Origin of the sequence: Halomonas litopenaei, assembly GCF_017303055.1 — a bacterium.
Taxonomy (GTDB): domain Bacteria; phylum Pseudomonadota; class Gammaproteobacteria; order Pseudomonadales; family Halomonadaceae; genus Halomonas; species Halomonas litopenaei_A.
In genome coordinates this window covers 230,213-287,883 of the sequence record NZ_JAEKJT010000005.1, presented here as the reverse complement: position 1 = coordinate 287,883, position 57,671 = coordinate 230,213, and the positions used below count along the sequence as shown (strand labels likewise).

At 60.6% G+C, this 57,671-nt stretch carries 49 protein-coding genes and 1 other RNA gene (2 of these 50 running past the window's edge); 24 read left to right on the top strand and 26 right to left on the bottom strand.

The genetic code is table 11. The features are described 5' to 3' along the window. The 8 genes from gshB to JF545_RS11410 form a co-directional block, all read right to left on the bottom strand. Window positions 1–369, bottom strand: partial view of a glutathione synthase gene (gshB, locus tag JF545_RS11445; RefSeq protein ID WP_206942152.1) — the beginning only. 606 nt of this gene lie to the left of the window's left edge; 369 of the gene's 975 nt are visible here — the first part of the coding sequence; its start codon is at window positions 367–369; the stop codon falls past the left edge of the window. Window positions 370–433: 64 nt separating this feature from the next. Beyond that, window positions 434–1,186: a CvfB family protein gene (locus tag JF545_RS11440; protein ID WP_206942151.1), complete on the bottom strand. Its 753-nt coding sequence runs from the start codon at window positions 1,184–1,186 to the stop codon at window positions 434–436. Between the two features lie 109 nt (window positions 1,187–1,295). Next, window positions 1,296–1,640 carry a hypothetical protein gene (locus JF545_RS11435; RefSeq protein ID WP_206942150.1) on the bottom strand — a complete coding sequence of 115 codons (345 nt, stop codon included), beginning with the start codon at window positions 1,638–1,640 and terminating at the stop codon, window positions 1,296–1,298. Window positions 1,641–1,786: 146 nt separating this feature from the next. Continuing rightward, window positions 1,787–3,367, bottom strand: coding sequence for an aldehyde dehydrogenase (NADP(+)) (locus JF545_RS11430; protein WP_206942149.1), 1,581 nt, complete (start codon window positions 3,365–3,367; stop codon window positions 1,787–1,789). A 22-nt stretch (window positions 3,368–3,389) separates the two neighbouring features. Beyond that, window positions 3,390–4,379: an AraD1 family protein gene (gene araD1, locus JF545_RS11425; protein WP_206942148.1), complete on the bottom strand. Its 990-nt coding sequence runs from the start codon at window positions 4,377–4,379 to the stop codon at window positions 3,390–3,392. A gap of 14 nt (window positions 4,380–4,393) precedes the next feature. Beyond that, window positions 4,394–5,656, bottom strand: coding sequence for a TRAP transporter large permease (locus JF545_RS11420; RefSeq protein ID WP_206942147.1), 1,263 nt, complete (start codon window positions 5,654–5,656; stop codon window positions 4,394–4,396). Between the two features lie 7 nt (window positions 5,657–5,663). Then, the gene (locus tag JF545_RS11415) at window positions 5,664–6,167 is read right to left on the bottom strand and encodes a TRAP transporter small permease (RefSeq protein ID WP_206942146.1); all 504 of its coding nucleotides are present in this window, start codon (window positions 6,165–6,167) and stop codon (window positions 5,664–5,666) included. A gap of 72 nt (window positions 6,168–6,239) precedes the next feature. Continuing rightward, complete coding sequence (locus tag JF545_RS11410; protein WP_206942143.1) at window positions 6,240–7,256, bottom strand: TRAP transporter substrate-binding protein; 1,017 nt, start codon at window positions 7,254–7,256, stop codon at window positions 6,240–6,242. 187 nt (window positions 7,257–7,443) lie between these two features. Here JF545_RS11410 and JF545_RS11405 point away from each other — a divergent pair, with 187 nt between their 5' ends. From JF545_RS11405 to JF545_RS11380, 6 genes are all read left to right on the top strand, one after another. Next, complete coding sequence (locus JF545_RS11405; RefSeq protein WP_206942141.1) at window positions 7,444–8,973, top strand: UxaA family hydrolase; 1,530 nt, start codon at window positions 7,444–7,446, stop codon at window positions 8,971–8,973. Between the two features lie 447 nt (window positions 8,974–9,420). Continuing rightward, window positions 9,421–10,389, top strand: a complete 969-nt coding sequence (locus JF545_RS11400) for a GntR family transcriptional regulator (protein ID WP_206942140.1) — start codon at window positions 9,421–9,423, stop codon at window positions 10,387–10,389. A gap of 574 nt (window positions 10,390–10,963) precedes the next feature. After that, window positions 10,964–11,944: a tripartite tricarboxylate transporter substrate binding protein gene (locus JF545_RS11395; RefSeq protein ID WP_206942139.1), complete on the top strand. Its 981-nt coding sequence runs from the start codon at window positions 10,964–10,966 to the stop codon at window positions 11,942–11,944. 10 nt (window positions 11,945–11,954) lie between these two features. Continuing rightward, window positions 11,955–12,425, top strand: a complete 471-nt coding sequence (locus JF545_RS11390; RefSeq protein WP_206942138.1) for a tripartite tricarboxylate transporter TctB family protein — start codon at window positions 11,955–11,957, stop codon at window positions 12,423–12,425. A gap of 3 nt (window positions 12,426–12,428) precedes the next feature. Beyond that, on the top strand, window positions 12,429–13,943 hold the full coding sequence (locus JF545_RS11385; protein ID WP_206942137.1) for a tripartite tricarboxylate transporter permease: 1,515 nt from the start codon (window positions 12,429–12,431) through the stop codon (window positions 13,941–13,943). Continuing rightward, the gene (locus tag JF545_RS11380) at window positions 13,940–14,992 is read left to right on the top strand and encodes an Ldh family oxidoreductase (protein WP_206942136.1); all 1,053 of its coding nucleotides are present in this window, start codon (window positions 13,940–13,942) and stop codon (window positions 14,990–14,992) included. Before JF545_RS11385 ends, JF545_RS11380 begins: the two co-directional genes overlap by 4 nt. Window positions 14,993–15,163: 171 nt before the next feature. Here JF545_RS11380 and JF545_RS11375 read toward each other — a convergent pair whose 3' ends face one another. Genes JF545_RS11375 through JF545_RS11365 form a run of 3 tightly spaced genes read right to left on the bottom strand, consistent with a single transcriptional unit; the run spans window position 15,164 to window position 16,904 of the window. Beyond that, on the bottom strand, window positions 15,164–15,904 hold the full coding sequence (locus tag JF545_RS11375) for a 16S rRNA (uracil(1498)-N(3))-methyltransferase (protein ID WP_206942135.1): 741 nt from the start codon (window positions 15,902–15,904) through the stop codon (window positions 15,164–15,166). After that, entirely contained in the window at window positions 15,904–16,437 is a 534-nt protein-coding gene (gene secB / locus JF545_RS11370; RefSeq protein ID WP_206942134.1) for a protein-export chaperone SecB, read from the bottom strand. The genes JF545_RS11375 and secB overlap by 1 nt, the downstream gene beginning before the upstream one ends. Window positions 16,438–16,481: 44 nt before the next feature. Continuing rightward, entirely contained in the window at window positions 16,482–16,904 is a 423-nt protein-coding gene (locus JF545_RS11365) for a rhodanese-like domain-containing protein (protein WP_206942132.1), read from the bottom strand. Window positions 16,905–17,340: 436 nt separating this feature from the next. Here JF545_RS11365 and gpmI point away from each other — a divergent pair, with 436 nt between their 5' ends. The 3 genes from gpmI (at window position 17,341) to JF545_RS11350 (ending at window position 21,576) form a co-directional block, all read left to right on the top strand. Next, window positions 17,341–18,912, top strand: a complete 1,572-nt coding sequence (gpmI, locus tag JF545_RS11360; protein WP_206942131.1) for a 2,3-bisphosphoglycerate-independent phosphoglycerate mutase — start codon at window positions 17,341–17,343, stop codon at window positions 18,910–18,912. A 56-nt stretch (window positions 18,913–18,968) separates the two neighbouring features. Then, window positions 18,969–20,195 carry a murein hydrolase activator EnvC family protein gene (locus tag JF545_RS11355; RefSeq protein WP_347401330.1) on the top strand — a complete coding sequence of 409 codons (1,227 nt, stop codon included), beginning with the start codon at window positions 18,969–18,971 and terminating at the stop codon, window positions 20,193–20,195. Between the two features lie 70 nt (window positions 20,196–20,265). Further along, complete coding sequence (locus JF545_RS11350; RefSeq protein WP_206942130.1) at window positions 20,266–21,576, top strand: S41 family peptidase; 1,311 nt, start codon at window positions 20,266–20,268, stop codon at window positions 21,574–21,576. A gap of 108 nt (window positions 21,577–21,684) precedes the next feature. On the opposite strand, the gene JF545_RS11345 is transcribed toward JF545_RS11350, so the two are convergent. The 3 genes from JF545_RS11345 to JF545_RS11335 all read right to left on the bottom strand — a co-directional run bounded on the left by JF545_RS11345 (window position 21,685) and on the right by JF545_RS11335 (window position 25,914). Continuing rightward, complete coding sequence (locus JF545_RS11345; protein ID WP_242520839.1) at window positions 21,685–22,872, bottom strand: UbiH/UbiF/VisC/COQ6 family ubiquinone biosynthesis hydroxylase; 1,188 nt, start codon at window positions 22,870–22,872, stop codon at window positions 21,685–21,687. A gap of 298 nt (window positions 22,873–23,170) precedes the next feature. Continuing rightward, window positions 23,171–24,538, bottom strand: coding sequence for a 2-octaprenyl-6-methoxyphenyl hydroxylase (gene ubiH / locus JF545_RS11340; RefSeq protein ID WP_242520798.1), 1,368 nt, complete (start codon window positions 24,536–24,538; stop codon window positions 23,171–23,173). A gap of 791 nt (window positions 24,539–25,329) precedes the next feature. Continuing rightward, complete coding sequence (locus JF545_RS11335; protein ID WP_206942128.1) at window positions 25,330–25,914, bottom strand: UPF0149 family protein; 585 nt, start codon at window positions 25,912–25,914, stop codon at window positions 25,330–25,332. Between the two features lie 221 nt (window positions 25,915–26,135). Here JF545_RS11335 and JF545_RS11330 point away from each other — a divergent pair, with 221 nt between their 5' ends. From JF545_RS11330 to JF545_RS11320, 3 genes are all read left to right on the top strand, one after another. Then, on the top strand, window positions 26,136–26,447 hold the full coding sequence (locus tag JF545_RS11330) for a cell division protein ZapA (RefSeq protein ID WP_206942127.1): 312 nt from the start codon (window positions 26,136–26,138) through the stop codon (window positions 26,445–26,447). A gap of 127 nt (window positions 26,448–26,574) precedes the next feature. Next, window positions 26,575–26,759: non-coding RNA, 6S RNA (gene ssrS, locus JF545_RS11325), on the top strand. Between the two features lie 6 nt (window positions 26,760–26,765). Continuing rightward, window positions 26,766–27,419: a 5-formyltetrahydrofolate cyclo-ligase gene (locus JF545_RS11320; RefSeq protein ID WP_206942126.1), complete on the top strand. Its 654-nt coding sequence runs from the start codon at window positions 26,766–26,768 to the stop codon at window positions 27,417–27,419. Window positions 27,420–28,161: 742 nt separating this feature from the next. Here JF545_RS11320 and ilvA read toward each other — a convergent pair. Next, window positions 28,162–29,676 carry a threonine ammonia-lyase, biosynthetic gene (gene ilvA / locus JF545_RS11315; RefSeq protein WP_206942125.1) on the bottom strand — a complete coding sequence of 505 codons (1,515 nt, stop codon included), beginning with the start codon at window positions 29,674–29,676 and terminating at the stop codon, window positions 28,162–28,164. A 155-nt stretch (window positions 29,677–29,831) separates the two neighbouring features. On the opposite strand from ilvA, the gene rpiA reads away from it, so the two are divergent. After that, window positions 29,832–30,506, top strand: coding sequence for a ribose-5-phosphate isomerase RpiA (gene rpiA / locus JF545_RS11310; RefSeq protein ID WP_206942123.1), 675 nt, complete (start codon window positions 29,832–29,834; stop codon window positions 30,504–30,506). On the opposite strand, the gene waaA is transcribed toward rpiA, so the two are convergent. The 3 genes from waaA to JF545_RS11295 are packed head-to-tail and all read right to left on the bottom strand — an operon-like array spanning window position 30,484 to window position 34,347. Next, entirely contained in the window at window positions 30,484–31,815 is a 1,332-nt protein-coding gene (gene waaA, locus JF545_RS11305; protein ID WP_206942121.1) for a lipid IV(A) 3-deoxy-D-manno-octulosonic acid transferase, read from the bottom strand. The genes rpiA and waaA overlap by 23 nt on opposite strands. Before the next feature lie 2 nt (window positions 31,816–31,817). Then, complete coding sequence (gene hldE, locus JF545_RS11300) at window positions 31,818–33,248, bottom strand: bifunctional D-glycero-beta-D-manno-heptose-7-phosphate kinase/D-glycero-beta-D-manno-heptose 1-phosphate adenylyltransferase HldE (RefSeq protein WP_206942119.1); 1,431 nt, start codon at window positions 33,246–33,248, stop codon at window positions 31,818–31,820. After that, window positions 33,238–34,347 (bottom strand): glycosyltransferase family 9 protein, encoded by a 1,110-nt coding sequence (locus tag JF545_RS11295; RefSeq protein WP_206942117.1) that lies wholly within the window; start codon window positions 34,345–34,347, stop codon window positions 33,238–33,240. Before JF545_RS11295 ends, hldE begins: the two co-directional genes overlap by 11 nt. Window positions 34,348–34,441: 94 nt before the next feature. Between JF545_RS11295 and JF545_RS11290 the strand changes: the two genes are divergently transcribed. Further along, entirely contained in the window at window positions 34,442–35,086 is a 645-nt protein-coding gene (locus tag JF545_RS11290) for a 3-deoxy-D-manno-octulosonic acid kinase (RefSeq protein ID WP_315900647.1), read from the top strand. Here JF545_RS11290 and JF545_RS11285 read toward each other — a convergent pair. Further along, window positions 35,083–36,216, bottom strand: a complete 1,134-nt coding sequence (locus tag JF545_RS11285; protein WP_242520797.1) for a glycosyltransferase family 4 protein — start codon at window positions 36,214–36,216, stop codon at window positions 35,083–35,085. The genes JF545_RS11290 and JF545_RS11285 overlap by 4 nt on opposite strands. A 37-nt stretch (window positions 36,217–36,253) precedes the next feature. Here JF545_RS11285 and JF545_RS11280 point away from each other — a divergent pair, with 37 nt between their 5' ends. From JF545_RS11280 to JF545_RS11270, 3 genes are all read left to right on the top strand, one after another. Continuing rightward, window positions 36,254–37,351, top strand: a complete 1,098-nt coding sequence (locus JF545_RS11280; RefSeq protein WP_206942113.1) for a glycosyltransferase family 9 protein — start codon at window positions 36,254–36,256, stop codon at window positions 37,349–37,351. Window positions 37,352–37,551: 200 nt separating this feature from the next. Next, window positions 37,552–38,364, top strand: coding sequence for a glycosyltransferase family 2 protein (locus JF545_RS11275; protein WP_206942111.1), 813 nt, complete (start codon window positions 37,552–37,554; stop codon window positions 38,362–38,364). A gap of 99 nt (window positions 38,365–38,463) precedes the next feature. Continuing rightward, window positions 38,464–40,098 (top strand): sulfatase-like hydrolase/transferase, encoded by a 1,635-nt coding sequence (locus tag JF545_RS11270; protein ID WP_206942109.1) that lies wholly within the window; start codon window positions 38,464–38,466, stop codon window positions 40,096–40,098. A 20-nt stretch (window positions 40,099–40,118) separates the two neighbouring features. On the opposite strand, the gene waaF is transcribed toward JF545_RS11270, so the two are convergent. Together waaF and rfaD are read right to left on the bottom strand one after the other, a co-directional pair. Then, window positions 40,119–41,207 (bottom strand): lipopolysaccharide heptosyltransferase II, encoded by a 1,089-nt coding sequence (gene waaF / locus JF545_RS11265; protein WP_206942107.1) that lies wholly within the window; start codon window positions 41,205–41,207, stop codon window positions 40,119–40,121. Next, window positions 41,200–42,156, bottom strand: coding sequence for an ADP-glyceromanno-heptose 6-epimerase (rfaD, locus tag JF545_RS11260; RefSeq protein ID WP_206942106.1), 957 nt, complete (start codon window positions 42,154–42,156; stop codon window positions 41,200–41,202). Before rfaD ends, waaF begins: the two co-directional genes overlap by 8 nt. A 92-nt stretch (window positions 42,157–42,248) precedes the next feature. Between rfaD and glyQ the strand changes: the two genes are divergently transcribed. Together glyQ and glyS are read left to right on the top strand one after the other, a co-directional pair. Next, a complete protein-coding gene (gene glyQ / locus JF545_RS11255; protein ID WP_206942105.1) occupies window positions 42,249–43,211 on the top strand; it encodes a glycine--tRNA ligase subunit alpha in 963 nt (320 codons plus the stop codon). Window positions 43,212–43,213: 2 nt separating this feature from the next. After that, window positions 43,214–45,280, top strand: coding sequence for a glycine--tRNA ligase subunit beta (gene glyS, locus JF545_RS11250; protein ID WP_206942104.1), 2,067 nt, complete (start codon window positions 43,214–43,216; stop codon window positions 45,278–45,280). A gap of 313 nt (window positions 45,281–45,593) precedes the next feature. Here the strand turns inward: glyS and JF545_RS11245 are convergent, their stop codons facing one another. After that, on the bottom strand, window positions 45,594–46,571 hold the full coding sequence (locus JF545_RS11245) for a zinc-binding dehydrogenase (protein ID WP_206942103.1): 978 nt from the start codon (window positions 46,569–46,571) through the stop codon (window positions 45,594–45,596). Between the two features lie 272 nt (window positions 46,572–46,843). Here JF545_RS11245 and JF545_RS11240 point away from each other — a divergent pair, with 272 nt between their 5' ends. Together JF545_RS11240 and gmhB are read left to right on the top strand one after the other, a co-directional pair. Further along, on the top strand, window positions 46,844–47,770 hold the full coding sequence (locus tag JF545_RS11240; RefSeq protein ID WP_206942102.1) for a LysR family transcriptional regulator: 927 nt from the start codon (window positions 46,844–46,846) through the stop codon (window positions 47,768–47,770). A 119-nt stretch (window positions 47,771–47,889) separates the two neighbouring features. Then, a complete protein-coding gene (gene gmhB / locus JF545_RS11235; protein WP_206942101.1) occupies window positions 47,890–48,462 on the top strand; it encodes a D-glycero-beta-D-manno-heptose 1,7-bisphosphate 7-phosphatase in 573 nt (190 codons plus the stop codon). An 841-nt stretch (window positions 48,463–49,303) separates the two neighbouring features. On the opposite strand, the gene gyrB is transcribed toward gmhB, so the two are convergent. The 4 genes from gyrB to dnaA form a co-directional block, all read right to left on the bottom strand. Then, on the bottom strand, window positions 49,304–51,724 hold the full coding sequence (gene gyrB, locus JF545_RS11230; RefSeq protein ID WP_206942100.1) for a DNA topoisomerase (ATP-hydrolyzing) subunit B: 2,421 nt from the start codon (window positions 51,722–51,724) through the stop codon (window positions 49,304–49,306). 11 nt (window positions 51,725–51,735) lie between these two features. Continuing rightward, the gene (recF, locus tag JF545_RS11225; protein WP_206942099.1) at window positions 51,736–52,851 is read right to left on the bottom strand and encodes a DNA replication/repair protein RecF; all 1,116 of its coding nucleotides are present in this window, start codon (window positions 52,849–52,851) and stop codon (window positions 51,736–51,738) included. 28 nt (window positions 52,852–52,879) lie between these two features. Beyond that, the gene (gene dnaN / locus JF545_RS11220; protein WP_206942097.1) at window positions 52,880–53,983 is read right to left on the bottom strand and encodes a DNA polymerase III subunit beta; all 1,104 of its coding nucleotides are present in this window, start codon (window positions 53,981–53,983) and stop codon (window positions 52,880–52,882) included. A gap of 194 nt (window positions 53,984–54,177) precedes the next feature. Beyond that, window positions 54,178–55,650: a chromosomal replication initiator protein DnaA gene (dnaA, locus tag JF545_RS11215; RefSeq protein WP_222484262.1), complete on the bottom strand. Its 1,473-nt coding sequence runs from the start codon at window positions 55,648–55,650 to the stop codon at window positions 54,178–54,180. Window positions 55,651–56,197: 547 nt separating this feature from the next. Here dnaA and rpmH point away from each other — a divergent pair. The 3 genes from rpmH to yidC all read left to right on the top strand — a co-directional run. Next, window positions 56,198–56,332: a 50S ribosomal protein L34 gene (rpmH, locus tag JF545_RS11210; protein WP_008959105.1), complete on the top strand. Its 135-nt coding sequence runs from the start codon at window positions 56,198–56,200 to the stop codon at window positions 56,330–56,332. Between the two features lie 11 nt (window positions 56,333–56,343). Then, window positions 56,344–56,769, top strand: coding sequence for a ribonuclease P protein component (gene rnpA / locus JF545_RS11205; protein ID WP_206942095.1), 426 nt, complete (start codon window positions 56,344–56,346; stop codon window positions 56,767–56,769). A 200-nt stretch (window positions 56,770–56,969) separates the two neighbouring features. Further along, window positions 56,970–57,671, top strand: the 5' portion of a protein-coding gene (gene yidC, locus JF545_RS11200; RefSeq protein ID WP_206942094.1) for a membrane protein insertase YidC. 975 nt of this gene lie beyond the right edge of the window; 702 of the gene's 1,677 nt are visible here — the first part of the coding sequence; its start codon is at window positions 56,970–56,972; its stop codon lies beyond the right edge, outside the window.

Genomic DNA, 57,671 nt, shown 5'->3' with positions numbered 1-57,671 from the left:
CAGCGGCCGAGTGGGGTTGACCACCAGCACGCCTTCGCGCTCGGCGAAGGCCAGCAGGTGCACGGCGTTGAGGAAGTGGCTATCCACCGGCGGATCCTTGCGCATCAGGATCACGTCAAGCTCGGCCAGGGGGAGTGACTCGGCCTCGCCCAGGTCGTACCAGTGGGTCGGATCACGGTGTACCTGGAGCGGGCGCTGCCGGGCATACGCCCGTCCTTCCCGCAGAAACAGGTCTTCCTGCTCCATGTAGGACAGGCTCCAGCCACGATCCTGAGCGGACCATAGCATGGCGAGGCTGGTGTCTTTCTTGTAGGTCAGCTGGTCGATGGGGTCCATCACCACGCCGACGCGAAGGGGGCGATTGGTCATTCGGGCGTCGTCCGCTAGCGGTTGATGACGTCAAGTATGCCCGACACCCCCGGCGCCACCAAGGTCAGTCACTGTCGGCAACCGAGCCCGATTCCCTGGGCGCCAGCCGCACGCCGCTGTCCTCGATGACGATCAGTCGGCGCTTGTAGAGCCTGCCGATCGCCTGCTTGTAGGCATTCTTGCTGACGCCCAGGCGTGCCTTGATCTCTGCAGCCTGGCTCTTGTCGGACAGGGGCAGATATCCCCCGGCATCTCGCAACGCCTTCAGTACCTGCTCCCCCACCACGTCCAGGCGGGCCTCGCCGGGAGGCAGCAACGACAGATCCAGCCGTCCATCCTCGCGCACGCGCTTGATGTAGCCCGTCAAGCGCTGGCCGCGACGCAGAGGGCGGCTGATCTCATCATGGTACAGAAGACCCCAGCAGCGGTGATCGACCACCGCCTTGACCCCGAGCTCGGTGGTATCGGCAATGATCAGCACCACCTGGTCACCGGTGCGGTGCTCGTCGCTATGATCGCTGAGGTAGCGCTCAAGCCGCTGAGAGGCCACCGGGCGACCGCTGTGGTCCTCGCTGACCTTGACCAGCACACGGCGCCCGACCGCGGGCGTCAGGCGCTGTTCGCTGCGGGGCAACAGCAGGTCACGCTCGTGCCCCCAATCGAGAAAGGCACCGAAGTCGGTGACCTGCACCACTCGCAGGTCGGCCACCTCACCCACCATCACCTTCGGCGCGCCGTGGCCCTGGCGGGTCCGTGAGGAGGAAGAACGGCTATTGCTGGAGCGCGGGGGCGCCCCGCGATGGCGGGAATCGGACATGGGGAAGGGTTCCGCAAAAGTGTGCAGCGCCTATTATGGCGACTACCGCGGGCACATGATACCGCCCGCGGCAGACCCTACGATCAGGCAACGTCAGCAATGACGCCCTTCAGTTCGGCCAGCGGGGACCCCGACGCCCCAGGCGCCGGCTGTTGGCCGACGTCTTGCGCCCCAGCGGCCGGATGGCTGCGGTCCATACCTGATCAGGGCTGTGGCCTTTCATCACGGCCCGCTGTGCGGCCAGGGCCGACTGGGTGAACGCCGTCATCTTCTCCGTGACCATGCGCACATCCTCGTTGGGCGCCACCGCCCACAGACCTCGCATACCCAGCAAGCGCATGCCCATGACCCACTGCGCTTCGACCATCATCTGGGTCATTTGCATGCCCATCAACCAATAGCCAAGGGGGGATCCCCACTGAGCGGACGACATTCCGGCAGGACGTCTTGCCATGGCGCGACTCCTTCATCATCGGGCAGAAGTACCCTTTGCAGGGTGGTTGGGTAGACGCTCTCCCTTACAAACTACCCGGTCCGGGCGCCCAGCGCTCCCCTTAATGACGGTGATGGACCTCATCTACAGCGACTGATGAGACAAGCTCAGTTCTCGCGCTTGCCATCCACCAGGCGGCTAACACCCAGGGGGTTGCCGTCCTTGAGCGCTTGCGGCAATAGGGCATCCGGCAGGTTCTGATAGCACACCGGGCGCAGGAAGCGGTGGATGGCCGCGCTGCCGACCGAGGTGGTGCGCGCGTCAGAGGTGGCCGGATAGGGGCCACCGTGGACCATAGCGTGGCATACCTCGACCCCGGTGGGCCAGCCGTTGGCCATCACCCGGCCGGCACGGCGCTCGAGGATGGGCAGCAAACCACGGGCCGCGTCGATGTCGCCGTCGTCCATCTGCAGGGTCGCGGTCAGCTGGCCCTCGAGGCCCTCGGCCAGTGCCTTGACCTCATCCAGGTCGACACACTCGACAACCAGTGAGGTCGAACCGAATACCTCGGCCTGCAGCGCCTCATCATTGAGAAAGTCGCTGGCCTTGGCCACGAACAGGCCGGCCTGACACTGGTTGGGTCCTTCACCCTCGGGGCCACGCGCCACTTCACGGGCCTTGTCGCTGCCGACCAGATTGTTGACGCCCTGGGTGTAAGCGTCATGAATACCCGGTGTCAGCATGGTCTGAGCGGAGGCACCCTTGACTGCTTCGGCGGCGGCCTCGACGAAGCCGTCCAGAGCCTCACCCTTGATCGCGATCACCAGCCCCGGGTTGGTGCAGAACTGGCCGGCCCCCATGGTCAGCGAGCCGATGAAGGCCTCACCCAGCGCCTTGCCACGGGCCTTGAGCGCCTCGGGCAGCAGGAACACCGGATTGATCGAGCTCATCTCGGCGTAGACGGGAATCGGCTCGGGGCGCGCCTGGGCGGTCTGCATCAGGGCGGTGCCACCGCTGCGAGAACCGGTGAAGCCCACCGCCTTGATCCGCGCATCGCTGACCAGGCCCTGGCCGACCTCGCGACCGGAGCCGAACAGCAGCGAGAACACGCCTTCCGGCAGTTCACAGCGGGCCACCGCCTTCTGCACCGCGCGGCCAACCAGTTCGGAGGTGCCGGGGTGGGCCGAGTGGGCCTTGACGATGACCGGGCAGCCGGCGGCCAGGGCCGAGGCGGTATCGCCGCCGGCCACCGAGAACGCCAGCGGGAAGTTGGAGGCGCCGAACACCGCCACCGGACCCAGGGCGATATGGCGCTGGCGCAGGTCGACCCGCGGCATCGGTTCACGGTTCGGCAAGGCGGGGTCGTGGCGCACGTCGAGCCATTCGCCGGCACGCACGACGGAGGCGAACAGCCTGAGCTGGCCGCAGGTGCGTCCGCGCTCGCCGGTCAGACGTGCCTGGGGCAGGCCGGACTCGGCCATGGCCCGCTCGATCAGGGCGTCACCGAGCGCCTCGATCTCGTCGGCGATGGTCTCGAGAAAGGTCGCCCGGGCCTCGAGGCCGGTCTCGCGGTAGCGATCGAAGGCCGCCCAGGCCAGTTCGCAGGCGCGCTCGACCTCGGCCCTGGAACCCGCCTTGTAGCCAGGTTCGAGGGTCTCGCCGGTCGCCGGATTGACGGCGTGGATGGACTCGCCCCTGGCCTCGACGGCCTGGCTGCCGATCAGCTGCTTGCCTTCCAATGAATACATAAAAACTCCTTGCAAACTTGCCTTAAAGCGACTCGATTACCGGTGCTGAAGCTGACACACGCTTCAGCACATTGCTCAGCGGGCGCGTGGTGATATCACACTCGATACGCATTTCATCACCATCTTCAAGGGCAATATCATCACCGAAACTCAGTACAGCGGCGCCAAAAAAGTGAATGTGCAACTGGTTCGGCTGACAAAAAGTTGCATACTTGAAATGGTGGTATTCAAGGTTACTCACCGAGTGACACATGTGCTTTTCACCGCTCATGAAGGGGCGATGCCAAAGCGGTTCGCCATCCCGATGCAAGGACACATTCCCCTTGATCTCATCGGGGAGTTCGCCAACGAATATCTCGGGACCGATGCTGCAATCGCGCAGTTTTGAATGCGCCAGATACAGATAGTTCTGTTTTTCCGTCACATGATCGGAAAATTCGTTGGCCAGGGAAAAGCCGACTCTGAAGATGCGGCCTTGGTCGTTGACGATGTAGATCCCGGCAAGCTCGGCTTCTTCCCCACCATCCAGGGCGAAGTCCGGCATCGTGATCTCTGCAAAAGGAGCACGAAGCGTATGACCCGTGCCCTTGTAGAACCATTCAGGCTGCGCGCCGACCTCGCCTGCGGCAGGCTTCCCTCTAGCGACGCCCAGGTCAAACATGCGCTGAGTGTCGGTGGGCTGTGCCGTCTTCGCCTCGACGTTCTCGCCTTCGTGCATCTGGCTACGCGGAGCGGCGCTGCCAAGATGGGTCAGGCCGGTCCCGGTCAACAGCAGGTTGGCAGGCTCGGGGTGGGTGATCGGTGCGCGAAGACGGCCATCAGCAATAGCCTTGTCGTAGGACAGGGTGGCATCCGTGCGAAATTCGGGCAGCACCGCTTCCAGCTTACGCTGCTGGTTCGCCGCATGGAGCGCAATGGTGTAGAGAGGCTGTGCCAGCAGCTCAAGTTCATCGCCGTTGACGATGGCCGCAACGATCTCATTACTATCGTTTACCACTTGTACAATATGCATAAAAATCCGCCTTGTTAATTAATAAACGCAAGGGACAAACCAGGAATATAAGTAATCACCAGCAGCGCAAGCAGCAGCACCAGGAAGAAGGGAAGCGAGGACCTCAGGAATTGCAAGGTATTCAGCCTGGCGATGTTACAGCTCACGAACATCAGCACCCCGAGAGGCGGAGTGATCTGTCCGATCAAGAGATTGAACAGCATGATGACGCCGAAATGAACGAGACTGATATCCAGAGCATTCAACAGCGGAATCAAGATCGGAACGAGCACAATGATTACGGCAATGGTTTCCATGAACATGCCGACAACCAGCAACGCAAGGTTAAGCAGCAACAGCACCATCAACGGATCTTCCGTCAGCCCAGTAATCCATGTAACCACTTCCTGTGGTGCCTGCAGAATGCTCAGCGACCATGCCAAGGGAGCCGAGGCAGCGATAATAATCAGAATGGAAGCAGCTTCACGCGATGTCGAGACAAGCAGCCCGCCCATATCCTTCCAGCTTAAAGTCTTGTAGACAAACTTACCGACGAAGAAAGAATATGCGACAGCGACGGCGGCAACTTCGGTAACCGTAAAGATCCCCATGCGAAAGCCGACGATGATCAGCACGGGCATAAGCAGCGCCCATACCGACTTCTTGAAGTAACTGGCCACACGAGAACGCTGGAATCCTTCATCCTTCGGATATTGCTTAACGATGCTGATACCGGTGATGAGAAGGGTCAGCAGCAGAGCGATCAGCAGACCTGGCAAGATACCTGCAATGAACAGATCGCCGATGGAGATATTGGCCTGCCAACCGTACACCACCATCAGGATTGAAGGCGGAATGATGGGCGACAAGGTGGCAGAAGAGGCGGTCAGTGCAACCGAGAATCCCCGATCGTAGCCATTGCGCTCCATCTGCGGGACCATGACCCGCGTGGTGGCTGCACAGTCGGCAAGAGAAGACCCGGAAATGCCCGCCATCAAGACGCTGGAGAGAACGTTGACGTGGGCGAGACCGCCTCTCAGGTGACCTACCAGCGACCGTGTAAAGTCAAAAAGCCGTTCGCTGATGCCACTCTTGTTCATGATCCCGCCGGCGAGCATGAACAGCGGTATTGCCAACAGAGGAAAGGACTCGACCCCGGAAGAAACCCGCTGCGCCAGAACATTCAGCGGAATGTCGAGAGAAAGAATGGACACGACAGAGGCGCCGAGCATCGCCAAGGCGATCGGCATACCCAAGAGAATCAGGGAAAAAAGTATAGCGAGTATAATAATCAACATTTCACACCTATACATTTTCCATGTCGGTTTCGAATGCATTGAAAGAGCATTCGATCACGGTGTTCACCATTAAATGAAAAACGCTAAATACAAAGAATATCGGCATAGCATAAGCGAACCAGGCAAGCGAGATCCCCAGAATAGGCGACGTACTACTGGCAACCGTCTGGCAGTACTCGTATCCGAGGAACGCCATGGCTCCAAGAATCACGATGGAAAGGAGTAGAACCAGCGTATGTACAACACTCCTGACGCTTCTCGGCATCGCAGACACCACTGAATCGACGGTAATATGCTGCTTTTCAGCAAAAGCCACACTGGTTCCAACAAATGTCAGCCAGACGATCAATAGCTTCGACACACTCTCGCTCCAGACAAAGGGAGCCCCCAGAATGTATCGAAATGCCACCCCCAGTGTGAGAAGCAGCGCCATCACACCAAGGATCACACCGATGGACACCTTCTCGGTCGCAAGCAGACCGCTGTTCACTTTCACGAGAAAACTAGTCATGTATCACCATAGGCCAAACGCCGCCTTGCCCAGCACGATAGCTCTGCGAGGCAAGGCGTTAGGTAGCCGTAGTTAGTTGCGATAGGTTTCAATCGCGGACATGACGCGACGATAGTCTTCTTCACCCCAGCGATCGACCAGGTTCTCCCTGGCTTGTACTGCGGCTTCCTCGAAGGAGGCACGGTCGATATCTTCGATCACATTGATCTCACCGCCAGCACGAAGCTCTTCTAGCATCGAGTCCTCACGCCCGGTCTGCAGCTCGTAGTTCTCCTGGGCAAGCTCCTGCACCACCTCACGGAGAATATCCTGATGGCTTTCCGACAATGACTCGAACTTCTGCGCGTTCATCAGGACAACCTGGCTCTGCAGCATGTGCCGGCTCATGACCAGTTGATCCTGAACCTCATAGAACTTGCGGGAATAGATGGTGGGAATCGGATTTTCCTGACCATCGACAGTCCCCTGCTGGAGCGCCAGATAGACCTCGCTGAACGGAATCGGGGTGGGTGAGGCATCAAAGGCTTTTACCATCTCGACCCATGCCGGCGACTCGGGCACGCGCACTTTGAGACCCTTCATATCCTCGACGCTATGCACCTCATCACCGTTGAAGGTGAGGTTGCGCCAGCCCCAGTACCAAGTCTTTGCCAGAGGTACCAGATTATGCTGCTCCTTCAGCTCGTCGAAGATCGGCTGATAGGCCTCCCCTTCGAGGATATGCCTTGCTTCTTCCCAGCTCTGGAAGATAAACGGCGCGTTTGAAATCTCCATGGCGGGAAGAAGAGTACTGGCTCCAGAGTATCCTGGTACAACAATGTCGATGGAACCATTCTTGGACTGCTGGAGTAGCTGTACTTCAGAGCCCAACTGCTCACTCGGGAAGACTTGAACCTTCAGCTCGCCATCGGTCCTTTGTTCTACCCGCTCGCCCAGCTCACCAAGCAATTCATAGCTAGCTTCACCAGGATTAAAAGTGTGGCCAAGTCGCAGCGTGGTGGCGGCGTGCGCGGTACCAGCGGCAAACACCAAGGCACCTGTTGAAAGCGTAAAGGTTGCAGCGGTCAATAATGCTTTTGTTTGTCTCATCGAGTCACCTGTTGTCGCTGTTTTTTATCGTCCCTGGTGAGGGCGTCCGGGCAGCATGCGGAGCCAAAGCTAAAGCAAATGCATATTGCGCGCAATGATCATTTTGTGAGACTATAGTCTAATCGTCACGTTTGCCAAAGCTGATAGGCTTTCCGCCAGTTTGTGATTTCTCTTCTAGAGGCCGTCCATGCAGCTAATTAACAACACGCCTGCTGTCATTCGTTTGCATCCCCAGGACAATGTAGGCGTCGCCACTCGTTCCCTGCCGAAAGGCATGCCGATTGACGACGATTCAAACCTGTCCTTGCAGAATATTGACGCGGGTCACAAGGTTGCTTTGAAGGCAATCGCTGCTGGCGACAGCATCACCAAGTATGGCCAGGTCATCGGCAACGCCAGCCATGATATTGCGCAAGGTGAGCATGTGCATACGCACAATGTTTCGATGCTAGAACGGACCACTTCTCTGGACGGATTCTCGCCGGCAGTGATGACCAACGCTGACGAGAGTAAGCGGCATTTCAATGGTTATCTGCGCTCGGATGGCCAGACAGGAACCAGGAACTATATCGGGATCCTCTCCACGGTAAACTGCTCTGCAACGGTCGCAAAAATGGCCGCAGAACAGCTTAACTCGTCCGGAGACCTCGAAGCCCTGGGCTATGACGGGGTCGTTCCGGTAACACATGGCTCCGGCTGTGCCATGAATACTGAAACAGAAGGCTTCGCCTTTCTGGAGCGCGTCATTGCAGGCTATGCAAGACACCCAAACTTCGCCTTCGTCCTGATCATTGGTCTCGGCTGCGAGACGAATCAGGTCAAGCAACTGGTGGAGAAATCGGGATTGACCGATACATCCCGTCTCTACTACTTCAATATCCAAGATGTTGGCGGCACCAGGGCAAGCATCAAGTTGGCACGCGACAAGATCCTGGATATGGCCCAGAGCCACCCAAGAGCCGAGCGCCAACCCAGTCCTCTCAGCAACCTTACCGTCGCGCTTCAGTGCGGCGGTTCAGACGGCTACTCGGGCATTACCGCGAACCCGGCCCTTGGGCATGCCGCAGACCTCATCGTCAAGCACGGCGGGAGCGTGATCCTCAGCGAAACACCCGAGATCTATGGCGCCGAGCACCTGCTTCTGGATCGAGCCATCAGCAAGGACGTGGCGAGCAAGCTGCTGGATCGCATTGCCTGGTGGAAGCATTACACAGAGATCAATGGCGCCGAGTTGAATAACAACCCATCTCCCGGGAACAAGGCTGGTGGTCTGTCAACGATCCTGGAAAAATCGCTGGGTGCCGTCGCCAAGGGCGGGTCGACCAGTCTCAACGACGTACTCGAGTATGCACAACCGCGCACGCAGCCAGGGTTCAATTTCATGGACAGCCCAGGCTACGACCCGGTATCGGTGACAGGACAGATCGCATCCGGGTCCAATATGGTGTGCTTCACGACGGGACGGGGTTCGGTGTCAGGCTACAAGCCCGCACCATCCATCAAACTCGCGACCAATACCGCCATGTATGAACGCATGGCCGAAGACATGGATATCAACTGTGGTGTTATCGCTGATGGCATGGCGAGTGTCGAAGAGGTCGGCGAGATGATCTTTGAGCGTATTATCGCGGTCGCATCCGGCGAATCCAGCGCTAGCGAAACCCTGGGGTATGGCAACAATGAGTTCGTCCCGTGGATGGTGGGCGCCGTGACCTAGCTCGCATCCTTGACTGTAACGGCTATGGGCCACAGACACCCGCGCAACCAAAGCTTACCGCGGGTGTCCCTTGCGTCACGCACCGCTACGCAGCAGCACGGGGATGCACCTCGAGTCGATGCTGTCTTATGTGCTAGCCGGGTAGGGTATTTCGGGTCCCAGCTGGCCCAAGGCTAAATGCGTCGAGTACCGCCTGTCCGAAGAGGAAACGACCAGCCTGCAAGACCCGGTGCTGAGTCATCAACCTTACTTCGCTTTGCTTCAGCGCCTTTGCCGCTAGCGGTAGTCAAGCCGGAGTACAATGATGTGAGCCAAGCGATTAGAGTTTCTTGAAGGACAATCCCTTTATTGACGCTATCGCCATCTCATCGTGGCAGGCGCCAGGCGGATAGACCACTACAACAAGAGCTGAAAAGAATATTTGCGACACGCTATTGGAGAGTCGAGATGGGTACGCTAAAGGATCAGCTCTACCACATATTAACCGAGAGCATGGAAAGCGGTAGCCTCGAAAAGGGGCTCGTTCTGCTCGAAAGCAATATTTCCGAGCTTTTCAAGATTAGTCGCTCCCCTGTGCGACAGACGCTGGAGCGGCTTCACAAAGAAGGAAAGATCAGCCGCTTTGATGGCAGAGGATACCTAGTGGGGAGTCAGCCTGCCGACGTCATCAGACGCCCACTTACCGAAAAGGACTTCGCACAGTCCAGTGGAAAGATGGCGGTTCGGCGGACTGACTCCTGGCGAAAATTTGCTGAAGAGATCGAACGCGATATCGTTCTCTGCTCCATGGTGGGTCGAATGGAGCTAAATGAACTAAAACTGGCAAAATTTCTCGATGTTAGCCGAACCACGACACAAAAAATTCTACTTCACCTTCAGTCGCTGGGTGTCGTCGACAACAACAAGTACAGTAGCTGGACGGTAGTACCACTGGATGATGTCCGTCTTCATCAGCTATACGAGGCTCGACAACAGCTTGAGCCTTTCATGATCGCCCAGGCCTGCGCAAGACTGCCTGATGCCGATATCAAACGCTACATTGACCGCCTCGATAGTGCAGAGAGTCAATACCCCAACATCCGGGGGGAGCTTCTCGACGAGCTGGAAAACGATCTTCATCAACATGCCATAGTAGCGGGAGGTAACGATGAGATCGTTACCATGCTTCAACGTACCCGCCCCATACTGTTGATCAGCAAGCATCTTCTTGGTAGCAAGATCGATTTTCCTCAGAACGATCCCTTCTTTGATGAGCATCGCGAGGTATTCAGTTTGATGCTTTCACGAAAATCTTCTCAGGCACGCGACGCCTTGTTCAGACATCTCATTGCCTCGGAATCAAAAGTTCAGCATCGACTGGAGCAGTTTCGTGATAATCCGGAAGTCGAAATCCCGGAGTATCTACGGAGCCCTTGAGACTCATAAGTCAACGTTTTCATCATATCTTCGATTAAAAAAAGCATGCTCGCCACATACCTGTAGCCTGTCACTATCAGCATCCATCTGTCAGGTATGTGGAACAGCATTCTTACAAGGATTATTTGCCACTTACTTCATAGATTGTCATCAAGATCTGGTCGTCATGCGTTAAGCATGGTCGACATAAGGCTAGTGAATAAACGATGATCAATCCTAGGAAATGGCTGTCGTGTATTGGTCAACAGTAGCCGCTGAATAGCCAGAGTCGACCTTATTTTATCTATCTTCATAGTAGCCCAACGCCCCCATCAAAGACCCAAGCATTGCAACAATATGTTACTGAAAGATCGTATTCCTGTGAGTGCCGCACAACACTCGATTACAGCGATTTTTTCATTTGATCGATCCCATCGCCTCCAGCCTTTTCTCTAGGCATCCTTAGGCTCACTACACGCTATTTTTCCAATCAAGACTAAACTAAAGTCTAAAAAACGTTCATTGCATGCAATAAACACAGCGTGCTAGATTCGTTATTCCCTACAATCCATAATTAGACGATCCAGGCATGCCAATGAAAGCCATAATCAACACAAAAAACGCCAAAACTGTCACCGCAGCACTGATCTTCGCAGCATCCAGTTCTGCCTTCGCCGCCTACCCTGAAAAGCCCATCACCATCATCGTTCCCTGGGCTGCCGGTGGAGGCACGGACGCCACCGCCCGGACCATTGCCACCGCACTCGAAGAAGAGCTTGGCCAGACGGTCAACGTCGTCAACCGCACCGGCGGCAGCGGTGTCGTAGGTCATAGCGCCATGGCCACGGCTCGCCCCGATGGCTACACCCTGGGCCTGGTGACTGGCGAGCTCAACATGATGCACTGGCAGGGACTGACCAACCTGACCTACGAGGACTACACCCCCATCGGGCAAATCAACTTCGACTACCCGGGGATCCAGGTCCGCTCAGATGCTCCCTACGAATCTCTGGAAGACCTGGTAGCGGCGATCCGGGAAGAACCCCAGGGAACCTTCCAGGCATCCGGTACCGGGCTGGGGGGCGTCTGGCACCTGGCCTTCGCCGGTTTCCTGATGGATCAAGGTATGGAAGCTGACCGCGTCACCTGGATTCCCAGTCAAGGCGCCGCACCGGCCATGACCGAGCTTGCCGCCGGCGGCCTGGAGATCGTTCCAAGCTCTGTTCCTGAAGCGCGTTCGATGATCGAAGCAGGGCGTGCCAAGAGCCTGGGCGTGATGGGGCCGGAGCGCATCGAGAGTTTCCCGGACGTTCCCACTATCCAGGAGGCGATCGGCAGCGACTATCTTGTCGGCGAATGGCGCGGTATTGCTGGGCCAAAGGGCATGGACCCCGAGGTAGTCGCAACCCTGGAGACCGCACTGGAAGCAGCCTACAACAGCGATACCTATCAGGACTTCATGTCCCAGCAAGGGTTCGGCACGGAGTGGCGTAACGCGGAAGATTTCGGCCAGCTGATGGTCGAGATGGACGCTGTCTACGGTGAGATCATCGAGAACGTCGGCCTGGGCAAGTAAGGATTGTTAGATGAGAGATTTCATCTTGGGGCTAGCCTTCATGTTGTCTGGCTGCATCGTCATCTATGTAGCCCGACAGTACCCGACGATGGCTAGCCTGCAATTTGGGCCATCTCTGTTTCCCTCCCTCATTGGGGGAGGGTTTCTTATAGGTGGTTTGTTCCTGTCGGCAAAGCAGGTTCCCGTTTTAAAGGCGCAGTATGCCGCCAATGCTGCGGAAAGGGACAGACTGCTTCAAATCCGGCCGCTCTTGGCGTCACTTCTGCCCTGCGTGATGATTGTCTTTTATATTATCACCAGCGAATTCCTGGGCGCAGCGGTTAGCCTCGCCATTGGTATTTTCGCCCTGATGCTTTTCCGGAAGGCATCACTTCTTCTTTCCTTGGTCGTGTCTATCCTCGCCTCGCTAATCATCTATTTTATTTTCTCCACCTACCTACTGATTCCCCTTCCCGAAGGGTTGATGAGATTCTGGGGATAAGTCATGGATACCATTCTTCTAGGGTTACAACTAGTCTTCAATGTCGAGACCTTGCTCGTCATTTTAGCTGCTTCCGTCTTTGGTGTTTTCGTCGGAGCCGTGCCAGGTCTTACCGCTACCATGGCGGTAGCATTACTGGTGCCGATCACCTTTTACATGGATCCGGTCCCGGCGATCGCAGCGATCGTGACCACATCTGCCATGGCGATATTCTCCGGCGACATACCCGCCACCTATTTGAATATTCCTGGCACGCCATCATCTGCGGCCTATGTAGGTGATTCCCACCTTCTGGCACGGTCCGGACGGGCCAGGGAGACCCTTGGCGTCAACCTGGTTTGCTCGGTATTTGGTGGAATTTTCGGCACCATCATTCTAGTTTTCGTGTCTCCTTCGCTAGCTGAGGTCGCTCTTCAGTTCAGTTCATTTGAATATTTCTGGCTGGCCTTGCTGGGATTGAGCTGCTCGATATTTATCGCTATTGGCTCCAGGGTAAAAGCCTTCCTGTCATTGATGATCGGTCTTCTCTTGTCCACTGTCGGGCTGGACATGATGAGTGGTGCTCCCCGCTTTACCTTCGGCATCCCGGATCTTATGGCCGGAATCAACTTCATACCGGTCATGATCGGCATGTTCGCGCTCAACGAGTTGATGCTGTTCTATGGATCACGTGGTGATGGTAAGGCCATGCCGTCGCTTTCCAAGGATAGTGTCTTCACCCAGGTTCCAGGCCACCTGAAGGCCTACTGGCCCAACATGTTTCGCGGAGGGTCGATCGGCACCCTGATCGGGGCGCTCCCCGGCGCCGGAGCCGATATAGCCGCCTGGATTTCCTACGCCGTCGGCAAAGGTCGCTCGAAGCAAAAAGACGCATACGGAACAGGCCATATTGAAGGCATTGTCGATGCCAGCTCGGCGAACAACTCGGGCATCAGCGGCGCCTGGGTGCCGGCTTTGGTGTTCGGCATACCCGGAGACTCCATCACGGCTATCGTCATCGGGGTGCTGTATATGAAAGGCATGAACCCCGGACCGACTATTTTCATGGATGGCAGTGGGTTGATCTATGCACTATTTGTCGTTTTTTTCCTGGCTAACCTGGTGATGCTTCCTATTGGCTATGCCGCAATAAGGTCTGCAAAAGTATTTATCCTCACGCCAAGGAAGGTACTTATGCCGATTATTCTTTGCTTCTGCATCGTTGGCGCATTTTCGATCAATAATTCGATTACTGATGTATGGATCATGCTTATTATCGGCGCGGTGGCATCAATCCTGGCGAGATGCGATTTCCCAATGGCGCCCGCCATCCTGGGGCTGGTGTTAGGCACCACCCTGGAAAACAACTTCATGAGCTCCATGCTCAAGAGTAATGGTGACCTGCTGGCCTTCTTTTCACGCCCGATCAGCGCAGGGCTGGGCGCCCTCGTCATTCTGCTGTGGCTGTCACCATTGCTGACCGTGGCCTACAAGAAGTTCAAGAACGCCAACTCCAACAAGGCACAGGAATTATCATGAGACGCTATACGACACCGTGGTTGGAAGATGTCCTGGTGACACTTTTCAGAGAAGCCGGCGCATCCGAAGAGGTCAGCCGAACGACCAGCGCCATCCTTATCGAGGGGGACCTGCTGGGACACCATACCCACGGCGTGAAACTGGCCAACGGCTATCTAAAGGACTTGAAGTCCGGCCATGCGCGTGGTGATGCGTCACTGCTGGAATCCCGTCAGATCAGCCCTGTGGCGGCGGCCTACGACGGGCACTATATCCTCGGACCTTACCTGGTGCAGAAGGCGCTTGAGCAAAGTGCAGATGCGGCCAGGGCGTCGGGGATCGGTATTGTCAGCATCAAACGGTCCCACCACATTGCCTGCCTGGCCTCCTATCTGAAGCCCTTTATCGACCAGGGGCTGATGCCAATCATCATGACGTCTGACCCGGCGGTAAAGTCGGTAGCACCATACGGGGGGCTCGACCCCGTCTACACACCGAACCCGATCGCCATGGGTATCCCGAGCCGGGTCCAGCCGATCATGCTCGATGTCAGCATGTCCACCGTCACCAACGGCAGCGTGGCCAAGGCCAGGGCCGAAGGCTCACGACTCGCTCATCCGGTCATTCTCAGCAACCAGGGGAGTGTCAGCGATAATCCCGCTGACTACTTCACGGATCCTCAGGGCAGCATTCTCCCGCTTGGGGGGAGTGAATTTGGCCATAAGGGCTTTGCCATGGGATTGATGGTCGAGGCACTGACCTCGGCCCTTGGCGGTTTCGGACGCAAGGACGACCCAAGCGGATGGGGGGCCTCGGTGACCGTCATAGTGATCGATCCGGAGCTATTTGCGGGGAGCAGTGATTTTCTCGACGAAACCGACCACCTGGTGGAAGCCTGTCTGCACGCCAAGCCCATTGACCCCGAACGTCCTGTGCGACTGCCTGGCCAATCGGGACTCAGGCGTCGCACCGAGTTTCTCGATCAAGGCATCCCGCTCCCCGACGAAGTGGTCGCAGAGCTTCGCAGCGCCATCGACAACTCGTCACTGAAAGGAACACTTGACGCCTGAGCCATCGAGGCTCGCTACAAAGCTGCGCGAGATGCAACTGAACGGAGCTTTGCCGCCAAACGAAAAAGGCCCGACGCCTCGAAATAGAGGCCGGGCCTTTCACAGGGTGCGGATCAGGGTGCCGGATCAAGGCAGTCGAGAGAGCGCAGTACGCTCGACAATAGTGAGCGCTCACATATCCCCAAACCTCGATTGAAGCAGGGTCAATGCCACCACTGGGGCGGTTTCGGTACGCAGGATGCGTGGTCCCAGCGTGAGGGCAGCGAACCCCTTGGCGCTCGCTGCCTCAACCTCGGTGAGGGACAGGCCGCCTTCCGGGCCGATCAGCACACAGGCGCGGTCGACGGCGTCAACGCGATCGAGGACCCCAGGCGTACCGGGGTGCAGCACCAGTTTCAGCGGCTCATCGCGCTGGCCAAGCCAGTGCTCCAGTGTCTGAGGCTCATGTACCGGGGGCACCGTGGCCCGCCCGCACTGCTCACAGGCACTGACCGCCACGGCTTGCCAATGCGCCAGCTTCTTGGCCTCGCGCTCCCCCTTCAGACGCACATCACCGTGCTCGGTGTACAACGGCGTGATCGCCGCTGCTCCAAGCTCGACCGCCTTCTGGATGGCATAGTCCATCCGATCCCCCTTGGAGATCGCCTGGCCAAGGTGAACCGACAGGGGCGACTCGCCGCTACCGTCTCTAACCTCACGTATGTGAACGCTTACTTTCTTTCGGTCGGCCTCAGCGATGCTGGCGCAAGCCTCCTGGCCTTGGCCATCGAACAGCACCAGCGAATCGCCTGGCTTGAGCCGCAGTACGCGCCCCACATGTCGCGCGGCTCCTTCGGGCAGAACGACGTCGCCGCCAGCGACAAGCGCGGCGGCGACGTGAATGCGGGGGCCCCGGAAGGCGATATCGCTCATCAGTGAGCGGTCGGCGCCTGTTCGCCCTGAGCCGCACCTTGCTGCTCGGCTTCGCGACGCTTCTTCTGGGCGTACAGTGCTTCGAAGTTGACCGGCGCCAGCATCAGCGGCGGGAAACCACCGCGGTTGACCAGGCTGTCAACACACTCGCGAGCATACGGGAACAGCACATTGGGGCAGAAAGCACCCAGGGTGTGGTCCAGCTGGTCGCCTTCGATACCCGTGATGCGGAACAGGCCAGCCTGCTCGATCTCGGCGAGGAAGCAGGTGGTGCCGCTCTCGCTGTGGGTCACCTGGGCGGTCACCTTGATCACCACCTCGTACAGACCCTCGCTGACCTTGGCGCTGCGCGTATCCAGGTCAAGTCCGACCTTCGGCTTGAACGGCTGGCCAAAGACGCCTGGGGAGTTGGGCGCTTCGAAGGAGATGTCCTTCACGTAGATGCGCTGCAGAGAAAACTGCACCTGCGGCTTTTCCTGATCCTGCTGACCGGCGGCCTGGGCACCGGCGTTCTGGTTGTTGTCATCTGCCATGGTAAAAATCCTTGAAACGGGTAATCAGAAATCAGTGCGGGCGATCATTTCTTGACGATGGGCAGGTTATCGGTCTGCCACTGGGTCATGCCACCCTTGAGCTTGAACACACGCTCGAAACCGGCTTTTTTCAGCTTGGCCGCTACGGCGCCAGAGCTCTGGCCATGCTTGCACACCACTACGATGGGCGATGACTTGACCTTGTCGAGCTCGTTAAGGCGATTGTCGAGGTTGCTCTGGGGGATATTGCGCGCACCGGCAATATGCCCTGCCTTGAAGTCGTTCTTGTCGCGCACGTCGAGGATCACGGCGTCCTCGCGGTTGACCATCTGAGTGGCCTCACTGGTCGTGACGCCACCGGCATTGGCATTGCGCAGCTCATACAGCAGCCAGGCCGTCAGCACGGCCAGGAAGGCCGCCACCAGCAGCGGATGGTTCTGCACAAATTCGAACAGCTGATCGATCATGGGCTCGGCTAACTCTTGTCGGATGCAAAGATGGTGAAGGCCTGGGGCGCAGGATCAAGGCGCGGGGTCAGACACCACCTGCGAAGCGCTCGATCACCGCCAGGGAAGCACGCCAGCATAGCCTGCGTCTCCCCTGACCGCCGCGGGGCGGCCAGTATACACGACTCAGCGCTGATGCCTCGCGGTCAGTGCCCCCTCGGGGCAATGACGCTTGACGCCAGCGTGCGATATGATGCCGCAAGGAAGTTCGTGTCGCGAGCCCGTTCGCCTACGCCATAAGCCCGTCAGCGACGTTTGGCATGCCATGCTGCACGCTTCCCGCAACGCCAGGCACCAGCGTTAATTCACGACACCCCAGGACATCCCCCGTCATCCACCGCGATGACCACAGAGAAGGATGCCGGGCGAGGTCACCTTGAGCTAGAGGCTATTCCTCATGACGGACACTGCGACCGCACCGCGCCCGGTGGCGCTGATCATTCTCGACGGCTACGGACACAACGAAGATACCGCGTCCAATGCCGTTGCCGCCGCCGACACTCCTCATATGGACCGCCTGTGGAAGGAGCGTCCCCACACGCTGATCCACACCGATGGGCGCCATGTGGGCCTGCCGGACGGCCAGATGGGTAACTCAGAGGTCGGCCATATGAACCTGGGTGCCGGGCGTATCGTCTATCAGGACTTTACCCGCATCACCAAGGCCATCGAGGACGGTGAGATCGACCACAATGTCGTTCTGACCGCACCGATCGACGCTGCCGTCAGTGCCGGCAAGGCCGTCCATCTGTTGGGGCTACTTTCCCCTGGTGGCGTACATAGCCACGAGGACCACCTGCTGGCCATCGCCGAGATGGCCGCCCGCCGCGGCGCCACACGCATTTACCTGCACGGTTTCCTGGACGGCCGCGACACAGCGCCCAAGAGCGCCCAGGCGTCAATCGAGCGCGCCAACGCCAAGCTCGCTGAGCTGGTGGGCAAAGATAACGGCTATGTGGCGTCGATCATCGGTCGCTACTTCGCGATGGACCGTGACAACCGCTGGGAGCGAGTGGAAAAGGCCTACCGCCTGATTACCGAAGGCCACGGCGAGCAGCAGGCCGAAAGTGCCGAAGCGGGTCTCGCCGCCGCCTACGAACGTGGTGAAACCGACGAGTTTGTGGCCGCTACCAGCGTGCGGCCCAACGGCGAGGCCGTCACCGTCAACGATGGTGACGCCCTGCTGTTCCTCAATTTCCGCGCCGATCGCGCCCGCGAACTCACCCGCGCCTTTGTGCTCGAGGACTTCGACGGCTTCAACCGTCAAGCACGGCCGACGCTGGCCGCCGATGGTCTGGTCATGCTGACCCAGTACGCGGCAGACATTCCCGCTCCCTCGGCCTTCCCGCCCGCAGACCTGACCAACACCCTGGGTGAGGTGATGGAGCGTCGCGGCAAGACCCAGCTGCGTATCGCCGAGACCGAAAAGTACGCCCACGTGACGTTTTTCTTCTCCGGCGGCCGCGAGCAGGAATTCGAAGGTGAGAAGCGCGCTCTGATTCCTTCCCCCCAGGACGTCAAGACCTACGACGAAAAGCCCGAGATGAGCGCCTTTGAGCTGACCGACACCCTGGTCGAGGCCATCGATGGCGGCAGCTATGACCTGATCATCTGCAACTACGCCAACGGCGACATGGTCGGCCATACCGGCGACTTCAACGCCGCCAAGGCCGCCATCGAGGCAGTGGACAAGTGCGTAGGCCGCGTGGTCGAGGCGATCGAGAGAGCGGGGGGTGCCTGTCTGATCACCGCCGACCACGGCAACGCCGAACAGATGGTGCATCCGCAGACAGGCAACCCGCAGACCGCCCACACCACCTTCCCGGTGCCACTGGTGTATGTCGGCAGCCGCGAGGCCCGGCTCAAGGATGGCGGGCGCCTGTGCGATCTTGCTCCCACCCTGCTGACGATGATGAACGAAACCGTGCCTGAGGAAATGACCGGCGAGGTGCTGATCGAACTGTCGTGAGACGCTTCTTCGTACCCTTTCGTCAAGGCCGACCCGCCGCCCTTGCACGCTCAGCCATGACGCCGTCTCCCACGAGGCGGCGTCATGGCCTCGCAAGCACGCCTCATGGCCGCTGCGGCACGTTTCTGCTTGCCGCCGCCCTGTGGCTGGGCGGTCTGCCTACCCCGCTGACCGGGATGACGGTGGCCGCCTTGCCCGCTGCCTTCGCCAGCCCCGATGAGCGCGAGGCCCAGGCCACCCTGGACGCCATCGGTGAGCGCATTCAGGAGGCCAATCGGCGCCTGGCCAGCACCGATAGCGCTCGCGACGATGCCAGCGCTGACCTGCGTGAGGTGGAAACCGCCCTGGCCGACACCCACCGACAGCTGGATGAGCTGCAGGCCGAGCGCCGGGATATCGACCAGGAAATGGCCGAGCTGGAAAGACGCCGAGAGCTGATGGAGGCGGAACGCGAACAGCAGCAGGCCGCCCTGGCTCGCCAATTGGACGCGCTGTACCGCATGGGAACCACACCACAGCTGAAGCTGCTGCTGAATCAGGACGACCCTGCCCGGCTCGACCGCCTGCAGGCCTACCTCAACCATCTGGCCGAGGCACGCAACCAGCGACTGGATCTGCTGGCACAGCTCAACCGACGTCTGGACGAGAACCGGGACGCGCTGGAGCAGCGCACACAGCGCCTTGCAGCGCTCAGGGCCGATGTTGAAGCCCGCAGCCAGTCCCTGGCCCGCCAGAGCCAGGAACGCCAGGCCTTGGTGAACGAGCTGGACCAGCGTTATGACACCGAAGCCTCGCGCCTGGCAGCGCTCGACCAGGACAGGGCCCACGCCGAACGCGTGCTGCGCGACGTACAGGAGGCCATGACCCGGCTGGAGCGACCGCCCCCGTCTACCGCCATCGAGCGCACTCGCGGCGATCTGCCATGGCCGGTACAGGGCATGATGTTGAGCCGTTTTCACCAGTCCCGTGGCGTCCACCGCAATGGCATCCTGATCCAGGCAGCCTCGGGCACCGCTGTCGAGGCAGTGCATGCCGGGCGCGTGGTGTTTGCCGACTGGATGCGCGGCTTTGGCAATCTGTTGATCATCGATCACGGCGATCAGGTAATGACGCTCTATGCCCACCTGCAGCAGTTCGAGACGAGCGTCGGCAGCCGGGTCGAGCGCGGCCAGGTGCTTGGCCGCGTTGGCGTCAGCGGCGGCCGGGACGCCCCCGGACTGTACTTCGAGGTCCGCCGACGCGGCAGCCCGATTGACCCCAGCGGCTGGATCGCGCGGCGCTGATCCCTGCCATTTCCATACCACCTGCCTGGGGCTATGCTTGAACCTTGCCCCTACGTCGAGCGGAGACCGCATGTTCCAACACCGAGCCGCACATCGCCCCTCGCGCCCTGCGACCGTCACCGGGCTCGGCCTGGCGTGGTGCCTCACCGCCCTGCTGGCCTGGCCCGGCACCAGTCTGGCCCAGACCAGCAGCGCCGACGATGCGCTGCCGATCAACGAAATACAGGCCTTCTCGGAGGTCTTCGAGCGGATCAAGCGTGGCTATGTCGAGGAAGTCGACGATGCCACCCTGCTCAAGAATGCCATGCGCGGCATGTTGTCCGAGCTCGACCCGCATTCCAGTTACCTGGACGAGGACGCCTTCCGCAACCTGCGCGAGACCACCCAGGGCGAATTCGGCGGCATCGGCATCGAGGTCGGGCTCGACGACGGCCAGCTCACGGTCATCACACCGATCGATGATACGCCGGCCCAGCGGGCTGGCCTGGAAGCACGCGATGCCATCCTGCGCATTGATGACACCCCGACGGACCGCCTGACGCTGCAGGAAGCCGTGGATATGATGCGCGGTGACCCAGGTACCGACATCCGCCTCACCGTGGTGGGTGCCGGCGACGGAGCCCCAAGGGAAGTCACCCTGTCTCGCGAGATCATCCGCACCGACAGCGTGAAGAGCGACGTGCTGGAGCCCGGATACGGCTATCTGCGCATCAGCCAGTTCCAGTCGCGCACCGGTGAGCAGGTCGAAGATGCCCTGGCCGAGCTGCGGGACGAGGGCGCCCAGTCGGGTATCGTGCTGGACCTGCGCAATAACCCTGGAGGCGTACTGCAATCAGCGGTGGACGTGGCCGACGCCTTCCTCGACAGAGGCCTGATCGTCTATACCGAAGGGCGCTTGGCCGACAGCGACATGAGCTTCTCCGCCACTCGTCGCACCGTGGCGCCCGACGTGCCTCTGGTCATCCTGATCAACGGTGGCAGCGCATCCGCCGCCGAGATCGTGGCAGGCGCGCTGCAGGACCAGCGTCGCGGCGTGGTAATGGGCACCGAGAGCTTCGGCAAGGGATCGGTGCAGCAGATCCTGCCCCTCGGCAATGGAGAAGGGCTGAAGCTGACCACGGCGCTCTACTACACCCCCAACGGGCGCTCGATTCAGGCCCAGGGCATCGAGCCCGATGTTGAAGTCGTGCGGGGCCGACTCGAGGTCGCGGAAAGCAGCGGCTTGAGGATTCGTGAAGCCGACCTGCAAGGGCACCTGGGCGAGGATAGCCAGCGTGACAGGAGCGACCAGAGCGACAGACTGGCTGGAGACTATCAGCTCGGCGAGGCCCTGAACCTGCTCAAGGCGCTGAATGTCATCAGCCAGCGCACCCCTCAGTAAGACGCAGGTGGCCAGGTCATCCTGGCCACCGTCTCCTGGGCCATCACCAGGGCCCTCACCAGAGCCATCACCTAGTCAATAACGCGTGCCGACCGGTGCGGACTGTCATCAGCGACACGACGCCGGCAGGCGCCCGCGCGACCCGGTTGCCTGCTGCATGATCAGCCGCTTGAGCAGCGACACTCGATCGACGCCAGACAAGCCCAGGTTGCGCAGCAGGGTAATACCGGGGTGGCGGCTTCCGAAGAGCCGTCTGAAGCCATCCATCATCACCAGCATCATGCTGTTGTCACCGCGCCTGCGGCGCTCGTAGCGCGCCAGCAGGCGAATGTTGCCCGGAGACACGCCTCGGCGGCGGCCCTCCAGCAATTCCTCGGCCAGCACTGCCGCATCCAGAAAGCCCAGATTGACCCCCTGACCGGCCAACGGGTGAATGCTATGGGCAGCATCACCGACCAGCGCCAGGCCTGGCTGGTGGTAGCGCTCAGCGTGACGCTGGCTCAGCGGAAAACGGATCGCCTGGTCGAGGACCTCGACCGCGCCAAGGCAGTGATCCACGGCAGCACCCATGGCCTGTCCCAACGCCTCGGACGGCATCTCACACAGCTGCTGCGCATGCTCAGGCGAGGTCGACCAGACGATCGAGCAATAGTGGCTGTCGCCGTCGACCGTCAGCGGCAGAAAGGCCAAGGGTCCGCTGGGCAGAAACGCCTGGCGCGCTACCGCGCCATGCTGACGCTCGGTCCTGACGGTGGTGACCACTGCCTGATGCCCTGTGTCATGTTGGCTGACCTCAATCCCCGCCAACTCGCGTAGTGGTGATCGCGCCCCATCCGCACCAACCACCAGCGGCGCCGACAGCGTTCTGCCATCCTCCAGGCCCACCTCACGCATATCATCACTACCGGCCAGACTGACGATTCGCTGGCCATAAAAGCGCCTGATCTGCGGCAGCGCGTCCAGGCAAGCTTCCAGTGAAGCCAGCACCAGGTCGTTCTCGACGATGTGGCCCAGTACCGAAACCCCCGCCTGGTCGGCGCGAAAACGAATCTCGCCGGAGCCCTCGGCATCCCACACCTGCATGCCGGTGTAGGGCGTTACGCGACGTGATGTAATATCCGTCCACGCACCAATCCCCTGAAGCAGCCGCTGGGATACAGGCGTCAAGGCGCTTACCCGAGGGGCAGGCGACGCCAGCGGCAGCCTCTGCCGGTCAAGAGGGCCAGGGCGTGGGTCGACCATCGCTACCGACCAGCCGGCGCGTCCCAGCAGTACGGCTAGAACCGCACCGACCATGCCGATACCCGACACCACGACATCATAGGCTTCTGGCGCCGTCGCACTGGCCGCGTGTTGATCTTGCTCGCTCACCTTAGCCCCCGCCTGTTCTCGAATGCTGAACCATTGCCTGACGCCATCGCGCTGGCAGGCACAGTGTACCGCCATGCCCCTGGCTTCGCTCGCCGCCTTGCTGTCTCATCCTCCTGATGGAGATGCCGCGCTTCCGTGAGGGAGCGCCAAATACATCAGCCGAGCGCCGCTAGGCACCCGCAGCGCAGCGAATCATTGGCGCAGGCAGTTATCCCGTGTTGCCCTAACGCTCTATCCCCATCGCTCGCCTGGTCAAGGTCCCGCGCAGCGGGCCACTCAGGTTGAGCCCGATCAGGCCCGCTGCACGAGCATGGGACAGCAGCGGCTGGTCGATGCCAAACAGTCGGATCAGTCCGTCACTGAAGCGCACCACATTACGCTGGTCCGCCTGGCGCCTCCGTTCGAAGGCCGACAAGGTGTCACTGCTTCCCGGGGCATGGCCATCTTCCAGCCCTTGGTCAATCGCCTCGACCAGGTCCATCACGCCTCGCAGGGCGAGATTGAAGCCCTGCCCCGCGACCGGGTGGAGGGCATGGGCGGCATTTCCCATCACCGCCAGGCCAGGCCGAGTCGTCTCACGTGCGGTCACCAGTGACAGCGGGTAGACGTGTCGCTTGCCCACCTTGACGAAGGCACCAGCGCGGTCGCCGAAAGCCCGCTGCAGCTCGTCGAGAAAACCCCGGTCAGACAGCGCCAGACGACGCTGCTCGCTTTCCCTGGCATGGGTCCACACCAGCTCCATCGACTGCCCGGGCAAAGGCAGCAGCGCCATCGGCCCTTCGCGGGTGAAGCGCTCATAGGCGACGCCTCCATGGGGCCGGGATACCGCCACATTGGCGATAAGCGCAACCTGCTCGTAGGGGGTGGCATCACTTTCGATGCCCAGCGCCTCTTTCAAGCCTGATCGACCGCCGTCAGCCATGACCGTAAGGCCTGCCTGCAAGGTACGACCTGATGACAGCACCAATCGGTGTCCGCCAGCACAGGCAGAGATGTGCTCGACCGTTGCGGGACAGTGCCAGTCCAACGGCAGCTCGGCGAGACGGTGATGCAACACCTGCCCCATCCACGCATTAGGGATCACATAGCCCAAGGCATCGACGCCCATTTCATGCGCACGCAGCCGTGTCGCCCCCAATCGCCCTTTCTCACTGACATGAATCAATGAGATGGGGCTCGCCTGGGGGGCCATGGCCGACCACACACCCAAGGTCTCGAAGTGCGCCGCGGTCCCTGCCGCGATAGCGCTTGCCCGGGCATCGAAGCTGGGCTGCCAGTCACTGGCTGGGGCCGTCGCAGCGGACATTGGCGAGGCTTCGATGACGGCTACCCGCAAGCCACGATCGTGGATCAACCGCGACAGTGCGACGCCCAGGCTGGCGCCGACCAGTCCGCCACCAATAATCGCGACATCCACCTGCTCAACGCCGGCCGACACCTCCTCGCGTGCCACCCCCAAAGGCGCACTGGCGCTCGCCATTTGGCCGGGGGCATCACCTCCGGTATCCGCACCAGCCTGGGCGTTGTCTTGCGCATCGGCAGCCGCTACCGCCTGGGGTGCCGCCTGATCCTGGGGACGACCTTCGGTCATACTGTAATCCTGTAAATATTTTACGTAACAAGCCTTCTGAACACGATAAGGCGATCAGAAAATAACCACATTGTGCAACAATAAAGCCAGCAGCTAGTAGCCAAAAAGTCGCTCCTGGCATCGCTGATTCCCCCTGCCAGACACAAGGTCCTGCCAGGGCCACCTTGACGGCCAAGCGCCCTCAGCGTCCTTTCCGGTCGATCTCGATCAACTGCCTTGGCCACCTGACGTGACCCTCTAAGTTGGCTGCCAGCAATAAACAGCAGCGTTGCCTGACCGTCACACCAGCAAATGGCGACAGTGACAGCATCGACCAGTGGCGTCTCGGTGCTGTCGACAGCAGCAGAGAGCGACCGCTGACGACGTCGCATGTCGCACGGGCGCGCTAGGACACGAGATTCAAGCTGTCGGCGGTTTTCTCTATTTTCGATACCGTTAGCACCACGATCACAACAAAATAACCAGCAATACGCAGCATAGCAGGCTCTGCGTCAGAGTGAAGGTTGCGTATCGAGAAGGGGTTCACTGGACGGCAGAGGGCATGACCAGGCGAGAGCGCAGCAGGGCAAGGCGCTCAACCAGTGAGCGGACGAGCAAGGCGACGTAAAGACAACGGCAACAACAACGAGCAGGGGAGAGCGGAGAGATCTAGCCGCCGCGGCTATCGCTTGGGCGCTCAGGGCAAAGGCCGCGGCGAGGGGGGAAACGGACGGTGCAGGCGACACCCGCTGACACCTGGTCCGTGGCAGGGCGTGCCCAGGCAGCGGTAGAACGCCACCTGGGAGCGCGCCTCAATGGGTGGTCGGCGGCTCTTCGTCGACCTTTTCCACTTGCGGCGTGCCCGGATGCTGTTCGGTATAGAGCAACATCGCCGCCATGCGCGCATGCTCGGTCAAGGCGAACAGGTCGTTTTCGTTTTCCGCGCTGTCATCGATATCGGTGTCGATGGCCGCCAGGCCTGCCAGGTCGTCGATGGCTTCCGCCAGCGCCGCCGACCATTCCTTGCGCAGTTCTTCACCGGCATCCTCAACGACCTCAAGAAAACCGAGCGTCCACTCCTTCAGGCCCTGCGCGCGCTCGGCCAGGGAAAACAGCTCGTCAGGCAGCAGCGGCTCAAAATTCAGCTCGCTGCCTGACAGCGCATCCAGGGTCTGGCGGCGCCAACCCAGCAGACGTTCAGCGCTGGCTTCATCCTTGGGCTGGTCGACCCCCAGGGTTAAACAGACCTGCTGCAACCAGCCTTCCGCCGTCAGATCGTGGAGCCCCAGCTCGGCACACAGACGGCCATCCAAAAAGGCCGGCGACTGCATGCTTCCGTGCAGCAGGAAGGTATCGGCAATGGTGGAAAAATCCTGGCGTTCGTTAATCAGTGACATAGCAATTTCCGCTGAAAGAGACGGCATCGGGGAGGGGACTGGGAGGACCGCAGCAACGCCTGGCACCTCCACGCTATCGACGAAGGTCCCGAGGTCATGATGCCTCGCGTTGACCCCCCGCTGACGGCTCTCTTATAGTGACTCGCAATCGATACCCCTGATGGTAACGCATTCTGCCCCTTCGGCGCTGCGTTGACCGAGGCCCTTCCGGAGCCAGGCCCATGACAGATACCACGCGGCATACCACCGACATTACGCTGCTGGAGCGCCCCTATACCATTGCCTGCGCCCCAGAGGAGCAAGAGGGCCTTGAGCGCGCTGCGCGCTACCTGGACCAGGCTATGCAGGGTATTCACGCACGCGGCAAGATGGTGGATCGCGAGAAGATCGCGATCATGGCGGCACTCAACCTGGCCCATGAGCTACTTGGCTTGCGTGACGAGAAGCGCGCCAGTGAGGCCAGTCTCAGTGAGCTGAACACCCGACTGGAGCAGGCCTTGGCCACCGCCCCAGCCCGCGAATCACGTGACTGAGACGCCACGAAGCACGTGACTCAGACACACTAAAGGACCACACCCGCCAGCGACGGTTTGCACTGGGCGCTTGTCCCTCATTGGCATCTTCGCTTTGGAGCAGCCTCGCTGTCTGTTAGCATGGAGCTGTTCCCTGGGGTGTGCGCCAGTCGTTATAGTCCCTCGAGCCTATGAGCAGTACCCAGGGGGCCAATAGCTAGCCGGGCCCGTGTGCATGTCCGTGCGACGGAAAGCCTGACGGCTCGGCTGCGGCCACCCACCTTGAACCTATGGGTTCAAGGGCCAGAACGACAGCGGCATTCTGGGGAACCTTGAACGATGAATCTGTGCTCCAACCACGAAGCTCAGACAGAGCTCGGGCACTTGTCACGCACCGAGCTGCGACGCGAGCTGCGTCGCCGACGCCGCGACTTGAGTCAGCAGCAGCAACAGACGGCGAGCCAGGCATTGATCGCGAGACTGCGTCGCCTGCCGGAGCTGTTGACCGCTCGACACGTGGCGCTCTACCTGCCCAACGACGGGGAAATCGATCCTCGGCCCCTCATTCGCTGGCTGCATCGCCGCCGTGCCCAGGCCTACCTCCCGGTACTGCGCCCCTTGGCGGCCAACTGCCTGTGGTTCGTTCGCTACGACGCCCGCACCCCCATGGTGACCAATCGCTTCGGCATATCCGAGCCGGACAGCCGTTTCGGGGCGCATCCGTCACACCGTATGCCTGCCTGGGCTCTCGATGCCATCCTGCTGCCTCTGGTCGGCTTTGACTCGTCAGGGCAGCGCATGGGCATGGGAGGGGGCTTTTACGACCGCACCCTGGCCTTTGCCCATCCAGCGCAATACAACGGCGGCCCCAGGCCTCGCCTGATTGGGCTCGCCCATGATGTACAGCGAGTGGACCACCTACCGATCGCCTCCTGGGATGTCCCCCTGGATGCCATCGTCAGCGATGCAGGCGTCATTCGTCCTGCGCACTGAAACAGCCGCGGCTCAGGTCCTGAAACGCATCCGGCCGCCCATGGTGGGCGGCCGGATCGCGATATCTGCCGATGTCGTGCTCAATGGCGCGGGAGATCTCTCCCTCTGGTCGGTTTCAGCCGCCGACCAGCGCCTGGGCATAGCCGGTGGCGACGACTCCCAGACCGAAAACCAGCACCAGTGACATGATCAGATCGGGCTTGCGTCTCATTCCTGACTCCGTATATACGGCCGCCTGCCGTATTGTCTTGATGTTATAGGTCGAAGCAACTAAGGAAACACTGCATAAATGCCTGTGCAGACGATTCGCTGCGTTGCGCGCTGCTCGAACTCCTCACCTATACGGCATAGGCCCGGGTTCTGCGCTGCGGGCGCCTTGCACCTCATTCCGCTCGGCTGATTTATTCAGCGCTTCCCAAGCTCAGACTATAGGCTGGGCACTTATGCATGGCAATTACCACTCTAGTGGCATGACGCACATCTACTGACCAGCTCTGGCCCAGCAAGTAAGTCAGCGCTCGCGCGCAGGATACGCCGCTTGATCCCAACTGCCAAGATGTCTTGGCACGCTATTCATTGTCCTGCGTCATGACATGCGCGGATGACGGCATTCCCCTTCGACAAGGCCCTGCTGGCCACCGTTACTCATTCCGTGTCGGTGGCGCTGACAGGGCCGAAACAGTGCTGTGCTCGGGGCGCTTGGCGATGCCCTGAAGCGATGCCAAGAAACCATGCCCCAACGCTATGCCATGAACAGTTGGTAGGCGGGATTGTCGCTTTCCTTCCAATAGCGATAGCCAATGGCATCGAAATGCTCTTCCACATGACTGCGATCGCCGTTGGGAATCTGCATACCGACGAGCACTCGACCATAGGCCGCGCCATGATTGCGATAGTGGAACAGCGAAATGTTCCAGTCCTGGGGGAGGTGGGTCAGGAAATTCATCAGCGCCCCGGGACGTTCGGGGAACTCGAAGCGATAGGCTTCTTCAACAAACTCGGTGCGGGGTCGACCTCCGCCAAGATGGCGAATATGCAACTTCGCCAGCTCGTTGTCGGTGAGGTCCTCGACCGGATAACCCGCCTCGAACAGACGGCCGATCAACGCCTGGCGATCCTCACCACCGGGCTTGACCTGCACACCGACAAAGATATGGGCCTGGTCGGCGTCGGCGTAGCGATAATTGAATTCGGTCACCATACGCTTGCCGATGGTACGGCAGAACTTCTTGAAACTGCCTGGGCGCTCAGGAATCGTCACCGCCAGGATCGCCTCACGCTGTTCACCCAGCTCGGTCCGTTCGGCAATATGCTGAAGGCGGTCAAAGTTGGTGTTGGCGCCAGAGTTGATGCATACCAGCGTCTGATCCTGGGCGCCGCTCTCCTGGATATATTTCTTCAGTCCGGCCAGCGACAGCGCCCCCGAGGTCTCTGACACGGCACGGGTATCCTCGAAGATATCCTTGACCGCCGCACACATCTCATCGGTGTTGACGGTAATCACGTCATCGACCAGGTCGCGCATCAGTGAAAAAGGCACCTTGCCGATCTGCGCTACGGCGACGCCCTCGGCGAATACCCCCACCTGGTCCAGCACCACCCGTTCACCCGCCTCAAGGGCAGCCTTGAGACAGGCACTGTCCTCGGACTCGACCCCGATGACCTTGATCTCAGGGCGCAGGTACTTGATGTAGGCCGCCATGCCGGCGATCAATCCGCCGCCGCCCACCGGAATGAAGACGGCGTCAATGCGGCCGCTATGCTGGCGCAGAATCTCCATGGCGACGGTCCCCTGACCGGCGACCACGTCGATGTCGTCAAACGGCGGGATGTAGGTATAGCCGTGCTGCTCAACCAACTCGTGAGCATGCTCTGCAGCAGCGGCGAAGGCATCGCCCTTGAGGATGACCTTGGCGCCCCAGCCTCGCACGGCGGCGACCTTGATTTCAGGGGTGATGCGCGGCATTACGATCACCGCCTTGACGCCCATCAACTTGGCGGCAAGCGCCAGTCCCTGAGCGTGATTTCCCGCAGAGGCCGCGATCACGCCCTTGGCTTTCTGCTCGTCGCTGAGGTGGGCCATACGGTTATAGGCGCCGCGAATCTTGAACGAGTGCACCGGCTGCAGATCTTCACGCTTGATCAGAATCTGGTTGTTGAACCGTCGAGACAGCATGGGAGCCGGGGAAATCGGCGTTTCACGGGCCGCTTCATAAACCCGGGCCTGGAGGATCTTCTTGACGGTAGCTTCGAGCATTCTGGTATCCAGCGTGAGGGGGCAAGCAAAGCCCCTATTGTTAGCATCGCGCTGCACCTGGCGTCCAGCGCCAGTCGCCTCGGCTGCTGTCTGTGCACGTTTACCCTATAATGATCGCCGCCCACCCATTTTGAAGACCCCTGCGCAGGTATCTCATGACCCAGGACGAACTCAAGGACGCTGTCGCGGCAGCCGCCATCGATGAAGTGCGCCCGATGCTTGGCAAAGACATCGTGATCGGCGTCGGCACCGGCTCGACCGCGAACTTCTTCATCGATCGACTCGCAGCGCTGCGCGGCGACTTCCGCGGTGCCGTCGCCAGTAGCGAGGCCAGCGCCAAGCGCTTGAAGGACCATGGCATCGATCTGTATGAACTGAACGAAGTTGGCACACTGCCAGTCTATGTGGACGGCGCAGACGAAGTGAATGCTCACTTACACATGATCAAGGGCGGGGGTGCCGCACTGACCCGCGAGAAGATCGTGGCCGCCTGTTCGACCACCTTCATCTGTATCGCCGATGCGTCCAAGCGAGTGGAACGACTTGGCGACTTCCCGCTGCCGATCGAGGTGATCCCGATGGCCAGGTCCTACGTGGCGCGTGAAATGGTCAAGCTGGGTGCGGACCCGGTCTACCGCGTGGGCGTGGTGACTGACAACGGCAACCAGATCATCGATTGCTATGGTCTCGAGATCGACGATGCCGTCGCCCTCGAGCGCCAGATCAATGCCATCGTCGGCGTTGTCACCAATGGGCTGTTTGCGGCTCGTCCCGCCGACGTGCTGCTGCTCGGCAGTGCTGAAGGCGTCAGTCGTCAACTGCCGGCGTAAGCTCCCGTGCGCGCTCACTGCTTCGTGCATCGATAAGCGCATCCAGCCCATCGAGGGTCGCGTCCAACGCACCTCGATGGGTATCAAGCACGTGCTGCCCGGCCTCACTGAGCCGCTGACGCTGTTCACCATCTTCCAGTAACGCCGCCACTCGCTCACTCAGTTCCTCGGCGTCGGCAACCTCGACCAGCGCTCCGGCATCTCGCAACGCCTGGGCGACGTCCGCGAAGTTCTCCAGATGCGGCCCGGTAACCACCGGCACCCCCATCATGGCGGGCTCCAGCAGGTTGTGTCCTCCGATCGGCACGAGGCTGCCCCCCACAAACGCAAGGTCGGCACACCCGTAGAGGGCCTGCAGCTCGCCCATGCTGTCACCGAGATACACATGGACCCGAGCGCTGGGCACTCGTCCGCGGGAACGGCGGACGGTGTCGAAACCGGCCTCATGGCACAGTTCGGCGACGTCATCAAAGCGCTGCGGATGCCTCGGTACCAGCACCAGCAACGCATCCGGGAAGCGCTCCAGCAGCCGTCGATGCACCTCCAGCAACTGCTCGTCTTCACCCGGATGGGTCGATCCTGCGACCCAGACCGGTCGATGACCAATGGCTGCGTGCAAGCGCTCACTCACCACCTGAGAGGCGGGATCCACCGTCATGTCGAACTTCATCGAGCCGACGACCTGAATATTCTGGGGCGCCATGCCTAGCGCGATGAAGCGCTCAGCGTCGTCTCTGGACTTGGCCGCCAGCCAATCGACACAGGACAGCGCCTGGGCCATCAGCGGGCGCAGCCGGCGATAGCCGCGAAAGGCGCGTGGCGACAGTCGTCCATTGACCACCGCAACGGGAATGCTCTGCTGGACACAGGCGTTGAGCAGGTTAGGCCATAGCTCGGTCTCGAAGAAGATGGCCTGCTGCGGTGCCAGGCGCTGGACGAAACGCCGCGCCGCGCCAGGAAAGTCCAGCGCCACGAAAACGTGGCTCAAGGGGGCCGCAGCCTCCGCCTCAGGCACGTCCTCGGCCAACGAGGCCACGCGCTCGGCGCCGGTGGCGGTCATGGTGCTGACCACCAGCCGATGATCAGGGTGCCGCAAGCGCAGCGCTCGAATCAGTGGGCGGGCGGCGACGACCTCTCCTACCGATGCGCAATGGAGCCAGAGCCTTGGACGCTCATCGGCGAAGGGCAGCAAACAGCCAAGGCGCTCTGCTCGAGGTCGTCCCACCAATTGTTCCCGCCACACTCGTCGCCAGATCACCGGCGAGAGCAGGCAAAGCGCGCCTGAATAGGCAAGCCGCGGCCAGCGCATGCTCAGCCCTCGCGGTCGAGGATGGTCGATATCATGGCGGTGGTGGAGACACCGTCCTCAAAGCCCAGCACCTTGACCTCGCCACCGGCAGCGCGGACCGCCTCGCCGCCCGCGATGTCCTCGGGCCGATAGTCACCACCCTTGACCAGTACATCCGGCAGCACGGCTTCGATCAGCCGTGCCGGAGTCTCTTCGGCGAAGGGCACCACCCAGTCGACGGCCCCCAGGCCCGCCAGCACTTGCATCCGACGGTGAAGCGGGTTGATCGGTCGCTTGGGTCCCTTGAGCCGACGGATAGACTCGTCATCGTTGACCGCCACGATCAGGCGATCACCCAGCTGTCGAGCGTGCTCCAGGTAGGCCACATGGCCTGCGTGCAGAATGTCGAAGCAGCCGTTGGTCATGACGACCCGTTCACCGCGCGCCTGAGCTGCGCGCACCGCAAGCACCAGCGGACATTCTTCGATGACGCCGAATTCGGCCAACTTATCGCCATGCAGAGCGGTATAAAGCTCGGCAATCGACAGGGTCGCGGTGCCGGGCTTGGCCACCACCAGGCCCGCCGCCAGGTTGGACAAGGTCATGGCCTCGGCAAACCCATGCCCGGCGGCAAGAGCCAGCCCAAGCACGGCAATCACGGTATCGCCGGCACCGGTCACATCGTAGACCTCACGTGCTCGGGTCGGCAGGTGCAAGGGATCTTGCCCTTCGCGAATCAGCGTCATGCCCTTTTCGCTGCGGGTGATCAGCAGCGCTTCCAGGTCCAGCTCCTGGCGCAGCGCTTCTCCCTTGCTGGCCAGGATGTCATCGCTCGGGCAAGGCCCGACCACCGCCTCGAACTCGGCCAGATTGGGGGTAATCACGCTGGCACCGCGGTAGCGGCGAAAATCGCTGCCCTTGGGATCCACCAGCACGCGCTTGCCGGCACGGCGCATCTCGGGAATGACCGCTTCGACATTGGCCAGGGTGCCCTTGCCATAGTCGGACAGGATCACCAGGTCGAAACTGTCGGTGGCCTCTACCAGTCGCGGGGCCAGTTCGCTGGTATCGATCTTGTCGAGCCCGTCCTCGAAATCCAGGCGGATCAGCTGCTGGTTGCGGCTCATTACCCTAAGCTTGGTAATCGTGGGCACACCAGGAGTACGGTGGAAGTGAGTACTTACTCCCACCTCCTCCAGGCGAGTCGTCAGGCGGTCGGCATTGTCATCGTCCCCGACCAACCCAGCCAGCGCCGCATGAGCGCCCAGCGAGGCAATGTTCAGCGCAACGTTGGCGGCGCCCCCGGGACGATCTTCGCACTCTTCCACCCGCACCACCGGCACCGGCGCCTCGGGCGAGATCCGCGAGGTTCCCCCATGCCAGTAGCGGTCCAGCATGACGTCGCCCACCACCAGTACGCGGGAGCGCTCAAGCGCGGTCAAATCAAGCTTCATCGGGGGACTCCCTATCGAGGTCGGAGCGGGAAGAGGCGGCAGTATCGGCCAGCAGTCGGTCTAGCTGCGCAATGACGTCGTCAGCGCTGATCAGGGACATCGCGTCCGGGTGACGCACCCGCTGCCCCCAGGTGATAGTGGCAGCGTCCTCGTGCAGGAACTGGCGCACGGCGTCGGGGTAGCGATTGACCACATAGTCTCGCCACAGGTATGGGGCGGCACGATCCGGATTGGTCGTCGCAAACAGGCCCACCACCGGTGTGTTCAGGGCATTGGCCATATGCACGGGTCCTGAATCCGGAGCGATGACCGCACGGGCCCGATCGATCAGCGCCAGCAGGCCCTTGAGCGACGTGCCACCGATGGCGTCGATCACCGCATCACTCTGGCACAGGCCCTGGATGCGCGAGCCCATCTCTCTTTCCTGGGTGCTGCCGCCACCGGTCATGACGGTCTTCAGGCCATATTGGGTCCAGGCATGCTCGACCACGGCGGCGTAGCCTTCTGCCGACCAGTTGCGGAAATTGCGCAGACGCGGGTTTGCACAGGGGCTGATCAACACGTAGCCCGCCTCCCCGGTCAGCTCACGGGCTTCCTGGTAAGCCGCCTCGGGTATCGGCAGGCGCCACTCCAGGCTGTCATCCTCGACGCCCATCAAGCGAGCAAAGTCCATGAAGGACTCGAGAACGTGAGCACGATCACGCGGGGCCAGCTGACGATGGGTAAACCAGTACTGACGATCCTTGGCGCGAGCCGGATCAAAACCCACCCGAACATCGGCCTTGAGTCCCAGTGACAGCACACTGGCCCGCAGCGCTTGCTGCATGTGCAGCAGCACATCAAACCGTGTATCGGCCAGTTCTCGCCACAGCGCGCGCATGCCCTTGAGGCCAGTGGACTTGTCGTAGACGATGAACTCGACCCCTGACAAGCCCGTCAGTAGACTGTGTTCGCCCTTGCCGATGATCCAGGTGATCCGCGCTTCGGGCCATTGGCGCTGCAGGGCTCGAACCGTGGGCACCAGGTTGCAGACATCTCCCAGGGCGGAGAGACGCAGCACGCCGATGTGGGCTGGACGAGCGGGCAGAGGATGCTTCATGCGGTTGGCAACGTATCAATCAGGAAAGGTGGGCATTTTATACGATGCCACTAGTTTATGTGACGCTGGTCTAACGCCACAAATCGGAGCGTCCTTGCTGGACCCGGAATACTGGCGAGACAGTGGTCATGTCGTCGGCCAGGCGCCTGGTCGAGGCCAGAGTCTGTTTCTCGATCTGGGCGAGCAGCAATGGGTGCTGAGACCCTATCGGCGTGGCGGTATGGTGGCACGCCTGTCTCGCAGTCACTACCTGTGGACCGGCATCGAACGCACCCGCGCCTTCCGCGAGGTAGAACTGACCGCTACGCTGTTTGACGCCGGGCTGCCGGTGCCACGGCCGATCCTGGGGGGCGTCATACGTCAGGGGCCCACCTATCAGGCCGCGCTGATCACCCAGCGCCTGCCCCAGACTCGTGCTCTGGCCGAGGCACTGGCCAGCCACGAGGTCGATGCCGAGCTGCTGGCCGACGTCGGACGCGTGATCCGGCGGTGCCACGTCCAGGGCCTGGATCATGTCGACCTCAACGCACGTAACCTGCTCATCGACACCACAAGGCAGGTCTGGCTGATCGACCTTGATCGCTGTCGCCTGCGCCGCCCCGGGCGCTGGCAGGACGCCAACCTGGCACGTCTGGGTCGCTCCCTTGAGCGCTTCTGTGCAACCTCAACAGCCGCCGCCCAGGCACTGGCAGAGATCCAGCGAGGCTACCGTTCTGAGGAAGGCTCTGGCTCCCACTAAGCGTCGATGACGTCAGCGTAGACATCGATCAGTCCCTCGACGTGGCGTGACAGCAGGAAATGCTGTTTCACCCTGAGCCTTGCCTCGCTGCCCAGACGCGCTCGCAGCTCACTGTCGGCCGACAGCTCGGCCATCGCAGATGCCCATTCCTGGGGCGCCTGGGGATCTGCCAGGCGGCCACTGTGGCTATCGATAAGTTCAGGAATGGCACCACTGCGTGAGCCGATCACCGCCTTGCCTGCCGCCATCGCTTCGATCACTGTCAGTCCGAAGGCTTCATTGCGTGACGGCACGCACACCACGTCGAGCACTTCGAATAACCGCGCGAGATCCCGTCGAAACCCGGTGAAGGTCACCCTCGATGACAGTCCCACCTCCTCGACTCGCGCCTGGAGCTCCGCCACGTACTCCTCGCGGCTACCCTCTTCTGCTGCCAGACCGCCAACGATGACCCCGTGCACGTCGAGTGCCGGATGTTCGCGCAGCAGCAGAGCCAGCGCTTCGATGAACACCTGCTGTCCCTTGCCGGGTGTCAGCCGACCCGCCACCCCGATGGTCACCGCCTTGGCCGGCAGGCCCAGGCTACTTCGAAGGGCGCGCCGCTCACCCGCATCCAGGCGCGGTGCCAACGCCGCCGGATCGATCCCCAGATACAGCCGCTGGATACGTTCGGCGGGCAGTGGAAAGGCCTTGAGGTTACGACGACGGGTCGCGTCACTGATCGACAGCAATCGATCGACCTTGCCGTAGGCCCAGCGGTGGTAGAGGTCCTTCTTCGGCCGCGTGACGCCCATATGGTCGGTAAAGATCACGCCCAGGCTCGGCCTCAGCGTCGCCAGCAGTGCAGCGAGTCGCAGATCGCTGGACTTGTGGCAATGCAGCAGACGAATGTCGTGCTCGCGCAGATACGCCAGCCAACGCCCCACGGCAAACAGCGCTGACGTGCGCGAGGCAGCGGTCAGAGGGACGACACCAGCGCCTTCGAGGCTTTGCGCTACCCGTGAGTCCGCCAGTGCCAGAGCGTGCGTCTCCCACCCACGGGCGGCCAGCTCCGGTATAATCCTCGCCGGATACATTTCCAGTCCGCCCCAGCCGTCCGACAGGCAGATATGCATGACCTTGTGACTCAAGGTGGTCTCCTTTCCGATGGCGGGCTCGGGAGCCCTGATGACATCAACGACGGCCACGGCCGACGCAAGCACCCCTCGACTGTTGGTGGTGCGCAACGACAAGCTTGGCGACTTCATGCTTGCCTGGCCAGCCCTGGCCACGCTGAAGGCAGCACGCCCGGCACCACATATTACCGCGCTGGTGCCATCCTACACGGCGCCCGTCGCCAGGCTATGCCCGTGGATCGACGAAGTGATTCTGGACCCAGGCGACGACGCGCCGAAAGCGCAGCAGCGTCAGCTGCTCGCATCTCTGCGCCAGGGGCACTTCACCGCACTGCTGACGCTGTTTTCCACCACGCGGATCGGTTGGCTAGGGTTGCGTGCCGGGATTCCGCTGCGCATGGCCCCCGCGACCAAGTGGGCGCAGCTATTCTACAACCGCCGGATCACTCAGCGCAGATCCCGTTCTGACCGGCCCGAATACGTCTACAACCAGCAATTGGCAGAGGCGATGGTCGAAGCCTTGGCGCTGTCACCGGGCGAAGCCGTCCGCCCACCCTTCTGGCCTCAACCCGAGGGAGACAGGGAGCAACGTCGCCTGGCGCTGGCCAGCCAACTTGGTCTTGCCTCCACCGGGAGCTGGATCTATCTGCATCCTGGCAGCGGGGGGTCAGCGGTCAACCTCAGCCCCGACGCCTACGCCCAGCTGGCACAGGACGTCGATCGCCGCATGCGGCAGCAGGGCGCCACTCAGCCCCACTGGATCGTCACCGCTGGGCCCGGGGAAGACGCGGTAGCGAATACTCTTGTCGCCCGCCTGGAAAGCGCTGGCCTAAGCGCCCGGCGTCTGCCCCCTGCCGCAGGGCTCGCTGACTTTGCCTGCAGTATCGCCGCCGCTGACGCCTTCGTTGCTGGCTCCACCGGCCCGCTGCATATCGCGGGCTGTCTCGACGTGATCACGGTAGGCTTCTACCCGTCCCACCGTTCAGCGACACCGCTGCGCTGGCAAACCTGCAATGCCCCTGAACATCGGCTGGCCTTTCACCCGCCCCCAGGGGACCAGGCTCGCGACATGTCCGCGGTAGACCTGGACGAGGCCGCAGCAGCCATCGCGGCGACACTGGTCGACGCCGACAGGCGAGCCACGTCATGAGTCGTGTCTTGCCAACCCAGTGTCGCTAGGCCTGATTTGCCAAGCCTGATTTGCTAAGCCCAGGACCAACGGCACCCATCGACTTTTGTTGTGCACACCCGCATAGTCCTGACACGCTGATGCACACTGGACACCGCGTCTACTGTCCGTCAGCGGGTCGTTCGCTTCATCTTTCGCATCACCACAGCAGGCATGTCGCCATGACTCCGATTACCGGCATCATCATTACTCTCAACGAACAGGACAATGTCGAAGGGGCCATCGCGTCGCTGCAACCCGTGTGCGATGAAATCATCGTGGTGGACTCCGGCAGCGACGATGACACCGTAGCGCTGGCCGAGGCGGCGGGTGCGAAGGTGATTCATCAACCCTATCTGGGTGATGGGCCGCAGAAAGCCTTTGCCGTCCCCCAGGCACGACATGACTGGATCCTGGCGCTGGATGCCGATGAACGGCTCGATGACGACGCTGTCGCCGCCATTCGCGAGCTGACCTTGGAAGACCCACAGACGGCCTATCGCTTTCGTCGACGCAACTTCGCAGGTCGACACTGGATACGTGCCGCGGGCTTCTATCCTGATCCGGTAACGCGGTTATACAACCGCACGACCTCGGGCTATCTGCCCAAGAAGGCGCACTCATCCGTCAAGGCGCCAACGGTGGTCGATGTCGATGCTCACCTGAGCCATTTCACCTACCGTGACCTGTCACACTGGATGCAGCGGATCGATCAGCTGTCGACCCGGGATGCCTGGGCGATGAGGGAACGGGGTGTCACCCCCTCTGCGCTTCGCCCCAGCCTGCATGCGCTCACCGCCATGCTGCGCAAGCTGGTGCTGAAGGGAGGTCTGCTGCAGGGTCAGGATGGTATGACCGTCGCGATCACGACGGCATTCCATGCGTACATGAAGTATGCAAAGCTGAACGAACTGCACGAAAACGAGCGAGCCGAGCGCCAGGGAAGCCGTCCAACCGGGTCGTCAGGTAACGACGACTCGACGTCGACGCGCTAGTGCGTCAAGCGAAGGATTCGCACCTCCGCGGTCAGCACTGCTGATTCGCGACTCCCGGGCGACAATGGCTTCATGGATTGACCTTTGGGCGCCTCGAACATGCCTGTACCTTTCCCTATCACGTCTCCCTGGCTGCGCTGGGCCGTCCACCTGCTGCTGGGCCTGGCCATAGGTCATGCCGTGGTCATGGTCACGCGCCTGCCCGGTTGGTGCCTGCCGATACCGGCGATCATCTGGTGCCTGGTGGCTGGCTGGAAGCGCTGGGGCGATCCGCCACCGCCTCGCTTGCGTATCCGGGTCATCCCCTGGGCGTTGGTTCCACTGGCGTTCTGGGGGATCTATGTCTATCTGGCCAGCAGCTTCGGACAGGTGGATATGGGTGCTGTCTACTTTCACCTCCAGGCGGGCATCTCGCAGCATGGGGGCAGCGAGCGGACGATTGCCGCCATCATCTATACCTTGGCCATGGTGCTGATCCTTGCCGGCTATACCTGGCTGGTGCGGGCCGATTACCGCTGGCAACGCTGGGACCACTGGCTGGCCTTCGTGCTGCTGCTGGGCAATCCCATGTTCTACTCCATGGGCCAGCGCGGCGCCGCGGTGGTCACAGACCCAGGGACCTGGCTCGATCGTCGCTACGTGGATCCAGTCATTCTCAAGGCGCCCCAGCGCCCGCCCAACCTGCTGCTGATCTATCTTGAAAGCCTGGAGCGCACCTACTCGGACACGGCGCGCTTTGGCGACGCCTACGCCGACCTCGCGGCACTGGAGCCCCAGGCCGTCGTCTTTGATAACGTGCGCCAGATCGATAATACGGGCTGGACCATGGCCGGCATGATTGCCAGCCAGTGTGGCACGCCGCTGATGCCAGCGGGGCTGCTGCATGACAGTCAGTTCGATCCCCTGCACCACGTGGTTCCTGGAGTCGACTGCCTGGGGGATTTGCTCGCACGCCTCGGCTACCGCCAGACCTTCATGGGCGGAGCCAGCACCGAGTTCGCCGGCAAGGGGTTGTTCTACACCGACCACGCCTACCAGCGCGTACTGGGCCGAGAACAGCTGGTGGAGCGCCTGGATGACAGCCAATACCTCAACAGCTGGGGGCTCTACGACGATAGCCTCTACGAGATGGCGGTGGACGAGATACGCCGCCTGGACCGCCAGCAGGGGCCATGGAACATGACGCTGCTGAACCTGTCCGCCCATGCCCCGGCGGGCTATCCGTCCCAGGCGTGCGAGGCCGAACAGGGTGTGCACGACGGTGTCGATATCCTGTACGCGGTGAAGTGCTCAGGCTGGCTCACCCGGCGTCTGCTTGAGCAGCTGGAAGACGAGCAACTGCTGGATAACACCCTGGTCGTCATTGCCAGTGACCACCTGACTATGCGTGTGTCCGCCTGGGACCAACTGATCCAGACCCCCAGGACCAACACCTTGATGATGATGGGCAACGCGTTGACACCTGCCCGTATCTCGACCCAAGCGACGACCATGGATACCCTGCCGACGCTGCTGGAAGCCATGGGTTTTACCATCGACTGGCACCGAGCAGGCCTTGGCGTCTCCCTGTTTTCAGGCGAGCCAACGCTGGCAGAGCAGGTTGGGCTGGAAGCCCTCAACGGCTATATGCGTGAAGAAACCGCGCTGCAGGAGCGTCTCTGGGAAGGCCTTGCGCCCGCCTATCGCACCAGCGGACAGCCAGATGCGCCTCCGGAAGCTCCGCACCAACCTTGATGGCGATCCCCGAACGGCGATCAGGCGTTGATACGAGACGGTGTATCGAGAAGCTGCTGATCCGCCGTGATCGCTTCCAGCAGGGTGTCAGGGGTAATCTGCTTGAGGCAGTTGGTGTGGCCCAACGGACACTGCCGTTCGAAGCAGGGCGAGCAGGACAGTGCCAGGTAGTGAATCCGCGCATTGCTGGTCAGGGGCGGCGTGTACGCGGGTGACGAGGATCCATAGATGGCCTGGATGCGAGTCCCTACCGCCGCGGCCACATGCATCAGCCCGGAGTCGTTGGTCACGACCTGACGACAGTCGCCCAGCAGGTCGACAGCATCTTCCAGGCGCGTCGCACCACACAGGTTGTGGGCGTGCTCGAGGCCGCTGACAATCTCTTCTCCTGCGGCGCGATCCTTGGGCCCACCCAGCACCCTGACCTCAAAGCCTTGCGTGATCAGTTCAGCGGCCAGCCGATGAAAGTAGGCCAGGGGCCACTGCTTGGCGGGGCCGTACTCTGCACCAGGCATCATGCCGATGGCCGGCCGCACGCCAAGGCCGTGTTCACGATGCAGGCGGGCCAGGTTGTCGGCATCCTGCCGCAATAACGGTCTGGGTATCTCAAAGTCACCCGCCGTGGCAGTGGCCGCCGGCAGGCCCAGCGAGACAAAACGCTTGACGGTCTGGTCGAGAACGCGACGATTCAAGGTCCTGCGCTCGGTCAAAAGCCCGTAGCGATGTTCACCGGTGAACCCCACCCGCCGTGGCACCCGGGCCAGAAACGGCACCAGCGCTGACTTCCACGAGCGCGGCAACACCAGGGCCAGGTCGAAGCGGCCTTTCAGCGACTGTGCCAGACGATGGCGCGGCGCAAGGCCAAAGACGCCATGACCGACGCCCAGCTCCACCACTTCGTCAATCTCATCCATGCGCTCGAGGATGGGCCGGGACCAGGACGGCGCCACCACCGCTAGGCTGGCAGCACCCTGCTGCTTGAGCGTCATGAACAGGCTCTGGGCCATGACCATATCGCCCACCCAGCTCGGACCAACGACCAACAGACGCTGACCGGACAGGCGCGTCCCTGCCCGGTGCAGTGGAGCAGCGTGGGCTGCATCAGCCATTCAGCCACTCCAGATAGCGTGTCACGCCTTGTGCCACCGTATGGAACTCCTTGTCATAGCCGACCTCGCGCAGACGAGAAATATCGGCGCGGGTGTAGCTCTGATAGCGTCCCTTGAGTTCATCCGGAAAGTCGATGTACTCGATCTTGCCCTTGCCATAGAAGTCGATCACCGTCTCGCCGATGGCCTTGAATGGCTCCGCCCGGCCACTGCCGAGGTTGAAGATGCCAGACACCTCGGGGTTGTCCAGGAACCACAGGTTGACGTCGACCACATCCCCGACGTAGACGAAGTCGCGGCTCTGCATGCCCGCTTCATAGCCGTCCCATGCGCCAAACAAGCGCAGGTCTTCACCGGCGCTGATCTGGGTGTGGTGATGGTACGCCACGCTGGACATCTTGCCCTTGTGCTGTTCGCGCGGGCCGTAGACGTTGAAGTAGCGGAAGCCGACTACCTGGGTCGTGAGGGTGTCCTGACGCGAGCGTACGTACTGGTCGAACAGCAGCTTGGAGTAGCCGTAGACGTTGAGCGGTTTTTCGTGTTCCGGCGACTCCACGAACACCTCGCTTCCACCGTAGGTGGCCGCCGAGGACGCGTAGAGGAACGGAATGCCTTCCTGCTCGCAGAAATGCAGCAGCTCCTTGGAGTAGGTGAAGTTATTTTCCAGCATGAAGCGGCCATCCCACTCGGTGGTATCCGAGCAGGCGCCCTCATGGAAGATCGCCTCGATGGGCGGCAGCTGATTCAGCTCTCCGCGCATGTGGGCCTGCACCCTGGCGAGAAACTCGTCCTTGTCCATGTAGTCGCCCAGCGTCAGGTCCGCCAGGTTGACGAACTTGGTGCCATCCCTCAGGTCATCGACCACCAGGATGTCTGTGCGTCCACGGTCATTGAATGCCTTGACCAGATTTGAGCCGATGAAGCCGGCTCCGCCTGTCACTACGATCATGGGGAAACCTCTGTTGGCGCTGTGCCTATAACCGAATTGCCTGTGATTGTATACTTGACGGCTCGTGAATTCATGGCCAACGGTGCTTCCCAATGACACAGTCGACGCCAGACGTGGCAACCTTCCAGGGCCTGATCCTTGCCCTGCAACAGTACTGGGCCGAACAGGGCTGCGTGATCATGCAGCCGCTGGACATGGAAGTCGGTGCGGGCACCTTTCACCCGGCGACCTTCCTGCGCTCCATCGGACCCGAAACCTGGAACTCCGCGTACGTTCAACCGTCACGCCGACCCACCGATGGCCGCTACGGCGAAAACCCCAATCGCCTGCAGCACTACTACCAGTTTCAGGTGGTCATGAAGCCGTCCCCGGCCAATCTTCAGGAGCTCTACCTGGGTTCGCTGGAGCGACTTGGCATCGACCCCCTGGTGCATGACATTCGCTTCGTCGAAGACAACTGGGAGTCCCCCACCCTGGGTGCCTGGGGCCTCGGCTGGGAAGTCTGGCTCAATGGCATGGAAGTGACCCAGTTCACCTACTTCCAACAGGCTGGTGGCATCGAGTGCTTCCCGGTTACCGGTGAGCTGACCTACGGTCTCGAACGTATCGCCATGTACCTGCAGGACGTGGACAGCGTCTACGACCTGGTATGGGCCATTGCCCCGGACGGCACACGCGTCAGCTATGGCGACGTCTATCTGCAGAACGAGCGCGAACAGTCGACCTACAATTTCGAGCACGCCGACGTGCCCGCCCTGTTCGGCAACTTCGACCATCAGGAAAGCGAGTGCCAGAAGCTGCTGGCAGCCAACCTTCCGCTGCCGGCCTACGAGCAAGTGCTGAAGGCCTCTCATACCTTCAACCTGCTCGACGCCCGTCACGCCATCTCGGTCACCGAACGCCAGCGCTATATCCTGCGCGTGCGCACCATGGCCCGTGACGTGGCCCACGCTTACTACGCCTCACGCAAGGCAGCCGGCTTCCCGCTGGCGCCGGAAGCACTACGGCGTGAACTTCTCGACGACGAACCCCTTGCCGCCCAGGGAGACGCATAAGCATGGCTGCCCATACCCTCCTGGTTGAACTCGGTGTGGAAGAACTTCCGCCCGGAGCCATCGACACCCTTTCCGATGCCTTCGCCGAAGGCATCCGCCGCGGCCTGGTCGATGCCGACGTCGACTTTCAGGCGATCGCCGCCTACGCCTCACCACGACGGCTGGCCGTGACGGTGGAAGCCCTGGCCGACAAGCAGCCCGACCGTGAGATCGAGAAGCGCGGCCCCGCTCTCGCTGCAGCGTTCAAGGACGGTGAGCCGACCAAGGCTGCTCAGGGCTTCGCACGTTCCTGTGGGGTCGAGGTGGACCAGCTGATTCATCTTGAAACCGACAAGGGCACCTGGCTCGGCTTTCGTGAACAGCAGCAGGGGGAAAGCACGGTTGCCCTGCTGCCCGCCATCATCGACAAGGCCGTGTCGGCGTTGCCGGTTCCCAAGAACATGCGCTGGGGCGCTTCTCGCGTAGAATTTTCCCGCCCGGTGCACTGGCTGGTGGCGCTGTACGGTGACGAGGTCGTACCGGCTACCGTACTTGGACTTGAGGCAGGTCGCGACACTCGTGGACACCGTTTTCATGCCCCGGAAGCCATCAGCCTGGGGCATGCTGACGACTATCTGAAGGCGCTCGAGGATGCCTGGGTGCTCGCCGATCGGACCCGGCGCCGCGAACGCATCCGCGAACAGGTACTGGCCGAAGCCGAGTTGCTCGAAGCCACCGCGGTGATCGACGAAGACCTGCTCATGGAAGTCAGTGGCCTGGTGGAATGGCCAGTGGCGTTGACCGGCAGCTTCGATGAGCGCTTCCTCGACGTCCCCGCCGAATGCCTGATTTCCTCCATGAAGGCCAACCAGAAGTACTTCCACCTGCTTGATGAGGAAGGCAAGCTGAAGCCCGCCTTCATCACGGTGTCCAACATTGACAGCCGCGAGCCGGACAAGGTCATCGCGGGCAACGAGAAGGTCATCCGTCCGCGCCTGGCGGATGCCGCCTTCTTCTACGACACCGATCGCAAGCAGCCCCTGGCCAACCGGATCGACGGCCTGGCCAACGTGGTCTTCCAGAAGCAGCTGGGCACCCTGGCCGACAAGGCCGCCCGCAGCGCCGAGGTCGCCGCTCACATTGCCGGCCAGATTGGCGGCGATGCCTCACGTGCACGCCGAGCCACCACCCTTGCCAAGTGTGACCTGGTCACTGAGATGGTCCTCGAGTTTCCGGAGCTCCAGGGCATCATGGGCCGCTACTATGCGCAGAATGATGGGGAAGACCCGGAGGTCGCCCAGGCGCTTGAGGAGCAGTACCTGCCCCGCTTCGCATCGGATGCCATTCCTGCCACTCTGACCGGCAAGGCGCTGGCGATCGCTGATCGACTGGATACCATCACCGGCATCTTTGGCATTGGGCAGCGTCCCAGTGGCACCAAGGATCCTTTCGCGCTTCGCCGTGCCTCCATCGGCGTGCTGAACATCATGGTCAAGGGCGAGCTCAATCTTGATCTACGCGAGCTGCTGGAACTGGCGGTGGCACAGCACGCTTCGCTGCCCAAGGCCGAGGGTCTGGTAGAGGACGTGCTGGGCTATATGCTCGACCGCTTCCGTGCCTGGGCCCAGGACGAAGGCATTGGTGCAGAAGTGTACCTGGCCGTGCGTGCCCGCCCGGTGACTCGTCCCCTGGACTTTGCCCGCCGTCTGCGCGCCGTGGCGCATTTTGCCGGCCGTGACGAGGCCGAGGCACTGGCCGCAGCCAACAAGCGCGTCAGCAATATCCTGAGCAAGCAGCAGCACGATGGTAGCGTGTCAGTGGACGAGAGCCTTCTCAGCGAAGACGCAGAGAAGGCACTGCAGCGTGCTGTCAGTACCTGTGATAGTGAAGTCACCCCGCTGTTCCAGCAGGCGCGCTACAGCGATGCCCTTGATGTGCTGGCAAGCCTAAGAGCCCCGGTGGATGCCTTCTTTGATCAGGTGATGGTCATGGCCGACGACGAAGCCGTTCGCGCCAATCGCCTGGCTCTGCTTGCGAGCCTGCAGGCGCTGTTCCTGGAAGTTGCCGACATCGCGGAGCTTCAGCAATAGCAGGACGCTGTTCTCGCTTGATAGTTTCGGCAAAGGCCGACCCACCAAGGGTCGGCCTTTTTCATGCCCTTCACCAGCGGAAAGGTATCACTCTGGGGCTGGACAGGAACTGAACACAGGAGCTGAACACGTGACATAAGGGCTGGCGATGTTTCACGTGAAACCTCATCGGCGAATTAACATGGGTGGTGTCAGCAGGATGTTTCACGTGAAACATTGCCCATGTGCCAGAGGTGGTGCCCCTGGGCAGAGGTTAGATGCTCACCGAGAAAGGTTGTCCTGGGCAACGCTGGCCGTCAAGCCAGAGGTTACTTCAGCACACGGTCCATGAGGCCAGCCCTTGATCGACGATCACCACGTGCTTGCCCAGCGCCTCCTGGGGGCCGGCACCATCACGCCATTCGGGTTCTCGAAACACCTCCGACCAGCGGCTCAGAGGTGTGCGTCTTCCAATTCTCGGGCGCAAGTGATGGCGTTGCATGTGATCCAGTAGGCGCTCGAAATCCAACCGGCTACCCACACTGATGCCTTCAAACTGGAGCAGCTTTCGGATAGCAGGACCAATAACGTCACCGCGAACGTTGCTGCCCTCAAGGAAACCCAGCAAGGCAACGCGGCCATTGGTCGCCATCGATGGCAAGATAATGTCTACCAGAAACTGGCCGCCCACCGTATCCAACGCGACGTCCACACCCTGGCCATCCGAGGCTGACAGGATACTCTCCACCAGATCGTCGCTGTCCTGGTGACGATGGATCACAGCAGCCGCTCCCATGGCCATAAGTTGAGGGGAAAGCTCCGGCCTCGACGTAACGACCAACGCTCGCGCCCCGGCGGACGCGGCAAGTTCAAGCGCCTGCAGTGAGACATTGCCAGTTCCGGGCAACAGTACATGCTGCCCTTCCAGGCCAACGAGCCCTCGTAACGCTCTCCAAGCAGTGACGCCAGAGATGGCCAGTGCCGCCGCCTCCTCCAGGCGCCACCCCACCGGTACGCGCAGCAGCGCGCGACGCGGCATCACCACTTCCTCCGCCAGCCAACCGTCACTTGGCCCACCCACCTTGGAGTCGTGAAAAGCGGGACGGAAGGGACCTGACCGCCAGTCGACGACATAGTGACCAAGCACGGCATCGCCATCCTTCAAATCATCGACCTCGGCTCCAGTCTCGATCACGACGCCCGCCCCTTCTGACAGAGGAATATAGGGGCGGCGCATATTTGGCAGGTAGTTCCCTGCCTGAAGCGCCACATCACGAAAGTTGACCCCTGCCGCAGCGACTCGAATTCGCACCTCATCCGGCCTCAGTACTGGACGAGCGTCATATTGCGCCTTTACCCCCTCGGGCCCCGTGTGTACTGAGCGAAGTGCTTTGACGGAAACTCCCGCTCCCCCACCCTCTGTCATGGTCATCGCCTTACTCCCCTCATTCCTGGAAGCGTTAAGCATCAGGGACAACATTGACCAGCACCATCGAAGCATCCGCAAACGGGTGTTGCGCTACACTCAAGAATCAGAGAATACCTCGTCGGTCGACGAAGGCCCCCTGTCCCAGGAAGACTCCGATGCCGTCTCACCATGACACCCAACTGTCCGGCCTTATCGCACTTCTCGAGGTGGCACGGCATGGCTCGCTCAGAGCTGCAGGAGAGCACCTCAACCTCACCAGTGGAGCGATCAGTCGTCGACTAGATGCCTTGGAAGATCGACTTGGTGTCCCGCTGCTGCTAAGGACAACTCGGCGCGTGACCCTGACCGACGCGGGCCATGCCTACCTGGAACAGGCGGTACCGGCCCTCGGCATACTGGAAAACGCCGAACAGTCCCTCAAGGGCCAGCAAGATCATCCTGCGGGAACGCTGAGAGTCTCACTCCCCGTCAACTTCGGTCGCCTGCACATTGCGCCGATCCTTCCAGACTTTCTCATCAGATACCCGGATATCCGTCTGGAAGCAGACTTCGATGATCGTTTTGTCGATATTCTGGAATCAGGTCATGACCTGGCCGTTCGGGTTGGATCTCTCGAGGATTCAAGACTCGTCGCCTTCCCCCTCGCCTCTGACGAACGGCTTCTGGTGGCATCGCCCCATTACCTGCAGCGCTATCGAACGCCCTTGCATCCGCTTGATCTGCTCGAGCACAACTGCCTTCACTACACGCGGTTCCAGGGCATTCAGCGATGGCGCATGCGTAGGGGGGAGGACGTCCACAGCCTCCCTATTCGAGGAAGCTTCCGTTCCAACTATGGACATGCACTCGTTATCGCTGCCGAAGCTGGCCTCGGTATCCTGCACACGTCCAGAGCGATCGTTCAGAACCAGATGGAACAGGGACGCCTGACGAGGGTTCTTGCTGACTGGTCGCTACCGGATATCAGCGTGCATGCTCTCACGCCAAATCGTCATCCTCCCCTCCGTGCCCGCCTGTTCATTGAGTTCTTGCGCACGGCGCTGAATCACTCAACGTATCGTCCCCTGCAGCATGACAGCTAGTGAGAAGCCACCCGACGACAACGGCATTGCGGTGATTGTTTCACGTGAAACATCGCTCTACACTGCTGGGATCCTGCTCAGCACTCGCCATCCACACACTACTTCCAGCAGACGCCGATATGCCCCAGGGACTCGTCATTCTCGATCGTGACGGAGTGATCAACCGTGACTCCGACAACTACATCAAATCACTGGATGAGTGGGTGGCTTATCCAACGGCCATTTCGGCTATCGCACGTCTGACACAGGCGGGCTGGCAAGTTGCCGTTGCTACCAACCAGTCAGGCATCGGCAGAGGATATTATGATGTCGCGACTCTCGAGCTGATGCATGCGCGGATGACCTCTCTGGTTGAAGCTCAGGGCGGCAACATTGACCATATTGCCTACTGCCCCCACGTCGACACCGACCAGTGCGACTGCCGCAAGCCACTACCGGGTCTGCTCCTGCAAATCCAGTCGGCATTAGGCTTGGAAACCCTGAGAGGGTGCTGGATGGTAGGTGATAGCCTGCGTGATCTTCAGGCGGGTGACGCGGTGGGCTGTCGCCAGGCCTTGGTTCGCACCGGTAAGGGTGAGCGGACGCTTGCTAAGCACCCGGAGCTTCAGGCAGCGAAGAGTCACGTTACGGTCTATGACGACCTCGCCCACTTCGTCGACGTGTTGCTATCTGCGACCCAACACGCCGACTGAGCCACAGAATATACAAGAGAGGCCGGACAGTTTGTGCATACACTACACGGCTGCTCGGTTCTCGGCATGTGCGGTATCAGACTAGCTGGCATTCGATCATATCGATGTTTCACGTGAAACATGTCGGCGTAGAACGGATCCTGTTGTCTATCTGACGCCCCCTCCAAGCTCCTGTGAGAAACGCGCAGGAGCTTAGCGTCACCTTCGTTAATTCAATGAGTTATGAAACATCATCATGGCAAAGCCAGCGCTGCCCACGTCACCTTTTAACGTTGCCAGGTCCATCTTTTCTGGGTTTTCACGCCATCCCTTCTGTTAGCGTAAGCAGCTTGCTCCTCCCCTTGGCGGCTTGCCATCAACGCGCTCCGCTATTCTTTTCTCCTCTCCTCTCCTCTCCTCTCCTCTTCCCTTCCCTTCCCTTCCCTTCCCTTCCCTTCCCTTCCCTTCCCTTTAAGAGGGTCCCACCGCCAAATTGGGACACAACCCACAGAAGGCTTACGCTATCTAGAAATATTATTCACAGGCGCGTTTCGAAAAAGGCATCAACAGACGTTTTACGCGCAACGTTATCCACAGCTGGAATCCAGGAAATATTATGTATATCAATAGGCTTCCATCGCGCCTCTAGACGCTGTCCACAGGGGGATTGATCTGGGAGGCTTGATCTAAAATGTCCGGTCAAGGGTTCGTCATCCGGGCTCTTCACCGCGACGCTTCAACATGCCTCCCGGCAAGTTTTATCCATCGCTCACGAAAAAGCCCGACCTGAGAACAGATCGGGCTCTTCCTGGGACGATGTTTCACGTGAAACATCGAAGCCACCATGCTCCAACTGGACGATCTACACGTCCAGGTTGGCCACCAGAGCATTGCGCTCGATGAAGTCACGGCGTGGCTCGACTTCATCGCCCATCAGGGTGTTGAACATCATGTCCGCCGCCACGGCATCCTCGATCGACACACGCAACATGCGGCGGGTGTTGGGATCCATCGTGGTTTCCCAAAGCTGTTCCGGATTCATCTCCCCCAGACCCTTGTAGCGCTGAATAGAAAGGCCACGCTGGGATTCATGCATCAGCCAGTCCAGCGCCTCATAGAAGGTCTTCACGGGCTTCTTGCGCTCACCCCGTGCGACGTACGCCCCCTCTTCAAGCAGCCCTTCCAGAGTCTCACCCAGGCCTGCAATGGCCTTGTAGTCAGCGCTGGTGAAGAAGTCGAGTCCCCACACATAGTCGGTGGTTACACCGTGAGCGATCAGCGTCACGGCAGGTAGGAAGACTCCCCTTTCGTCATCTTCCTGAAGCGAGAAGGTATAACGCGGGCCACCTTCATAGGCGACCAGGTCATCCATTTCCTTCTGCAGGTGCTCGATCCAGTTCTGCATGGTAACTCTGTCACGCAGACTGTTTTCACCGTCGAGCTTGGCCGCGTGCACAATCTTGCGCAGCACCTCGCTGGGATAGACCCTGGACAGACGATCGATCCGCTTCATCACGTCACGATACTGATTCACCAGAGTTTCAAGCTGAGCGCCAGTAATGCCCGGGGCATCCTCGCTGACACACAGACGCGCACCATCCAGCGCTGTCGTGGTCAGATAGTCAGTCATCGCCTGCTCATCCTTGAGGTAGAGCTCCTGCTTGCCGCGCTTGATCTTGTACAGCGGCGGCTGAGCAATAAAGACATGACCACGCTCGATCAGCTCGGCCATCTGCCGGAAGAAGAACGTCAACAGCAGCGTACGGATGTGCGATCCATCCACATCGGCGTCGGTCATGATGATGATCGAGTGATAACGCAGCTTATCTGGGTTGAACTCCTCACGCCCGATACCGCAGCCAAGCGCGGTGATCAGCGTACCCACCTCGGCGGAGGACAACATCTTGTCGAAACGTGCTTTCTCGACGTTAAGAATCTTGCCCTTCAGCGGCAGGATGGCCTGGGTGCGTCGATCACGCCCTTGCTTGGCGCTGCCACCGGCAGAGTCACCCTCTACCAGGTAGAGTTCAGACAGGCCGGGATCCTTCTCCTGGCAGTCTGCCAACTTGCCGGGTAGGCCAGCGATATCCAGCGCGCCCTTGCGGCGAGTCATATCGCGGGCCTTACGTGCAGCCTCTCGGGCCCGGGCAGCGTCAAGCATCTTGTTGACGATAGCCTTGGCCTCATTCGGCCGCTCTACCAGATATTCCGAGAATGATCTTCCAAGCTCCTGTTCCACCGCCGTTTTTACTTCGGAGGAAACCAGCTTGTCCTTTGTCTGGGAAGAGAACTTCGGGTCAGGTACCTTGACCGAGATGATCGCCGTCAAACCCTCCCGGGCATCATCGCCGGAAGTGCTGACCTTCATCTTCTTCAGCAAGCCTTCAGACTCGATGTAATGATTAAGTGTGCGAGTCAAAGAAGCACGGAAGCCCGCCAGGTGCGTACCACCATCCCGCTGCGGGATGTTATTGGTATAGCAGAAGATATTCTCGGCAAAGGTGTCATTCCACTGCATCGCCACCTCGACCGCGACACCATCTTCCCGCTCCACATTGAAGTGGAAGACAGGATTCAGCACGGTCTTGTTCGTATTGAGGTGATCGACGAAAGCCTTGAGCCCGCCTTCGTAGTGAAACAGTTCTTCCTTGCCGCTCCGTTCATCAAGCAGGCGGATGGCAACCCCAGAGTTCAGGAAGGACAGCTCGCGCAGACGCTTGGCCAGGATATCGTAATGGAATTCGATATTACCGAATGTCTCAGGCGACGGGCGGAAGTGGACACGTGACCCGGTCTTCTCGGTCTGTCCCACGACGCTAAGCGGAGCATCAGGCACACCGTGACGATACACCTGCTCGTGCACCTGTCCAGCGCGCCAGATGGTGAGCTTGAGCTCTTCTGACAACGCGTTGACAACAGACACGCCTACGCCGTGAAGGCCGCCGGAGACCTTATAGGAGTTGTCATCGAACTTACCGCCAGCGTGCAGGACCGTCATGATGACCTCTGCAGCGGACACGCCTTCCTCTTCGTGGATATCCGTCGGAATGCCGCGGCCGTTATCGCTCACGGTGATGGATTCATCCGGATGGATGATCACCTTGATTTCGCTACAGTGTCCGGCCAGCGCCTCGTCGATGGAGTTGTCCACCAGCTCGAACACCATGTGATGCAGGCCAGTACCATCATCGGTATCGCCGATGTACATCCCGGGCCGCTTGCGTACGGCATCCAGGCCTTTCAGTACCTTGATGCTCGATGAGTCGTAAGCTTGTTCGCTCATTGACCACTCCGTCATGAAGTCTGTCTGTCTATGGCCTGCAGCTGGCCTCGTCCATCAGCGAGATGTTTCACGTGAAACATTGCCAAGGGTGTATCGGGCTGCCACAGGTCGGCCAGCACCTCGTGATCCACGCTGGTAATAAAGGCCTGGCACCGCATCCGCTCCAGCCACTGGCAAAAGACCTTGCGATGGTCATGGTCCAGTTCGGCGGGCAGATCGTCGATCAGGTAAAGACAGGTTCGCCCCGTCAACCTTTCCAGCATCCTTCCTTGTGCAAGCTTGAGTGCGCTCACGACGAGTTTCTGCTGTCCTCGTGAAAGCACTTCTACAGCCGGGCGCTTGCCGAGCCTGATGGAGAGGTCAGCTCTCTGCGGACCCTGCTGGGTAAATCCCATCTGACGATCAGTGTCCCTGGCACCTTCCAATACCTCGGACAGCGAGCGCTGACGATCCCACCCACGGGTGTAGCGCAAACGTAATTCCGGCAGGCTAATCAAGCCTTCGAGGGTTTCGTGGAAGATGGGGGAAAAGGCATCGACCCACTCATCGCGCAGTGCGTCCATCCTCTCCCCTGAAACTGCCAGCTCATGCTCCCAGACTGCCAGCGTCTGGGCGTCCATTCTACCATGCCTGAGCAGGGCATTCCGATGTTTCAAGGCCCGTCTAAAGCGCTGCCAGGCTCCCAGAAAGTCATGTTTCACGTGAAACACTCCCCAATCGAGAAACTCGCGACGCCCGGCTGGAGGACCTTCCAACAAACGGAATGCATCCGGATTGATCAACTGGAGGGGGAGCGTTTCGACAAGCTGTGACAGGCGCTCGACGCGCTCACCGCCAATACGCAAGGTGAGCTCACTCTCATGCCGGCACCGACGCAGTCCGATGGCCACCGGAGGATCTCCGGCCAGGCGCCCATGCAGGATGAGCGTATCAACCTCGTGATGCAGCACCTGGGCGAGCTTGCGGGCACGGAAGGAGCGCCCCATGCCCAGCAGGTGAATCCCTTCAAGCAGGCTGGTCTTGCCACTGCCATTCCGGCCAGTGATCAAGTTGATTCCTGGCGAAGGCAAAACATCAAGGGCCTGCAGATTACGCAGGCCCTGAAACACCAAACGGTCTAACGGCATGTATCAGCCTTGAGCACGGCACATGACATCAAAGGCGCATCGGCATCACGACGTAGAGCGCATCACCACCACCCGGCTCTTCCATCAATGCACTGCTGTTAGGGTCGCCCAAGGTCATCTGCACCCGGTCTTCACCGACAGCATTGAGAACATCGATCAGATAGCCGACGTTAAAGCCGATCTCCATGGCAGGTCCGCTGTACTCGATAGCAATGTTCTCTTCGGCTTCTTCCTGCTCAGGGTTGTTGGCCATCACCCTCAAGTTGCCTTCCTCAAGGTTCAGACGAACGCCACGATACTTCTCGTTGGAAAGAATCGCGGTGCGCGACAGGACCTGACGAAGCTCGGCTCGCTCGGCAATGAAGACCTTGTCACCGCCCTTCGGGACCACTCGCTCATAGTCCGGAAACTTCCCGTCTACCAGCTTGGAGGTGAAGGTAAAGTCACCGGTGTGGGCGCGAATATGGGTCGAGCCGAGGGTCAGACTGACGGGCTCTTCCGAGTCATCCAGTAGACGCACCAGTTCCAGGACGCCCTTGCGAGGCACGATCAGCTTCTGGGAAGCACTGACCTGGATGTCGGCGGGCCGAGAGCACACCGCCAGACGGTGGCCGTCGGTCGCGACGGAGCGAACCAGGTTAGGGGCGAACTCCAGCAGCAGACCATTCAAGTAATAGCGCACATCCTGCTGTGCCATGGCGAATGAGGTCGCATCGATAAGCTGCTTGAGCGTCCCCCGCGGAAGCGCCAACTCTACGCTGCTCTGGCCATCTTCGATATTCGGAAACTCAGCCACCGGAAGCGTCGACAAGGTAAATCTCGAACGCCCACTTCGCAGAACGGCACGACCATCCTCGATGGACAGCTCAAGCTCAGACTGATCCGGTAGTGACTTGCAGATATCCATCAGCTTGCGCGCCGGAACTGTGATCGCGCCGGGCTCGTCGACCTGGCTAGCGACAGTGCGGCCGACCAGCTCAACCTCTAGATCGGTACCGGTCAGCGCGACTTCGTCTTGCTCGACCTGGATCAGCACATTGGAAAGCACCGGCAAGGTCTGCCGACGCTCGACCACGCCGGCGACCAGCGTCAACGGCCGCAGTAGCGCTTCGCGGGAGATGGAAAATTTCATGTCGGCTCCACTTCTTGTCCGAGAGAGTGAGACGGGGTATCAGTCAGTGACATATACACGGCGCCACAGGCGCTGTGTGTCTTGGTGGCATAGTATCGCCCAGGGTCAGACGTCATCGATACATCCATGGCCCCCGGGCAACCCCTCTGGGGTGTGATGACACAGCATTGAATGCCGTGGTTGGCCACTCAGCCTCAGCTTGTCAGCAACCGCAGCAGGTTCTTGTAGTCTTCACGGATGTCGGCATTTTCTTCCTGCAGCGCCTGCACCTTTCGGCAAGCATGCAGCACGGTGGTGTGGTCACGGCCCCCAAAGGCATCCCCGATTTCGGGCAGGCTATGGTTCGTCAGCTCCTTGGCCAATGCCATGGCGACCTGGCGCGGGCGAGCCACTGAACGCGAACGTCGCTTCGACAGAAGGTCGGCCAGCTTGATCTTGTAATACTCAGCGACAGTGCGCTGAATATTGTCCACGCCTACCTGCTTGTCCTGGAGGGCCAGCAAATCCTTGAGCGACTCCCGAATAAAGTCCTGGGTAATCGGCTTGCCCATGAAGTGCGAGTCAGCGATGACTTTCTTCAAGGCACCTTCCAGCTCGCGCACATTCGAACGGATCTTCTGGGCAATGAAGAACGCCGCATCGTGGGGCAAGTCGACCTTTGCCTGATCCGCCTTCTTCATCAAGATCGCGACTCGCGTCTCGAGCTCGGGGGGCTCGATGGCAACCGTCAGGCCCCAGCCAAAGCGAGACTTGAGGCGTTCCTCGACCCCACTGATCTCCTTGGGATAGCGGTCAGACGTCAGAATCATCTGCTGACCGCCTTCAAGCAGCGCATTGAAGGTATGGAAAAATTCTTCCTGGGAGCGTTCCTTGCCGGCAAAGAACTGGATGTCATCGATCAACAGCGCATCGACACTACGATAGAAACGCTTGAAATCGTTGATGGCATTCAACTGCAGCGCCTTGACCATATCGGCAACGAACCGCTCGGAATGGAGATACACCACTCTGGCGTTCTCGCGGCGCCCTGCCAACGCGTTACCGACCGCGTGCATCAAGTGTGTCTTACCAAGACCCACCCCACCGTACAGGAACAAAGGATTGTAGGCACCGCCGGGGTTTTCCGACACCTGGCGAGACGCGGCTCGAGCCAGCTGGTTTGACTTGCCCTCGACGAAGGTCTCGAAGGTGAAATTGGGATTCAGCCCGCTGGAGTGCTTGAGGCTACCCTCTACCTGTACCTGACGCTCCCCTCCAGCGGAGCGAGCCACCGGGTCGTTGCCCTCGTCCCGCAGCCGGTCGACTTCCCTTTCATCGCCGACATCGCCACGGGGTGGGGTATGCACCGCGGGGGCACGTGGCGCGCTGGCGGAGACCGGATCACCCAGATCCCGCGTCTGGGGAGCGGGCGACGCTGCCCGTCGGCTCCCCACAGTGAGCATCACTTTAGGCGGCTTTGCCGGCGCAAGCTCCCGCATCAACTCACTGATTCGCTTTGCATACTTGTCACTGACCCAATCGCGAACAAAGCGATTGGGTGCCAGCAGCCGAAGCTGATTGGACTCCCCTTCTTCCGCCTGCAATGGGCGAATCCAGGTGTTGAACTGCTGGGAACTCAGTTCATCCTGAAGGGTTTGTAGACACTGTTGCCAGAGAGCGAGCGACACGCGAGCTACCTTGGTTGAAGAACGACCGCATATTGTAGCTGCGTCTGAACGAGTTATCCACACGACTTGAGGGCCTGAAAAACATTGTGGACAACACATGTTTGCTACCCATGATGAGTCGGGGACAAGCTGAACGCATCATCCGGGCTGTGGATATTTTCGCATCCTGTTCACCTTCCTTGCACCGGCTGCCCTCAGCTGCTCAACGTCTTCTCCACATTCTTATTTGCAACGCAACATGATGATATGTTGATAGTTGTATAACTTATCCACAATCTTTATCCCCAGTAATAATCACAACATCAATCAAGAACTTCCTCTAGTAGTAGTGTTAAGGAAACGCTGCTCCGTGAAATCACAAGCCCCCACATCGCCAGCGACCAGCGCGCACTCCTCGATGTCGGGCGCTCAGTGAAAAGATTGCACCCGGGGCTTGAAATCACTAAAATGTCCGGTCTTGAGCCGAATACCCCCGGAGGCCCGAGCGGATTCCGGGCGCCTCTGGATGTCTATCCGTTCCAAAAAACCACTGTGGGATTAACGAGTTATGAAGCGCACATTCCAACCGAGCGTTCTCAAGCGCAAGCGCGCGCACGGCTTCCGTGCTCGCATGGCTACCAAGAACGGCCGCGCCGTTCTGGCACGTCGCCGTGCCAAAGGCCGCAAGCGCCTGAGCGCCTAAGCAGGTCCTGCGTGACCTGTCTGACCTTTCCCCGGCACTGCCGCTTGCTGACTGCCGGGGACTACCGCCGTGTGTTTGATGGGGCGGTGTACAAGGTTCACGGCAAAGGCCTGATGGCGCTGGCTGTTCCCAATGAACTGGGGCACCCGCGCCTGGGCCTTGTCTTCAGCAAGAAGAACGTACGCCGAGCGGTAGATCGCAACCGACTGAAGCGACTGGCTCGAGAGTCCGTTCGCCATGCCCAGCACCGACTTCCCTCTGTGGATATCGTCCTGCTGGCCAGACGTGGCATCAACGAGGCCGACAACGATACCGTGCAGCGACAATTGTTCGGTATGTGGCGTCGCCTTGAACGAGAGGCTGAAAAGTCACGACTCTCGAAAGATCCTCGCCAGGCCGGTGCTGCCCAGCCAGAGCCGCAGCGACGCCGCAGCTAGGTAGTGAGAGACTGTGCGATGCCGACCACACTCCGTCTGAGCATGAGCGAGTCCCTCTCCTGGCCCCTTGACGTCACCTCTCGCGACGCGGAACGTCTTCGTACGAATCTTGGCCTGCCTCTGGCAGGCTTTCGTGTATTTCACGCAGGCGTCTCGCGTGACGCCATCGGCATGTTCACTTCCCTTCGGGCAGACCCCTCATGGACGTAAAACGACTACTCCTGCTGATACCCCTGGCGGTGCTCGCCTATCTGATCATGGTGCAGTGGAACCAGGATTATGGTCAGCCGCCGAGCACTCCCGATGCTCCGGCTATCACCAGCAACGCAGCAGATGCCAGCGACGCTTCTTCTTCTCAAGGCCTCGCGGCACCCAGTTCCGCCAATGATGTTGGCAGTGAACTGCCGGGCAGCAGCGAGCCCGCCGCCAATAGTCGAGATCTCGTCGCGGTCATCACCGACGTGCTCGACGTACGCATTGATCCTCAAGGTGGCGATATCGTCTACGCCGCCTTGCCGCAGCACCTGATGAGCCAGGACGGAGATCGTCCTTACGTGCTGCTGTCCAACAACAGCACGCTGAGCTACGTCGCACGTTCAGGGCTTCAGCTTGATGGCAACAGCGGCCGCATCGCCTTTGCCCCGGAGAAGACCGAATATCGCATGGTCGATGGCCAGGACAGCCTGCAAGTCGACATGACCGCCACCGTCAACGGCATCGATATCATCAAGCGCTTTACCTTCAAGCGTGACGACTATGCGGTCAATGTGTCCTACCTGCTGGCCAATGGTGGCGAGTCCGCCGTCAGTGCACGCTTCATCGGGCAACTGGCACGGGACAACAACCCCGATCCTTCAACGGGTCCCAAGATGGGCATGCGTTCCTTCCTGGGTGCTGCCTAT

Excerpts from the sequence above, each read along its gene's own strand:
- gmhB (WP_206942101.1), top strand. The coding sequence starts at position 47,890 with ATGCCCCAGGGACTCGTCATTCTCGATCGTGACGGAGTGATCAACCGT.
- JF545_RS11345 (WP_242520839.1), bottom strand. The coding sequence starts at position 22,872 with ATGGTCGGTGCGGTTCTAGCCGTACTGCTGGGACGCGCCGGCTGGTCG.
- JF545_RS11330 (WP_206942127.1), top strand. The coding sequence starts at position 26,136 with ATGACAGATACCACGCGGCATACCACCGACATTACGCTGCTGGAGCGC.
- JF545_RS11335 (WP_206942128.1), bottom strand. The coding sequence starts at position 25,914 with ATGTCACTGATTAACGAACGCCAGGATTTTTCCACCATTGCCGATACC.
- rfaD (WP_206942106.1), bottom strand. The coding sequence starts at position 42,156 with ATGATCGTAGTGACAGGCGGAGCCGGCTTCATCGGCTCAAATCTGGTC.
- JF545_RS11350 (WP_206942130.1), top strand. The coding sequence starts at position 20,266 with ATGTTCCAACACCGAGCCGCACATCGCCCCTCGCGCCCTGCGACCGTC.
- secB (WP_206942134.1), bottom strand. The coding sequence starts at position 16,437 with ATGGCAGATGACAACAACCAGAACGCCGGTGCCCAGGCCGCCGGTCAG.
- ilvA (WP_206942125.1), bottom strand. The coding sequence starts at position 29,676 with ATGCTCGAAGCTACCGTCAAGAAGATCCTCCAGGCCCGGGTTTATGAA.
- glyQ (WP_206942105.1), top strand. The coding sequence starts at position 42,249 with ATGACACAGTCGACGCCAGACGTGGCAACCTTCCAGGGCCTGATCCTT.
- JF545_RS11405 (WP_206942141.1), top strand. The coding sequence starts at position 7,444 with ATGCAGCTAATTAACAACACGCCTGCTGTCATTCGTTTGCATCCCCAG.
- gpmI (WP_206942131.1), top strand. The coding sequence starts at position 17,341 with ATGACGGACACTGCGACCGCACCGCGCCCGGTGGCGCTGATCATTCTC.
- JF545_RS11430 (WP_206942149.1), bottom strand. The coding sequence starts at position 3,367 with ATGTATTCATTGGAAGGCAAGCAGCTGATCGGCAGCCAGGCCGTCGAG.
- recF (WP_206942099.1), bottom strand. The coding sequence starts at position 52,851 with ATGCCGTTAGACCGTTTGGTGTTTCAGGGCCTGCGTAATCTGCAGGCC.
- JF545_RS11390 (WP_206942138.1), top strand. The coding sequence starts at position 11,955 with ATGAGAGATTTCATCTTGGGGCTAGCCTTCATGTTGTCTGGCTGCATC.
- waaF (WP_206942107.1), bottom strand. The coding sequence starts at position 41,207 with ATGGCTGATGCAGCCCACGCTGCTCCACTGCACCGGGCAGGGACGCGC.
- JF545_RS11435 (WP_206942150.1), bottom strand. The coding sequence starts at position 1,640 with ATGGCAAGACGTCCTGCCGGAATGTCGTCCGCTCAGTGGGGATCCCCC.
- JF545_RS11365 (WP_206942132.1), bottom strand. The coding sequence starts at position 16,904 with ATGATCGATCAGCTGTTCGAATTTGTGCAGAACCATCCGCTGCTGGTG.
- JF545_RS11410 (WP_206942143.1), bottom strand. The coding sequence starts at position 7,256 with ATGAGACAAACAAAAGCATTATTGACCGCTGCAACCTTTACGCTTTCA.
- rpmH (WP_008959105.1), top strand. The coding sequence starts at position 56,198 with ATGAAGCGCACATTCCAACCGAGCGTTCTCAAGCGCAAGCGCGCGCAC.
- JF545_RS11385 (WP_206942137.1), top strand. The coding sequence starts at position 12,429 with ATGGATACCATTCTTCTAGGGTTACAACTAGTCTTCAATGTCGAGACC.
- JF545_RS11295 (WP_206942117.1), bottom strand. The coding sequence starts at position 34,347 with ATGAAGCATCCTCTGCCCGCTCGTCCAGCCCACATCGGCGTGCTGCGT.
- JF545_RS11355 (WP_347401330.1), top strand. The coding sequence starts at position 18,969 with ATGACGCCGTCTCCCACGAGGCGGCGTCATGGCCTCGCAAGCACGCCT.
- glyS (WP_206942104.1), top strand. The coding sequence starts at position 43,214 with ATGGCTGCCCATACCCTCCTGGTTGAACTCGGTGTGGAAGAACTTCCG.
- JF545_RS11400 (WP_206942140.1), top strand. The coding sequence starts at position 9,421 with ATGGGTACGCTAAAGGATCAGCTCTACCACATATTAACCGAGAGCATG.
- dnaN (WP_206942097.1), bottom strand. The coding sequence starts at position 53,983 with ATGAAATTTTCCATCTCCCGCGAAGCGCTACTGCGGCCGTTGACGCTG.
- rpiA (WP_206942123.1), top strand. The coding sequence starts at position 29,832 with ATGACCCAGGACGAACTCAAGGACGCTGTCGCGGCAGCCGCCATCGAT.
- JF545_RS11280 (WP_206942113.1), top strand. The coding sequence starts at position 36,254 with ATGACATCAACGACGGCCACGGCCGACGCAAGCACCCCTCGACTGTTG.
- JF545_RS11380 (WP_206942136.1), top strand. The coding sequence starts at position 13,940 with ATGAGACGCTATACGACACCGTGGTTGGAAGATGTCCTGGTGACACTT.
- JF545_RS11375 (WP_206942135.1), bottom strand. The coding sequence starts at position 15,904 with ATGAGCGATATCGCCTTCCGGGGCCCCCGCATTCACGTCGCCGCCGCG.
- ubiH (WP_242520798.1), bottom strand. The coding sequence starts at position 24,538 with ATGACCGAAGGTCGTCCCCAGGATCAGGCGGCACCCCAGGCGGTAGCG.
- JF545_RS11440 (WP_206942151.1), bottom strand. The coding sequence starts at position 1,186 with ATGTCCGATTCCCGCCATCGCGGGGCGCCCCCGCGCTCCAGCAATAGC.
- JF545_RS11270 (WP_206942109.1), top strand. The coding sequence starts at position 38,464 with ATGCCTGTACCTTTCCCTATCACGTCTCCCTGGCTGCGCTGGGCCGTC.
- JF545_RS11415 (WP_206942146.1), bottom strand. The coding sequence starts at position 6,167 with ATGACTAGTTTTCTCGTGAAAGTGAACAGCGGTCTGCTTGCGACCGAG.
- JF545_RS11240 (WP_206942102.1), top strand. The coding sequence starts at position 46,844 with ATGCCGTCTCACCATGACACCCAACTGTCCGGCCTTATCGCACTTCTC.
- JF545_RS11275 (WP_206942111.1), top strand. The coding sequence starts at position 37,552 with ATGACTCCGATTACCGGCATCATCATTACTCTCAACGAACAGGACAAT.
- JF545_RS11395 (WP_206942139.1), top strand. The coding sequence starts at position 10,964 with ATGAAAGCCATAATCAACACAAAAAACGCCAAAACTGTCACCGCAGCA.
- waaA (WP_206942121.1), bottom strand. The coding sequence starts at position 31,815 with ATGCGCTGGCCGCGGCTTGCCTATTCAGGCGCGCTTTGCCTGCTCTCG.
- araD1 (WP_206942148.1), bottom strand. The coding sequence starts at position 4,379 with ATGCATATTGTACAAGTGGTAAACGATAGTAATGAGATCGTTGCGGCC.
- JF545_RS11320 (WP_206942126.1), top strand. The coding sequence starts at position 26,766 with ATGAATCTGTGCTCCAACCACGAAGCTCAGACAGAGCTCGGGCACTTG.
- JF545_RS11420 (WP_206942147.1), bottom strand. The coding sequence starts at position 5,656 with ATGTTGATTATTATACTCGCTATACTTTTTTCCCTGATTCTCTTGGGT.
- gyrB (WP_206942100.1), bottom strand. The coding sequence starts at position 51,724 with ATGAGCGAACAAGCTTACGACTCATCGAGCATCAAGGTACTGAAAGGC.
- hldE (WP_206942119.1), bottom strand. The coding sequence starts at position 33,248 with ATGAAGCTTGATTTGACCGCGCTTGAGCGCTCCCGCGTACTGGTGGTG.